This window comes from Paraburkholderia atlantica, assembly GCF_009362785.1.
Lineage (GTDB): Bacteria > Pseudomonadota > Gammaproteobacteria > Burkholderiales > Burkholderiaceae > Paraburkholderia > Paraburkholderia atlantica.
In genome coordinates this window covers 56729-114399 of the sequence record NZ_WHNQ01000011.1, presented here as the reverse complement: position 1 = coordinate 114399, position 57671 = coordinate 56729, and the positions used below count along the sequence as shown (strand labels likewise).

The window sequence follows — 57671 nt, the reverse complement described above, 5'->3', positions numbered from 1 at the left end:
AACCGACATTGTAGGCGCGTTGACGCCGATCTCCGAGTCTTGTCCGGTTTCGCGCATGGCATGCGGATTGCGTCGCGCCTCGCGTTTCGGCCTGGGCTGGTCGGTCCGAACGGGATGCCTATAATGAGGCTTCCCCCATCATCCAGCACTGCCTGAGAGGACTCGATCGTGACTACGTCACCCACCGGGACTGCTGGCGCCCAGCCGGCGTCGGCCGGCTTCGTCATCTCCGAACGCAGCGCGCTGTTGCGCGCGGAAACCGCGTTGTTCATGCGCGATCATGTGCTGTCGCTGGTGTCGCACGACCTGCGCGGTCCATTGAATGCGATTCATAGCTGGGCGTACGTGCTCGAGCGCAAGCTCGACGCGAACGATCCGAACTCGCAGCGTGCGATCACCGGCATTCGCAGCGGCGTCGATCAGCAGGTGAAGCTGCTCGAGACGATCGTCGATACGACGCGCGCCGAAACGAAATCGCTCGCGCTCACGTATGAACCATTTCCATTGCATCCGCTGCTCGCCGAAACCGTCGAGGAAGTCCGCGCTGGCCTCGCCCGCGCGCGCGGCGTCGAGGTGCGGCTCGACTCGCAGATCGCCACCGAGCAGCTGAACGGCGACCGCGCTCGTCTCGCCGCCGCGCTGTGGCTGATGCTGACGTTCGCCGTCGAAGCGAGCGCGCGGGACGCCGAGGTCGCACTGGCGGCGCGCGCGGACAACGGCACGTGGCATGCGAGCGTCACGTACGAGCCGAACGAAGCCGCGTTGAACGACGCCGCGCTGCCGCATATGCTCGAAGCGTTCGCGCGCAAGCAGGCGGGCGAGCCGCGCGAGGCGAAGCGCATCGCGTGGGTGTTCGCGTTGTGCAAGCGCGTCGCGGAGGCGCACGGCGGCAGCTTCGAGCAAAGCGATTCGACCGAAGCGGGCAGCGTCACCGCGACGCCCGCCACGCTCGTGCTGCGCGTGCCGTTCAGCGCGGCGGTGCCGAAATGAGCGTCGCGCGCGAATGCGTTTGCGCACAATAAGATTTCATCGACCTTTCAACCCCTATACTGACAACTTTTGTTGCCGGAGCCCGTCGCTTTGATACAGGTTGTCGCCCTCATCGGTGCAATGTTTCTGGTTGCACTCAACGGCTTTTTCGTCGCCGCCGAATTCGGTCTGGTCAAACTGCGGCAGACTCGCGTGCAAAGCCTCGCGACCCAGCATGGCATGCGCGGCCGTCTGCTCGCGAAGGTTCACGGACAGCTCGACGCGTATCTGTCGGCGTGTCAACTCGGCATCACGCTCGCGTCGCTCGGGCTCGGCTGGATCGGCGAGCCGGCTTTCGCGCAACTGCTGATGCCGCTTTTCTCCTTGATCGGCGTCGAGTCCGAGAAGCTGATCCACGGCATCTCGCTGTTCTTCGCGTTTTCTTGCATTTCGTTCCTGCATATCGTGGTCGGCGAGCTCGCGCCGAAGTCTCTGGCGATCCGCGAGGCGGAGAAAATTTCGCTGTGGGCCGCGACACCGCTGTACGGTTTCTACTGGGCAATGTACCCGGCCATCTGGTTGCTCAACACGAGCGCGAACGCGGTGCTGAAGGCCGCGGGCCTCGATACCGACCACGGCCACGACTCGCATTACTCGACCGAGGAACTCAAGCTGATCCTGCGCGGCCGCCGCGCGAACGTCGCGAGCGAAATCGGTTCGTCGATCGGCGCGTACAGCCAGGACGAATGGAATACGATCGCGCACTCGCTCGACTTCTCGCGAATGACCGTATCGGACCTGATGCGGCCGTCGCATGAAATGGTCTGTCTGCGGCGCGATCTGCCGCTGCGCGACAACATGCAGGTGGTCGCGCGGCACCGCTTCAGCCGCTATCCGCTGTTCGAGGATGCCTCGGGCGAACGCGTGGCCGGCATGATCCATCTGAAGGACCTGCTGCTCGCACGTCAGGCGGGCAGCACGCTCGAAGACCTGTCGCGCTACGTGCGCCCCGTGCAGTACGTGAAGCCGGACATGCCGGCGCTCGAACTGTTCCGGCGCTTTCGCAAAGGCGCGCCGCACTTCGCGCTGGTCGGCCACAAGAACGAGAAACCCATCGGCTTCCTGACGCTCGACAACCTGCTCGGCGCGCTGGTCGGGCAGATCCACGACGAGTTCCGCCAGGGCGACGCCGACTGGACTCGCATGGACGACGGCACGCTGATGGGCAAGGGCAGCTTGCCGGTGGTGTCGCTCGAAAGGGCGCTGGGTATCGACATCGATGAAGGCAAGGCCGAATCGGTAGGCGGGCTCGTGATCCAGGCGCTCAACGATCTGCCCGGCGAAGGGCAGCGCGTCGAGTTCGAAGACTTCGACGTGGTGGTCAAGAAGATGAAGGGACCGCGCATCGTGCTGGTGCGCGTGTATCCGAAGGTGTTCGACGACGAGGGCGGTTGAGGCCCGAGCCGACCCGCAGCCTCAACCCGGTTCATCCACCTCAGCTTCGAGGCACCCCATCCTCCACCAGCACCGCGACCGGCATCGCGGCAAGCGCGTCGCGCAGATACAGCAGCCCATGATCGTCGACTTTCGGCGCGGCGGGGCTCAGCCAGTCGAACAGCGCGCGCGCCGACAGATCGGGCGGCATTTCGATAGCCGTGTCCGCCCATTGCGCGGGCTCGACGAGCGGCAAGTCGCCTTCGTCGCCGAGCAAGCCCGCGGCCAACCGGCTGGCGATCACTACGGCCCACGCATTGCCATGGCGCCGCGCGAACGCGATCACATTCGACGCATGCGCGCCGCGCACCGTGAGCGGCAGATAGGTACCCTGACTCAGCAGCTCCGGCAGATGCGCGCGCAGCGCCAGCACGCGCTGGATCACCGCGAGCTTCACGCGTCCGTCGCGCCAGTCCGCCAGAAATTCCGACGGCGGTGTTTGCGGCTGCGGCAGCCACGCCTCGCGTTTCGCGAAATCGACTGGCCGCCGATTGTCCGGATCGACGAGGCTGAAGTCCCACAGCTCGGTGCCTTGGTAAAGATCGGGGATTCCGGGTGACGCGAGACGCAGCACCGTCTGCTGCAGACTGTTGAGCGCGCCCGCGCGACCAATCCGCCCGACGAACGCCGACAGTTCCTTCAGAAAGGCGTCGCGCCGCTGCGGCGCGAGGATGCCGAACAGAAACTCGCGGCAGCCGGCTTCGTAGGCTTCGTCGGGGGCGAGCCAGCTGGTTTGCAGCTTCGCCTCGCGCAACTCCTTCAACTGCCATTGCGCGACCCGTTCGGCCAGCTCCTTGACGCCGGCTTCGTCGTCGGCGCTTAGATCCGGCGGCCAGCAGCCCACCAGCGTCTGGTACAGCATATCCTCGGCGGCGGGGCCGGGAGCCCATGCGTCGCTCTTGTCCTGACTCACGCTGCTGATCGGCGTGCCGTCGAGCGCGCGACGCTGCGGCGCGTTCAACGTCGACCATGCACGCAGCGTCGCGCCCCATTCGTCAGCGATCTCGCTCAACACCGCGAGCCGCGCGCGCACGTCTTCACCGCGCTTGTGATCGTGCGTGGCGGTCGCCAGCATCGCATGCGGAAAACGTTGCGCGCGCTCGAGATTGCCCGCGTGAAACTGCTCGACCGATAGCGCGAACTCGCCTGGGTCCGAGCCCACTTCGTTGCGCGACAGTAGACGCCCGTAGCGGTAGCACGCGGTGTCTTCGATCGCCTTGGCGGCGAGCGGCGCGGTCAGCTGCGAAAACAGCGTTTGCGCGCTGCGCCGGGACGATCCCGCATGCGGCTGCGCTCCGCCGCCTTGCGCCTGCTGCTGCGACTGCGCGCCGGGCCGCGCGGGCGGCGCCTCTTCGGCGCTGCCGCCGAGCCACGCATTGACGCGCTCGAGCGTCGCGTCGTCCGAGCGCGGCAGCGAAGCGCGCGCGCCCGCCAGCGCCCGCTCGAAATAGACGTTGTCGGCGGCGCTGCGCAGGCCGCCCAGCGGGTACATGCGGTACACGGGGAAATGCACGACCAGCTCGGTCAGCACGCGGCGCAGCGCCGGGTACGTGAAGTCGCGCGTGCTCAGCGAGTCGCGTGCGATCCGATGCAGCGCGCGCGCCGCGCGGTCAAGTTCCGCCGAGAAGTTTTCCGCGAGAATCTTGCGCCGCGCCGCATGCGCTTCATCGGCGAAGCGCGCGCTGCGGCCGGTCAACTCGGACCACGAGTTGGCGAGCGGCTCGGCGCCGGCCGGATCGTGCAGCAGCGCGCCGACGTCGCTCATGAAATCGTAGCCGGTCGTACCGTCGACGGGCCAGTCGTCGCGCAACGGTTCGCCGCGACCGAGAATCTTCTCGACCACCACGTACGGCGCGGTGTCGCGCAACTCGCTGAGCCGCTGGCGCAAACGCTGGCAGTATTCGCGCGGCTCGGCGAGCCCGTCGATATGATCGATCCGCAAGCCGTCAATGAGCCCTTCGCGGTAGAGGCGAAAGATCAGCGCATGCACCGCCTCGAATACCTCGGGCCGCTCGACGCGCACGGCGGCGAGCGATGAGATGTCGAAGAAGCGCCGCCAGTTCACTTCGTCGGAGGCGGTGCGCCACCACGCGAGCCGGAAATGCTGTCGCTCGATCAGCCGATGCAGCCGGTCGCGCGTGACCGGATCTTCGGGCGCGTAAGTCTCCAGCACGAACTCGATCGCCGATGCGCCTTCGCGCGCGACGAACTCGCGCAGCGCGTCGCGCGCCTCGGCGGCGCGCGGCTGATCGGCGGGCTGCGTCGTGAGTCCGTGAAAGCGATTGGCGAGCGCGCTCAGATCGGCGCGGTCGGCGCCTTGCAGGATCGCCGCGTAATCGACCGGGCAGACCGGGAACACGTGCGGACCGTAGCCGATGTAAAAGCGTCCGCTGTCGGCCGCGAAATGCAGCCCGATGCGGCCCGCCGTCAGTTCATCGCCGTACGACGCGCCGAGCGTCGGCAGCAGCACCTTGCCGCGCAGCGCGGGATCGGGCGAATGCCAGTCGACGTCGAAATGTCGCGCATACGCGCTGTGGCGTCCCCATTCGAGGATGTCGAGCCACCACGCGTTGCTCGAACCCCCGACGCCCATGTGATTCGGCACGATGTCGGCGATGAGCCCCATGTCGTGCGCGCGCAGCTTGTCGACGAGGCGCCTCAAGCCCACCTCGCCGCCGTATTCGGCGCTGACCTGGGTGTAGTCGACGGTGTCGTAGCCGTGCATCGAGCCGGGCTCGGCCGTCGTGATCGGCGACGCGTACAGATGGCTGATGCCGAGCGCGGCGAAGTATTCGACGTGGCGCGCGGCGTCGTCGAACGTGAAGCCCCGATGGAACTGGAGGCGCAGTGTGGAGCGTGGGACGGTCATGGCGTGTCGGGCTCCGCGGAAGTGTTCGGTGAGGGCGCGGCGGCGCGGCGAGCGCCGTCGACGGCCAGCAGTCGATCGGTGAATACGGGGTCGTCGAACATCGCGTCGACGGGCAGCGTCATGCGGCGGCGCCAGTTCGGATGTTCGTCGATCGAGCCCGGCAGGTTCGGCTGCTCGGCGAGCGCGAGCAGGTCTTCGAGCGGAAACGTGACGAGCGGCCCGGGCGTCGCGGCGACGAATGCGAGCGCTTCGTCGACCGGCGGGTTGTCGGCGTCGGGTGGCGCGACATCGGGCGCGGCCACGCCCGCTCGCTGGAACGCGCGCCACAAGTCGGCGCGCTGCTGCGCGCGCTCTTCGAGCGCCGCTTCTTCGGGGTCGCGGCCGTCGGCGCGCGCCATCGTCTGGCCGATGCGGTTGCGCCACATGATGTCGCTGCCGCGCCACCAGCCGGCGACGGTCGGCAGATCATGCGTGGTCGTCGTGCCGACCGCGTAGCGGTCCCAATCGGCCGGTGCCTTGAAGCCGTGGCCGTCGGGCGCGCCTTCGAACCACAGCACGCGAATCCCCTCGATCCCGTGCTCGTCGAGCCGCTCGCGAAAACCGGACGGCACGGTGCCGAGATCCTCGCCGATCACGATCGCGCGATGCCGCCACGATTCCAGCGCGATCAGCCGCAGCAGGTCTTCGAGCGGATAGCGCAGATACGCGCCGTTGCGCGCGCTCTCGCCTTCGGGCACGAGCCACAGACGCCGCAAGCCGAGAATGTGATCGATGCGGATGCCGCCGGCATGCGAGAACGCAGCGCGCAGCATGTCGATGAACGCGGCGAAGCCTTGCGTGCGCATCGCGCGCGGCGAAAAGGTGGTGAGTCCCCACGACTGGCCGGCCTGGTTGAACAGATCGGGCGGCGCGCCGACCGACACGCCCTGCAGCATGTCGTCGGGGTAGGACCATGCATGGCTGCCGGCGCTGTCGCAACCGACCGCGAGATCGGCGATCAGGCCGACCGCCATGCCGGCTTCGCGCGCGGTGTGCTGCGCGTGCAACAGGCCGCGCGAGGCCAGCCACTGCAGGAACAGATGAAAGTCGACCTCGTTGCGATGCGCGGCGGCGAACGCCTCGACTTCGGGGCTGCGCGGGTCGCGCAACGCATCGGGCCAGTTGCGCCAATGGCCGTCGCCGCCTTGCGCGAGTTGCGCGGCCTGCAGCGCTTCGAAGCGCGCGTGATCTTCGAGCGCGCGCCCCGCGCGTTCGCAGAAGCCGTGAAACTCGAGTGCGCGCGGCGAGTGCTGCGAGCGCTCGTTAGCGTTGAACTGCTCGTACAGCGCGCGCAATACCGTGAGTTTCACCGCTGTCGCGTGCGGCCAATCGATCAGCGGCAGCTCTTCGTATTTCGACGCTGCGTTGCCGGCCTGCGCCGATGCCGATGCGCACGCGTCCGCGCCGAACACCGCGGCCGGATCGATATGCGTGACGTTGAGCCACAAACGCGACGACGGCGCATACGGGCTGAAGCGCTCGGGCTGCGCGCTGAACATCGCGTGGGTCGGACTGACGGCAAGCGCGTGCGCGCCGCGCTGCGCGCCATGCCGAGCAAGCTGCGCGAGCGCCGTGTAATCGCCGATGCCGCCATCGCCGACGCGACGCAATCCATACAGCTGCGCGGCGATGCCCCACAGTGGCGGCATGGGCGGCGCGGCTTCGCCTTCACCGCCGTGCAGCGTGTGCCACGCGTCGGCGACGGTGAAGCAGCGCGGCGGCGCGACCGCGAGCGTCATGCGCTGATCGTTGATCACGAGCGTGTGATAGCCGGCTTCGTCGATCGGCGCGAGCAGCGCTTCCTCGCCTTTCGGCGCGGTGAAGCGGCCGTCGATGATCGCGCCGCTCTCCAGCTCGATCCGGTAATGGCTGCCCGACTTGACCGCGGCCGCAGGCAGCGCGATGCCACGCCCGATCACCGCGGTCATCAGCGGCGGTAGCCGGCGGCCCGAGAGTTCGGCTTCCAGAGCAGCGGCGCTGTGGCGAATTTCCGTGGCATTGCCGCACGGCAGACCCATGCGTTCGAGCAGCGTGCCGAGTGTCTTTTCGGGCACGTGCTGGGTGTTGTGGTGCGCGTCCTGCCACTCCACCTCGAAACCTGCGCGGGTGGCGAGCGCGGCGAGCCGGTCGTTGGGGCGTCGGGTCGTCACGCGCGCTGCTCCTCGTGCGATGCGATGCGCGCATCGTGGCGGCTCGCGAATTCGTTGATGTCGCCGGTCAGCCACGCGATGCACGCATCAGCGGGCAATACCCGCGCGTCGGCCTGCTCGCGCGCGCGTGGCGGCGTTTCGAAAATGATCTTGCCGGCCGGGGTGTCGTCGAGTGCGACGCTGCGCTGCGACAGATTCAGCGCGATCGATAGCGTCTCGCCATCGCCGAGTTTCCAGCGCGCGACCAGCGCGTTTGCGTCGCTGCCACTGGCATCGCGCAGTACGGTCGCGCCGCACGCCTTCGTATGTTTCAGGCGCGGCGTGATCAGCTTCGCGCGCACCGCGAGCGCGGACTTGTAGTAATGCATCCAGTCGAGCCGATCCGGTGTCGGCTTGGCATCCGGCGCGGGCGGCGACGACGCGGCGAAGGTCTGGGCATCGTTCGGATCGGGAATCTGCGCGCGGCTTTTCTCGTCGCTGAACGCGGCGAAACGCGCGAATTCACGGCGTCGCCCTTCGCGCACCGCGTCGGCGAGATCGCCGGTGTAATCGGTGAAAAACAGGAACGGTTGCGTCGAGCCGTATTCTTCGTCCATGAACAGCAGCGGAATTTGCGGCGACAGCAACAGCAGCGCGGTCGCGGCGCGCAGCGCGTCGTCCGAGGTCAGCTTGCGCAGACGTTCGCCGAACGCACGGTTGCCGATCTGATCGTGGTTCTGCAAAAACATCACAAACGACGTGGGCGGCAGATGCGCGCTCGCTTCGCCACGCGGCGCACCATCGTGCAGCGGCGACGGCTCGCCCTGATATGCGAAGCCTTCGGACAGCACGCGCGCGAGGCGGCGAATCGGTTCGTTCGCATACGCGTGGTAATAGCCTTCGGTTTCGCCGGTCAGCAGCACGTGCAGCGTGTTGTGCGCGTCGTCGTTCCATTGCGCGTCGAAATGCGCGTCGAGCAGGCTCGCGCTGTTGTGCTCGTTTTCGAGCACCAGATGCACGTGGCGGCCATGCTGCACGCGCGCGCGGATATGGTCGGACAGCTCGCGCAGCCACGCGGGGTTGTCGATCGCATGCACCGCATCGAAGCGCAGTCCGTCGAAGCGGTACTCGTTGATCCAGTAGACCGCGTTGTCGGTGAAGAAGTCGCTGACTTCGCTGCGCTCGAAGTCGATCGCGGGGCCCCAGGGCGTGTTCACGCCCGCTCGGAAAAACGGCTCCGCGTAAGTATGCAGATAGTTGCCGTCTGGTCCGAAGTGGTTGTAGACGACGTCGAGAAACACCATCAGGCCGACACCATGCGCGGCGTCGATCAGTGCCTTGAGTTCTTCGGGACGGCCGTAGGCGGAGTCGGGCGCGTACGGCAGCACGCCGTCGTAACCCCAGTTGTGACGACCGGGAAAGTCGTTCAACGGCATCAGTTCGATTGCGGTGACGCCGAGCGCGGCGAACTCGGGCAGGCGCTTTTGCACGCCCGCATAGCCGCCCATTGCACCGACGTGCAATTCGTACAGCACCGTTTCTTCCCACGGCCGGCCGTGCCATCCGGTGTGTTCCCAATAGTAGGCGCGCGGATCGATGACCTCGCTCGGGCCATGCACGTCCCGCGGCTGGAATCGCGAGGCCGGATCGGGCACCGTCTGCTTGCCGTCGAGCTGGAACCGATACAGCGTGCCCGCGCCGCTCTCCACGGTGGTCTCGAACCAGCCGTTGCCGGTCGGGGCCATGTCGTGCGTGCCTTGCGCGTGGCCGTCTTCGATGACCACCTGCACGCTATTGCACGACGGTGCCCAAAAACGGAACCGCGTGCGCGGTCGCGTGCCGGTCGCGCCGATCAACTGCGCGCTGAACGGCAGGCAGTGCGCGTGATGATGCGCGTGAGGATCAATCGGACTATCGGACATGTCTTCACCATTCGAATCTGCAAACGCGCCTGGATAACAATGTGACGCGACGCAAGCATTGCGTCGCAACATTCTTGCCACCCCGGCTGCGTTGCGATTTGTCCAAGCTCAACCTATGTCGCCGCAGTGCATCGTTCATTCCGAGCCGTCGTCGTTTGATGTCTGCGCGCCCGGGTCGGGCGGCAGCGCAGTCAACAATCGCGGACCGTGCTGCGCGCCAGCCACCCAGCCGGCTTGCCAATCCGCTTCGCCGGTCGGCTGCGCGGCGAGTATCACGAGGCCGTGCGCGCCGACCTCGAGTTCGGCCGTCGCGAGCCGCTGCGGCGCGCGGTCCGGATCGGCGGTGTCCAACAGCACATGCCATTCCAGGTGCGGCGCGGGAGGCGAGAACTGCAGCGGTTCGTCGTGAGCATTGAGCATCAATAACAATACTTCGGTTTCGCCATTCAGGCCCGGTCCTGCGCGACGCAACGTGAACGCGCGCCCTTCCGGGTCCTGCCACGCTTCGATCGTCAGCGGATCGCCGTGTTCGTCGAACCAGCCGACGTCGAACAGGCCGGGCAGCACCTCGCGGTCGCCGAACAGAAAGCGCGTTTCACGCAACAGCGGGTGACGCTTGCGCAACCCCACCACGCGCGCGACGAACTCGGTCATGCGCCGGCCTTCCGGCGAATCCGCAAGGTCCCAGTCGATCCACGATAGGTCGTTATCCTGACAGTAAGCATTGTTATTGCCGCGCTGGGTGCGCAGCGCTTCGTCGCCGGCCAGCAGCATCGGCGTGCCGAGCGCGATCATCAGTGTCGCGATCAGCGAGCGCGACACGCGGCGGCGCGTGGCAAGAATCGCGGGGTCGTCGGTCGCGCCTTCGACACCCCAATTGCGGCTGCAATTCTCGTTGTGGCCGTCGTTGTTGTCTTCCTGGTTGGCTTCGTTGTGCTTCTGCTCATACGCGGTGACATCGGCCAACGTGAAGCCGTCGTGTGACGTGACGAAGTTGAGCGACGCCCACGGCTTGCGATGCCGCCGGTTGAACAGATCGGCCGAACCGGTCAGGCGCGCGGCGAGGTCGGGCCGCAGGCCGGCGTCGCCGCGCCAGAACCGTCGCACCGTGTCACGGAAACGGTCGTTCCATTCGCTGAAGCCCGGCGGATGATTGCCTAGCTGATAGCCGCCAGGGCCGAGATCCCATGGCTCGGAAATCAGCTTGCGTTGCGACAGCACCGGGTCTTGGCGCAACGCGTCGAACAGGCCCGAACCCGGGTCGAAGCCGTGGCTTTCGCGCCCGAGCGTCACCCCCAGATCGAAACGGAAGCCGTCGATGTTGAACGCGGTCGACCAGTAGCGCAGCGAATCCATCACCATCTGCATCACGCGCGGATGCGGCAGATTGACCGTGTTGCCGCAGCCCGTGTCGTTGATATGGTGACGCTCGTCGCCGGGAATCAGCCGGTAGTAGCTGGCGTTGTCGAGGCCGCGCCATGAGATGGTCGGGCCCATCTCGTTGCTTTCGCAGGTGTGGTTGTAGACCACGTCGAGAATCACCTCGATGCCGGCCGCGTGCAGTTGCCGCACGGCGATGCGCATTTCGTCGAGCCGGTGCGTGCTCAGATAGGTCGGCTCCGGCGCGAAGAACGCGGCCGTGTTGTAGCCCCAGTAGTTGCGCAGGCCGCGCTCCACGAGGAAGCGGTCGTTCAGAAACGCGTGCACGGGCAGCAACTCGACGGCGGTCACGCCGAGCTTCAGCAGATGCTCGATGAACTCCGGCGCCGCGAGCGCCGCGAACGTGCCGCGTTCGTGCTGGCGCAGATCGGAGCGCAGCATCGACGCGCCGCGCAAGTGCGTTTCGTAGATCACGGTTTCGCCCCAAGGCACGTCGGGACGCCTGTCGTGCGACGAGTCGAACGCCTCGTCGACGACGACGCACTTGGGCATCGCGGGCGCGGAATCGCGCCGGTCGATCGAAAGGTCCGCGCGATTCGAATGCACGCGATAGCCGAACAGCGCGTCGGACCAGCGAAACTGCCCGACGAGCTTGCGCGCATACGGGTCGAGCAGCAGCTTGTGCGGATTGAAGCGATGCCCGAAATGCGGCTGATACGGTCCATGCGCGCGAAAGCCGTATGCGGTGCCCGGATGCGCGTTCGGCAGATAGCCGTGCCAGATCTCGTCGGTGCACTCGGGCATGGCGAAGCGGCGGATCTCCTTGCGTCCGGTGGAATCGAACAGGCATAGCTCGATTTTTTGCGCATTGGCCGAAAACACCGCGAAGTTGACACCCAGCCCGTCCCAGCTCGCGCCGAGCGGATACGGTGAGCCGGGCAGCAACCGGTCGGGCAACGCATGCGACATGTTTTCCCTTTCCTGTTCTGATTGTCGAACTAGAGCCCGGGTCTGTCTGGGTCTTCATGCAACGGGGCGCGGCGCTTGCCTTCGCGCCGCGCGCCTGTGTTGCGGCGCGTTTCCTTAGTCCGCGCGCAATACGATCGTTGCGAGTGGCGGCAAAGTCAGCGCGGCGGAATGCGGCCTGCCGTGGCTCGATACCGGGTCGGAATGGATCAGCCCTCCGTTGCCCATGTTCGAGCCGCCGTACACGGCGGCATCGGTATTGAGCACTTCCACCCAGCGCCCGCCGCGCGGCATGCCGAGCCGATAGCCAAGCCGCGGCACCGGCGTCATGTTGCACACCACGACGAACTCCTGGCCCGCGCCGTCGGTGCGCCGATAGGCGAACACGCTGTTGCCGCTGTCGTCGCCGATCAACCATTCGAAGCCGCCCGGTTCGCTGTCGAGCAGATGCAGCGCCGGCTCGTTGCGATACAGATGGTTCAGGTCGCGCACCAGCAACTGCACGCCGTGGTGGCCCGGATCGTCGAGAAGATTCCAATGCGGCGAACCGTCATGGTCGAACTCCGCCATCTGGCCGAATTCGCCGCCCATGAACAGCAGCTTCTTGCCCGGGTGCGTCCACATGAAACCGAAGTACGCGCGCAGATTCGCGAAACGCTGCCAGCGGTCGCCGGGCATCTTGCCGAGCAGCGAGCCCTTGCCGTGCACCACCTCGTCGTGCGAAAGCGGCAGCACGAAGCGCTCGGAATACGCGTAGACCATGCCGAACGTCATGTTGTGATGGTGATACTGGCGGTACACCGGATCTTCGTGCATGTAGTGCAGCGTGTCGTGCATCCAGCCCATGTTCCACTTGAAGTCGAAGCCAAGGCCGCCGTCCGCGACCCGCGCGGTCACGCCCGGCCATGCGGTCGACTCCTCGGCGACCGTGATCGCGCCGGGTGCGCCCGGCACATAGCGGACTTCATGATTCAAGCGCTTCAGGAACGCGATCGATTCGAGATTCTCGCGGCCGCCATAGATGTTCGGCACCCACTCGCCGGCCGCGCGCGAGTAGTCGCGATACAGCATCGACGCGACCGCATCCACGCGCAAGCCGTCGACGTGATAGCGCTGCAACCACGCGAGCCCCGACGCGATCAGGAACGCGCTGACCTCGTTGCGGCCGAGGTTGTAGATCATCGTGTTCCAGTCCTGGTGATAGCCTTCGCGCGGGTCGGCATGCTCATAGAGCGGCGTGCCGTCGAAATCGATCAGCCCATGAGCGTCGTTCGGGAAATGCGCGGGCACCCAGTCGAGAATCACGCCGAGCCCCGCTTCGTGCGCGCGGTCGACGAAACGCGCGAACTGCTCGGGCTTGCCGAACCGAGCGGACGGCGCGAACTGCCCGAGCGGCTGATAGCCCCACGAACCGCCGAACGGATGCTCGGCGATCGGCAGAAATTCGATGTGCGTGAAGCCCATGCTCTTCGCGTAGGGAATCAGCCGCTCGGCGAGCTCTTCCCAGACGAGACCGCGCTGGCCTTCCTCGGCGATGCGCAGCCACGATTCCGCGTGCACTTCGTAGATCGTGATCGGCGTGCGCGCGGTCTGCTTGTCGGCGCGCGACTGGATCCACTCGTGATCGGTCCACGGAAACTGCTCGATCTCATCGACGTGCGCGACGATCGATGCTGTGCCCGGCGGCTTTTCCGTCTGCATCGCGCACGGATCGGCCTTCAAAGGCAGCGGATGGCCGTCGCGCGACAGCAACTCGTACTTGTAGCGCGTGCCGGCGCCGACGCGCGGCACGAACAGCTCCCACACGCCGGCCTGGTGCCGCAGCCGCATCGGATGACGGCGGCCGTCCCACGCGTTGAAGTCGCCGACCACCGACACGCGCCGCGCATTCGGCGCCCACACCGCGAAGCGCACGCCCGGCACGCCGTCGATGTCGACCGGCCGCGCGCCCAGACATTCGAGCACCGCGTACGGATCGCCGTGCGCGAGACGTTGCAGCGGCTCGTCGCCGAGCACCGGACCGAACGAATAGGTATCCTCCACTTCCTGCTCGACGCCATGCCAGTCGATGCGCAGGCGATACGGCATCGCCGACGTGATGCGGCCCGCGAACAGGCCAGGCCGTAGTTGCTCGAGTTCGCCGAGCGTCGCGCCATCGGCGCGCGAAATCACGGTGACGTGCGCAGCATTCGGCAGCAGCGCGCGCACGATCGGCCCAGCGGCGGTCTGATGCAGCCCTAGCTGCGAAAATGGATCGGGGTGACGCGCTTCGACGAGCGCGTCGATGTCAACGGGTTGAAGGCCTGCGGCCGGATCATGCTCACTCATAGTCGCCCTCGGCCGGGTTGGGCGGCGTAGCGGAGCCGGACACCCGGGTTGATGGATCGTAATGCGGCGGTGCGCCGGTGTCGCCCAGCAGTCGGCTCGTGAGCGCCGCGAGGCCGCGTACCGGTAAGCCGAGCCATGTCGGCCGATTGGCCGCCTCGTAGCGAATCTCGTAAGCGGCCTTCTCGATCAGGAACAGATCAAGGAGCGCCTCTTCGGATTCGGGCGCGACGAGCGGTTCCGACGACTGAGCGGCGGCCGCGCGGTATTCAGCGAGGAACGCGGTGGTCGCGTGGGAGCGGAAGCGCTCGAACAGCGCGCGCTTGCGATCGGCGGTCTGTTGCGGCGCGCTTTCGGTGGTCGATTGCGCGGCCGCGCTCGCATACGACAGCGAGCGCATCAGACCGGCCACGTCACGCAACGGGCTCGATTTCTGGCGACGCTCCTCGAGCGAACGCGCGGGCTCGCCCTCGAAGTCGATCAGATACGCGTCGCCGTGCGCGACCAATACCTGACCGAGGTGGAAGTCGCCGTGGATGCGGATGCGCAACGCGCCCGCGTCGCCCGGCACGAGCTTGTCGACCGCCTTGACCAGCGCAGCGCGCCGATCGATCAGACTTTGCGCGAGCCCCTTCGTGTCCGGGTCGCTCATGTCCGCGATGCGCGGCGCGAGCAGATCGAGCGCGCTCGCGAGCATCGTCTGCGTCGCGTCGACCCATGCCTTCACCTGTTCGGCGTTGGCATGTTCCGGCGCGAACGCGGGGTCGTCGCTCGGCGTGGCGAGCGCGACGTGCAGCTCGCCGAGCCGTCGGCCGATGATGCCCGCGAGTTCGCCGTAGCCGTCCAGCAGAATCGACTCGTTCGTGCGGTCGGGGGCGGTCTGCGTTTCGGTGTCGACCGCGATCGCGAGTTCGTCGACCGAGCGGCGCAGATAATCGAGCGACCAGTTCCACGCATCGCCCTGATTGTCGATAAAGCCCTGCAGGATCGCGAGCGTATGCGGCACGCCCTCGGGATCGACGCGCACCACTTCGCCATACAGCGGCGCGGTGTTCGCATAACCGAGCTGCGTCAGATAGCGGCTGATTTCCGCTTCCGGATGAATGCCGCTGACGAGCCGCCGCACCAGCTTCAGCACCGCGGCATCGGCGATGATCAGCGAGCTGTTGCTTTGCTCGGCGGCAAGCCAGCGTATTTCGGGCCGTTCGCCGAGATTGTCGAGTTCGGTGAAGCGTTCGGTCGGCAGGAACTTGATCTCGCTCTTCTGCACGGTCGGCACGACCGCGTGCTCGCGCATCTTGCGCAGCACGTTGTGCGCGAAGATCGGCAGCGAGAACGCGTCGGTCAGATGGCCGACGGTGCGGCCGCGCCGCACGCGCGCCAACGCCAATTGCAGGAACAGCGGCGTGGTGGTTTCGCCACCCCATGTAAGCGCGATCGGCACCACGTAGCGCTCGGTGTGATCGCCGACGTCCACTTCGATTTCAGTGAACGCGAAGCCGCCGTTCGGAATCGTGGTCAGCGCGGCGAGCCGCACCGCATGCATCTTCTGATCCTTCGACGCAAACCAGCGGCGCCGGCTCAGCCACGACGGCAGCACTTCGGACTCGAGCAGCCGCACGTTTTCGGGTGTCGGTCCGGTCTGCCCCTCGCGGATCACGATCGTGACGAACTCGGGTAGCGGCTCGGAATGCGCCTGCGCCCACGTCGGCCGTCCGCCGCCTTCGCACAGCATGAACCACAGAAAACCGTACGGCGGGAACGTCAGCAGATAGGTCAGCTGACCGATCGCGGGGAATACCGAGTCGGCGGTCATCTCGATCGGCACGAAGCCGTTGAACTCGGACAGGTCCAGCTCGACCGCCTGCGGCGCGCGCGACAGATTCGCGACGCACAGGATCGGCGCCTCGCCTGGCATCTCGCGCAGGTACGCGAGGATCTTGCGGTTTTCCGGCTTCAGAAAGCGGATCGTGCCGCGTCCGAAGGTCTGCTTCGCGCGCCGCGTCGCCAGCATGCGGCGCGTCCAATTCAACAGCGAATGCGGGTCGCGGCTCTGCGCTTCGACGTTGACCGCGTCGAAGCCATACAGCGTACCCATCACCGGCGGCAGCACCAGTTGCTCGGGGTCGGCGCGCGAGAAACCGCCGTTGCGATCCGATGACCACTGCATCGGCGTGCGCACGCCGTCGCGGTCGCCGAGGTGGATGTTGTCGCCCATGCCGAGTTCGTCGCCGTAGTAGATGACCGGCGTACCGGGCATCGACAGCAGCAGCGAGTTGATCAGCTCGATGCGGCGGCGGTCCCGCTCCATCAGCGGCGCGAGCCGGCGGCGAATGCCGAGATTCAGGCGTGCGCGACGATCGCTCGCATAGGTGTTCCACAGATAGTCGCGCTCGGAATCGGTGACCATTTCGAGCGTCAGCTCGTCGTGATTGCGCAGGAAGATCGCCCACTGGTTCGAATTGGGGAGGTCCGGCGTCTGCTTCATGATGTCGGTGATCGGGAAGCGGTCCTCGCTCGCGATCGACATGTAGATCCGCGGCATCAGCGGGAAGTGGAACGCCATATGGCATTCGTCTTCGTTGCCGAAGTATTCCTTGACGTCCTCGGGCCACTGGTTCGCCTCGGCGAGCAGCATCCGGTTCGGATACTCGGCGTCGATGGTCGCGCGAATCCGCTTCAGGATTTCGTGCGTCTCCGGCAGGTTCTCGTTGTTGGTGCCTTCACGCTCGACCAGGTATGGCACCGCATCGAGCCGTAGCCCGTCGATGCCCATGTCGAGCCAGAAGCGCATCACCTGCAGCACCTCTCTCATTACCGCCGGATTGTCGAAGTTCAGATCGGGCTGGTGCGAGTAGAAGCGGTGCCAGTAGTACGCGCCCGCAACCGGATCGTGCGTCCAGTTCGACGGTTCCGAGTCGATGAAGATGATGCGCGTCTCCGCGTACTTCTGATCGGTATCGGACCACACGTAGTAGTTGCGATAGTTCGAGCCGGCCTTCGCGCGCCGTGCGCGCTGGAACCACGGATGCTGATCCGACGTGTGGTTGATGACGAGCTCGGTGATCACGCGGATGCCGCGCGCGTGCGCTTCCTGAATGAAGCGCCGCACGTCCGCGAGCTGACCGTAGTCGGGATGCACGTTGCGGTAGTCGGCGATGTCGTAGCCGTCGTCACGGCGTGGCGACGGATAGAACGGCAGCAGCCAGATCGCGTTGACGCCGAGCTCGGCGATGTAGTCGAGCTTGGCGATCAGGCCGGGGAAGTCGCCGACGCCATCGTTGTTCGCGTCGAAAAACGACTTGATGTGCACCTGGTAGATGATCGCGTCCTTGTACCACAGCGGATCGTCGCTGAGCGCCGCGGGTTTGCCGCGCCGGCGCGTGCGTACCTTCGCCGCGGTGCCGACGGCCGCGGCCGTTTGCGCCTCGTGCGTGGATTGGGCTGGATCGTCGCGCTTCATGTTCCACCTTCCATCCAGGTTGGGGTGACAGCGTCTGCCTGAAGAGTGCTGTCGTGTTCGTGGTCGCTGTCCTCCGGGCGATCGGCGGGCAGGCCGCCTAGCGGCGCGATGCGCCAGATCGAGAACGGTTGGCCCGAGCCGAGCCGCACGTGTTGCCAGCGTCCGTGCCATTCGAAACGTGCGCCGGTCATCTGGTCGATCACTTCGAGCGCGGCGTGGTCGTGCAGATGCCAGCGCTGGAACGTGTCCCACGACAACTCGATGTCCGCGCCCTGTTCGTTGAACGGATCGAGATTGATCGCGACGACGATCACGTTGTCGCGCGACTCGGTCGCTTTCTCGAAGAACAGGATGTGATCGTTGTGCGCGGTGAGGAACGTGAGACCGAGATGCGTGTGCAGCGCGGGATTCGCGCGCCGGATGCGGTTCAGTGCGGTGATCTCGCCGACGATATTGCCCGGCCGGTGCCAGTCCCACGCGCGCAACTGATACTTCTCGGAGTCCAGGTACTCTTCGCTGTTCGGCAGTGCGGTGGCCTCGCACAGTTCGAAGCCGCTATACACGCCCCACAGCCCGGCCAGTGTCGCGGCCAGCGCCGCGCGGATCAGAAAGCCCGTGCGTCCCTGCGATTGCAGATGGCGCGGGTTGATGTCCGGCGTATTGACGAAGAAATTCGGCCGGTAAAAATCGCGCGCGCCGGTCTGCGTGAGCTCAACCATGTACTCGGTGAAATCGCGCTTGGACTCGCGCCAGGTGAAGTACGTGTACGACTGCGAGAAGCCGATCTTGCCGAGCCGGTTCATCATGCGCGGCCGCGTGAAGGCTTCGGCAAGGAAAATGACATCGGGATGGCGCGCACGCACGTCGGCGATCATCCATTCCCAGAACGGCAGCGGCTTGGTGTGCGGATTGTCGACGCGGAAGATTCGCACTCCCGCGTCGACCCAGAACAGGATCACGTCGCGCAACGCGAGCCACAGGTCGGGCTTCGCATCGCGCGCGTAGAAGTCGGGGTTGACGATGTCCTGGTACTTCTTCGGCGGATTCTCGGCGTAGCGCAGCGTGCCGTCGGGGCGCCACGCGAACCACGTCGGATGCTCCTTCAGCCACGGGTGATCGGGCGAGCACTGGATCGCGAAGTCGAGCGCGATTTCGAGGCCGTGCGCGTGCGCGGCAGCCAGCATCGCCTTGAAATCGTCGAGCGTGCCGAGCTGCGGATGCACGGCGGTGTGGCCGCCTTCGGCCGCGCCGATCGCATACGGACTGCCCACATCGCCCGGCTGCGCGGTCAGCGTGTTGTTGCGGCCCTTGCGGTTCGCGAGGCCGATCGGATGAATCGGCGGGAAGTACAGCACGTCGAAGCCCATGTCGCGGATGCGCGGCAGTTTCGCGGTCACGTCCGCGAACGTGCCGTGGCGCGATTCGTCGTCGCTCATCGAACGCGGGAAGATCTCGTACCAGCTCGCGAAATAGGCGGCGGTGCGTTCCGCGTCGATCTTGTAGGTCACCTGATCGCGGCTCAGAAACGGCCGGTGGCGCGCGGCGGTCATCGCTGTCGCGGTGGCGGGCGCAAGAATCAGCGCGAGCTTCTGTTCGGCGTCGGCCTTCTGGAAGTCGCGCACGATATGTTCGAGCTGTTCCTTGTCCGCCCCTTCGCTGGTCTCGACTTCGGCGAGCACGAGCGCGAACAGATGCGCGGCTTCGTCGAGTTCGATCTCCACGGTCTGGTTCGCCCTCAGCTTCTTCTGGATGTGCTCGACGAGCGATGCAAAGTCGTCGCGCCACGCGATCACGGTGAATTCGTAGCGGCCGATCCGCTCGAGCGGAATGCGCGCGCTCCACAAATCGAGGCCGGCCGGCGGCGCGGGCGACATCAGTTCTTCGTGCCACGCGGTTTCGTCGGCCGCGCGCCACAGCACGGCAGCGGCAATCTTGTCGTGTCCTTCGGCGAAGATCGCCGCGCGAATCTCCGCGCGCTCGCCGACGCTGCGCTTGGCCGCGAAGCGGCCGTTTTCCACCGACGGCGTCACGCTCTCGATCGCGACGCGCGGCGCCTCGATCGCGTCGAGCACGGTCTTGTGGCCGCTGCGCTTGCTGTTCGACTTGTCGATCGGCGGCGCGAGGTAGATCGGCTGTTCCGCGAACGCGCGCAGCAGCCGCACCGCGCCGGGCGCGAGCGCGAACGGCGCGAGTGCCGCCGGTTCGCTTCGGCCGCGTGCATCGAGCGGCACGAAGCGCGTAAAGCTGCCCGGCACGCCCGCGAGGAAGCGCGCGGGATCGACCCGCACTGGCGCGCCGAGTTCGGGATTCACCACGATCAGAACTGCTTCGCTGGCGTCGCGCAGATCGGCCGCGTCGGCGCGCAGCAGAACCGCGGCCGATGCGCCCGGTCCGCTCAATGGGCGCAATTCACCGTTCGCGTGCAGTGTCGGCGTATTGCGCGCGAAGTCGTTGGCCTGGGTGACGGCGGCGCTCAAATCGAAGCGCCGTGACTGCACGGCGCGCGCGAACTGCGCGGCGTCGCCGCGCGTTTGCGACATCGGTTCGGCGATGCCGTATTCGAAGCCCATCGGCATCATCCAGCCGCTGCCCAGTGCAACCGACGTGAACAGCGCGCGTCGATACGCCCGCTCGACGATCGCCGCATCGTGCACGTCGCTCAACTCGGCGGCGAGGCGCGTGCCGTACGGCGCTTCGGGAAAGGCGATCGGCGCGCCGACGCGCGCGAGCGCCGCATGCTCCTCGGCCATCCAGCTCGAACGGAAGTCCCACCAGCGCACCGACGAAAACGAGCTGTCGAAGCCGGCTGCTTCGAGACCGGGCAGATCGCCGCGCGACAGGCCCGGCGTTGCCGCGAGAAAGCGCACGTGCGGATGCTTCGCGCGCACTTCATCGCCGAGATGCCGCCATACGGCAGCCGGCACGCGATGCGGCGAATCGAAACGGAAGCCGCCGACCCCCGCCTCGGCGAGCGCGAGCAGTTGCTGGGTCCACCAGACGCACAGCGAGGCACTCGTTGCGGGGTCGTCGAAATTCGCGTAGGCGACGTTGTCTTCGCGATGCACGTGGCGCGGATCGAGCCGCGCGAGCTCGGACTCGCGCGCGTGAAACCAGTCCGAATGTTCGCTATACAGCACGCCGTCGGCGGCCATGCGGTCGATCACCAGATCGACCAGCAGCGTCAGATTATTGCGGCGCGCGGCATCGGCGAGCATCCGCACGGCGTCGTGCACCGAATGCTGTGCCTCGAACACCGGATGCAGCCGCGCGTGATTGCCGACCACCTGAGCGTGGCCCGCCTGGCCCGGCTCGAACAACCCGGCGATCAACGCGTGATCGAAGCCGAGCCCGGCCGCGTGAGCGAACTGCGCGGGCCAGGCATCGAGGGGCCCGACGAGAAGAGAGTGAAAAAAGTAAATCCGCGGCGCGTACCCGTTTGGAGGTTCCATCGGTCGTTTCCAGAGTTGTCCTGCTGCGGTGTGGATGCAGTCGGCATGCGATCACAGCGCTCATTGGGCTTCCCGAGCCGGATACCGCGCGATGCGTCAGCGGGGGCACGTACTGGTCAATGTAGTGCAAAGATCGTCACGCCGCTGGCCAGTCGCGGGTGCTTTCGCGCCAGACGCCGGTCCGGCGGGACTGCTCGTCACTCGTCGCGGAAAGGGAGCAAACCGTGTGCCAACGCGGCGGCCCGCTAGCGGGAAAAGGGGGAGGTTACGTTGAGATGGCGGGTGCCGAAGGTGCGCGTCCGCACGGAGCGCGTGCGATTAAGCGGGCATTGTTACGCACGCCGCGGGTGGCGCGGCATGTAAAACGGGACGACGCGAGTCGGATTTACACGGACGGACGCGCGAAGCCAGGGTGAGGTTCGCGTGGCAGCCATGTGGCACGCGCGTGGCATTCGCATGAAATCGATTCGAGCGCCGCGCAATGGCCCAGTCACGAACCCAGCAGCCCCGCCGCGATGTTCACGCACAAGCCGAGCACCGCGACGTTGAAGTAGAACGACAGGACCGATTGCGCGAGTGTCGCGCGACGAATTTCGCGCGAGCGCAGCACCACGTCGGAGGTCTGCGATGCGACCGCGATCGTGAACGAGTAGTACAGGAAGTCCCAGTAGTTCGGCAGTAGATGGTGATCAGGAAACTGCAACGCGGTCTCTTTCGCATCGGTGTCGTAGTAGAGGCGTGCGTAGTGCAGCGTGAAGATCGTCGGAATCAGAAACCATGCGCCGATCAGCGTCAGACCGGTCAGCAGGTAGTGCCAGACGGTCGTTGCGCCGCCCGTGCCTTTGGCCGACGCGAGTTCGAGCACGATCGCAGCGATGCTTGCGACCGTCGCGACGCAGATCACGACCAGCACGACGCCGGCATTTTCGTCGTCGCGTATCGCGTATTCGCGCACGCGGTGCTCGTCGGCGAGAGCCATGTGCACCCAGATCATCAGCAGGTAGCTCCAGATGGCCGCGTCCCAGCCGATCAGTGTGCGCGCCATCGGACTCGTATGACCGGGCACGAGGAACGCTACGACGATCCCGATCACGAGGCCGATCACCGTGCGGGGCCGATTGCGAAGAACCTGCGGATAGTAGTTGATGGACATGAGTCGAGATCTACGACGAAGTGTACGGCAGTCGGTGTCGCGGATTCTACGCGTGCAACGAGGACCGATTGTCGAATGGTGGGTCACAGGCTATAGTCTTTCGCAGCGGCCTTGCGCGCCGCTTTCAGTTGAAAGGCGATTGGCAGAAAGCGGCAGCAATCGTCGCGCTCATGCATGCAACATCACACATGCGGCGCGCGTGAATCGCGCGCACGGATTCGAGACCGCTGAAGCGGCGTCAGACCAGGTTTGGGGAAGAGCAAACGAAGCGGCACGCGAACGGCATCACGCCTTCCCCGTGCCGCTCGTCGAGAACGACTCATCATCTGGAGCCCCCATGACAGATGTTCCTGAGGATAACGATGCGCATCCCCACATGACGCATCGGCAAGGAGCGAAGTCCTATCGCAGTGCCACACGTTTCACCGGTTTGTCCCCGTCGTTTTCCGTTTCGCGCAGGGCCTGGGTGCTCGGTTCGTGCGCGGCAGCCGCGGCGCTCGCGTTCGCCGGCGGGAGCCGCTCGCTGTCGTGGATCGCGCCCGGCTTCGCCGCTACGCCACCAGCTGGCGGTGGACTCGATGCCTTCCTCGCGCTGTCGCAACATCTCACCGGTCGTAGCAGTTTCGACACCGTGCTCGGCCAGCGTGTCTACGATGCGCTGTCGCGTGCCGATAACCAGTTCGCGCAGAACGTCGCCGCGCTGAACACGTGGCTGCAAAGCCACGGCGGCGTGCCGTCCGATACCGTCACTCAGGCGCTGCAGACCGACCAGCCCGCGCTCGCGAAAGCGGTCGGCGCGATCATGCGCGCGTGGTATCTCGGACTCGTCGGTGACATGCCGCACGTCCAGGTGATCGCGTATGAAAAGGCGCTGATGTTCGAGCCCGTGCAAGACGTGCTCACGATTCCCTCCTATTGCCGCGACGTGCCGTTCTACTGGACGCGCAAGCCGCTGCACGCGTGAGCCGCGGGCTCGCCGGCGGACCACGCCAGCAGCGCACGAACAAGACCCGCAACAGGCAGGGCACCGAAGAGAGAAACGATGGCAAACACACAATCCGCCGATATCGTCGTGGTCGGTTCGGGCGTCGCCGGAAGTCTGGTTGCGCATCAACTGGCGCTGGCGGGCGCGTCGGTAATCCTGCTCGAAGCGGGGCCGCGCATTCCACGCTGGCAGATCGTCGAGAACTTTCGCAACTCGCCGGCCAAGTCCGACTTCGCGACGCCGTATCCGTCGACGCCTTATGCGCCGCATCCCGAGTACGCGCCCGCGAACAACTACCTGATCCAGAAGGGCGACTATCCGTACAACTCACAATACGTGCGGCTGGTCGGCGGCACGACGTGGCACTGGGCGGCGGCCGCGTGGCGATTGCTGCCGTCGGACTTCCAGTTGCGCAAGCTGTATGGCGTCGGGCGCGACTGGCCGTATCCGTACGAAACGCTCGAGCCGTGGTACGTGGCCGCCGAGGTGCAGCTCGGCGTGTCCGGTCCGGATAGTTCGATCGATCTCGGGTCGCCGCGCTCGAAGCCCTATCCGATGCAGCAGTTGCCGCTGTCGTACATGGATCAGCGTTTCAGCGACGTGCTCAACGCGCAGGGCTTCAAGGTCGTGCCCGAACCGGTCGCGCGCAACAGCCGGCCGTACGATGCGCGGCCCACCTGCTGCGGCAACAACAACTGCATGCCGATCTGCCCGATCGCCGCGATGTACAACGGCGTGATCCACGCGGAGAAGGCCGAGCAGGCCGGCGCGAAACTGATTCCCGAAGCGGTCGTCTATCGCATCGAAGCGGACGACAAAGGGCTCATCACCGCGGTCCACTACAAAGACCCGAATGGCAATAGCACACGCGTCAGCGGCAAGTTGTTCGTGCTCGCGGCGAACGGCATCGAAACGCCGAAGCTGATGCTGATGTCGACCTCCGCCAAATTCCCGCACGGCGTCGGCAACAGCTCCGATCAGGTGGGCCGCAACCTGATGGACCATCCGGGCACCGGCGTCACGTTTCTCGCCAACGAACCGTTGTGGCCCGGCCGCGGCCCGATGGAGATGACGTCGATCGTCAACTTCCGCGACGGCGCGTTCCGCTCCGACTACGCGTCGAAGAAGCTGCATCTGTCGAACGGCGTGCCGACGATGGGCGTTACCGCCGACTTGCTGGAAAAAGGCCTGACCGGCGCCGAGCTCGACCGGCAGATTCGCGACCGCGCGGCGCGCACGCTGAGCATCAACAGCTTTCACGAGCATCTGCCGGAGCCGCAGAACCGCATCGTGCCGTCGGCCGATCACAAGGATGCGCTCGGCATTCCGCAGCCCGAGATCTACTACTCGATCAACGACTACGTGAAGAAGAGCGCCGCCGATACGCACGAACAGTATGCGAAGATCGCGGCGCTATTCGGCGGCACCGAAGTCTCGTTCGACGACAGCTTCGCGCCCAACAATCACATCATGGGCACGACGATCATGGGCAGCGATGCGGCGAGTTCGGTCGTCGACCCGGACTGCCGGACGCACGATCATGCGAACCTGTTCATCGCAAGCAGCGGCGTGATGCCTACCGCCGCATCGGTGAACTGCACGCTGACGATCGCGGCCTTGTCGCTGAAGCTGGCCGACAAGCTGAAGCGCGAAATCTGAGCGCTGACCGGAGAGCCACAATGCTGAAGAACACCTCTCGCGTGCAGCCGGATTCTGCGCCGATGCACGTGACCCAGCGCCGCCGCTTCGGCGGCGCGGCGCTCGCGGCTGCGTTTTCGCTGTTCGCGCTGTCGATTGCGTGGCACGAGTCGCACGGCCCGGACGCAGTTTCGACCGACGAAATGCCGATTACCCAGGCGCGCGCCGACGACGCGGCGCAGGCGTCGGACGGCGGCCCGGCCATGCTCGACGGCAGCGCCGCGAATGGCGAACTCGTGAAGCGCGGCCAATACCTGACCCGTGCCGCCGATTGCGCGGCCTGTCATACGGCCGACAAATCACGCCCATTCGCGGGCGGCCTGCCGATCAGCACACCGTTCGGCACGATCGTCACGCCGAACATCACGCCCGATCCCGACACCGGCATCGGCCGATGGAGCGACGCCGATTTCATGCGCGCGATGCACGAAGGCATCGGCAAAGGCGGCGAGCGGCTCTATCCGGCGTTCCCGTACACGGCCTACACGCGCGTGACCGATCAGGACGTGCTCGCGATTCGCGCTTATCTGAACACGCTCACGCCGATTCACTACACGCCGCCCGCGAACAGCCTCAAGTTCCCGTTCAATCAGCGCTGGCTGATGGTGTTCTGGAACATGTTCAACTTCACCGAGGGGCGCTTCGTGCCGGACCCGAAACAGAGCCCCGAATGGAACCGAGGCGCATATCTGGTCGAAGGCCTCGCGCATTGCGAGGAATGCCATACGCCGCGCAATTTCATGCAGGGGCTGCAATCGAGCGCGCGTTTCGCGGGTGCGGTGCAGGCCGGCTGGCATGCGTTCAATATCACGCCGGACAAGCTGAGCGGCGTCGGCGACTGGCGCGACGACGAACTCACGTCGTATCTGTCGACCGGCGCGGCGCCGGGCCGCGCGAACGCGGCCGGACCGATGGGCGAAGTGGTCGCGAACAGCACGCAGTATCTGACGCCGGTAGATTTGCGCTCGATCGTCGCGTTCTTGCGCTCGGTGCCGGGCGTGAGCGGCGGCGACGCGCGTCCTCGTCATCAATGGGGCAATCCCGGCAACGATGTCACCGCGATGCGCGGCACCGCGATCACCGGCGTGAACGGCGCGCAGCTGTTCGTCGCCAATTGCGCGACCTGTCACAGCTGGACCGGGCAAGGAGTGGGCGCGAGCGCGCCGGGCGCGTATCCGTCGCTGATCCACAACTCGACGGTCGGCGCGAACGACGCGAACAATCTCGCGTTGGTGATTCTGCACGGCGTGAATCGCACGACTGCGCACGCGGACGTGCTGATGCCCGCGTTCAGCGGCCATCTCGACGACGAGCAGATCGCGGCGATCACCAACTACGTGACGAAACAGTTCGGCAACCCGCAGGCGACGATCACGACCGGCCAGGTGGCGAAGCTGCGCACGCTGCAATAGCACGCGAGGCGGCTCGGACGCGCGGCACGCGTGACTCGCGCAAAACGTGTATTTCCGGTAACGCATCCCGCAAATGTGCCGGTTCAGTGTTGGATATGCGTCGTTCGGTATCTTTCTTGCTCGATGAAACGTGCGGATACGATAGGCAGCCCGCATACGCGGGCGCGTCGGCCGCATTATCATGATGAGATGAATAGCACCCCCGCCAACTTCGTTCAGCATCACGACGCCAACGAGGCCGGCCGCGATTTCGTGGTCGGCGATCTGCACGGCTGCGTCGATGCGTTGCGCTACCTGCTGCGTCAGATCGCGTTCGATCCGACGTGCGACCGGCTGTTTTCGGTCGGCGATCTGGTCGATCGGGGCGAGCACTCGGAGCAGGCGCTCGCGCTGCTCTCGAAGCCGTGGTTCTATGCGGTGCTCGGCAATCACGAGGACGCGCTGTGCGCGGTCGCCGACGGCCGCTTGCGGCGGCAGTGGTGGTACGGCATCGGCGGCGCGTGGGCGGCCGATGTGCCCGACGAACGTCTGCGCTACTACGCCGAGCATCTGCGCACGCTGCCGCTCGTGCGCGTGGTCGGCAGCGGCAAGGCACGCTTCAACGTTCTGCACGCCGAATTCTTCGGCTCGGACGCCGATCTCGACGCGGGCAATTATTCGGCCGAAACGCGGCAGCAATTGCTGTGGGGCCGCGAGCTCGCGCTCGGCAACGGCGATCCGCTGCGGCAACGCGGGCTGTCGCTGACCTATTGCGGCCATACGCCGGTGCGTGACATCACGCAGATCGGCTCGCAGGTGTTTATCGATACCGGCGCGTTCGGGCCCGACGGCTCGCTGACGATCGTGCAGCCGCAGGCGCTGCGTCGCTGGTCGATCTCGGTCGAGGCCGCGCGCGCGGAAGGCGCGGCGGAACTGGCCTTGCCTTGAGCGGCTGAAGTCCGCACGCGGCCTCGCCGCTCTTCGGTCACCCGACCTGGTTCAACTCGAACACCATATCCACGCTCGTGCCGTTCCAGTTGTATTCGAGGTATGCCGCGTGATGGCAGTCGCGCAGCAGCGTCGTGCGGAACGCGGCGAGGCATTCGCCGGCGCTGTCGCGCACCGACGGATAGACGATGCCTGGCGCACCCGCCTCCCGCACCGCGCGCCCGAGCGCCTGCCCGGCAACGTAGTCGTCGGGCGATAGCACCGTGGCGTCGAGTTCGGGGTCGCGACGCAAGTCGACCACGCTGCCTTGCGCGACTACCGTGTAAAGACGCATCTGCTGACGCATCGGCGGCTCGGCGGTCGCTTTGAGAAACTGACCGGTGTGATAGCGCGTTTCGGCGATCGCTGTTGCTCGTGACCGCGCGCAATAGAACACGCCGTAGGTGCCGTCGGAAAAGCGGCTGCCAAGCGGATTCAGATGCGTGAGCGCGGCCATGATCGGCCCGTAGCCCGGCCCGAAGCGGCGCTCCTCGCGCGGCACCAGATCGAGTTCGCCGATTTCGGTGCGCAGACGGTCGTTGGTCATCGCTTCGAGCGCGTACAGCGCGTCGAAATCTTCCGGCGACGCGACGCGGTCGAACAGATTGATGGCCGGGAAGCGCGTCGGAATCACGCGATACGCGGGCGACCAGTCGAGCGCGGCGCTGGTCCAGCGGTCCTGCCATTGCGGTTGTGTCACGCCCAGCCGCCTCGCATTGCGTCGAGATACTGGCGCACGGCCACGAGATCGCTGATGTTGCCCGCCAGCATGCGGTCCAGCGCGCGTTTGCCGCCGAACGGCGGCGCGCTGTTGGGACGTTTGACCCAGGTGTCGGCGGCGCTCGGCTGCGGCAGCAGAATCTGCAGCGCCTTGTAGATGCCAAGCAGCAGCGACAATCGCTCCAGCGTGTCATGGCTGAGCCGCGCGGTCTCGGGCGTCGCCCTCCACTTGAAGAACGTCGAGCGGCCCGGCTTGCCGAGCAGCACGATCTGCTCGTCGGCGCTCAGGTCCCAGTCGCGCGCGATGTTGAAGAACGCACGCAGTCCCGCCGCGGACATCTGCGTTAGCGTGGGTTCCGAAAGCGATCGTCGCGGCGATGCCTCGGGCGAGGAAATTCGGGCAGCGTGAGCCATTTCGGGTAAGTCCCTATGTGTACTTTTTAATGATATTAGTCCATAAATGGATTTTTGCAAGAGAATATAATCCCGGCTCGTTTTGGCGGTCGTCGATCAGGAGAGCAGCAGATGCGGGTTCGAGTAGTGGCAGCGGCGCTGGCCGTGTGGTGTGTGTCGGAGGCGGCGTTGGCTGCCGGTTATGCGGAAGTGTGGAATCCGCCGGAGGCGAGCGGACACGTTACCAAACAGGCGCATGCGCGGAAAAAGTCCGCGGCGGTGAAGGCGAAGGCGGGCCCGCGGAGCGGAGTCAAGTCCAAGGCCGGTGCGCATCCGCAGCAGGCTGCTAGTGTCCGGCACGCGGTGCCTCACGTCGCATCGGCCGGCGCGGCCCACGGCGGCAAGCTCGCGGCGCATGGCGGCGCCGTGAAAGCCGCCGCCTCGAGCCAGAACCGGTCGCACGCTACCGTCACCGCGCGGGCCGCGCAGCACGCGCAGCCGCATGTGCAAGTTGCGCACGCGAAGCCGGCTCAGGGCAAGGTCGTGCGTGCCGATTTCGCGGCAGCTCACACCGCGCGTCCGCACGTGGACAAGGTCGCGGCCAAGCCGGCGGTTTCCCGTGCGAATCCGATCAGGCCCGCCGCGCAGGCTTCTCCGGATACGTCCGCAAACGTTAGCGACATCGCGCCGATGGGCTCCGTGCCCAATCCGGCGACCGCCAGCAGTGGTTCGCTGCCGCCGATCATCCACTGAGACTCCTTCGAGCAGCGCGGCGTGGTGCGGCAACAATCGTCGTGTCATGCCGCGGCAAGGCCGTTTGCGAGCAGCCGCAGCGTTTCAGCCGAGCGGGCCTCGCGCACGCGCGAATGCAGCGTCACCCGCGATTCCGGTAGCGCCGGCAGGCCAAGCCGCGCGCCCACGTCGATCAGACCGCGCGGCGCAACCCGGCGCGCGAGCGGGGACACGGCGAGCCCGGCGGCCACGGCCGCGCCCACCGCCGCGACACCACCACCCACAAACACCTCCTGCCATGCGACCCCCGCCGCTGTGAGCGTGCGCAACGCGACGTCGCGCACGTTACATGGCGGGCTCAATAGCGCGAGCGCCAGTGGCTCATCGAGTCGCGGCAGCCATGTCGGCGTTGCGAGCCAACCGAGCGGTTCGCTGAACAGCGTCTGCGCGTCGTCGCGCGTCGGTTCGTCGGCGCCATAGCGGACGATCGCCGCATCGAGCCGGCGTTCGTCGAACTGCGCGAGCAGCGCCGCCGACGTGCCCATATGCAACTCGACCACCAGACCCGGATCGTGCGCGTTGAGTCGGCCGAGCAGATGCGGCAGATCGGGACCCGCGACGTGCTCGCTGAGCCCGAGCACGAGCCGCCGCCGCTCCACCGAAAGCGTGCCGAGCGCGCGCTCGTGCGCGTTCAGCAACTCGCGCGCGGCGCCGAGAAACGCGTGGCCATCGGCGGACAGACGCACGACGCGCGGCGTGCGCTCCAGCAACTGCTTGCCAAGGTGCGCCTCCAGTCGCTTCAGCTTCAGGCTGACGGCCGATTGCGTCGTGTCGAGCGCGTCCGCGCCGCGCGTGAAACTGCGCAGATCGGCGACCAGCACGAAGGCCCGCACCGCATCGAGATCGAGGACTTTCATTTCAAATGGAAATGGATGAAATAGACACGGATATCTGTTTATTATGATCGAGCGCGCCTACGCTGTGTTCAACCCAACACCGCAACAAGGAGCCCATCATGCCGCTCACCCGAATCTCACTGCGCGCCGGCAAGCCGGCCGACTACCGCCACGCGCTGGCCGCCGGTATTCAGCGCTCGCTGGTGGACACGTTCAACGTGCCGAAGGACGACATGTTCATGCTGATCACCGAGCACACGGCCGACAACATGATTTACGACCGGCAGTACCTGAACATCGAGCGCGGCGACGATCTCGTCGTGATCCAGCTGACCGTCAGCAACACGCGCTCGGTCGAGCAGAAGAAGGCGCTGTACCGGCGCATCGTCGATGAACTCGGGAAGTCGCCGGGCGTGCGGCCCGAGGATGTGTTCATCAACCTCGTCGAGGTCGAGAAGGAGAACTGGTCGTTCGGGAATGGCCTCTGCCAGTACTGCTCTCAGTTGTAGCCTGGCATTGCGCGGGCGCGGATCGCTCACATGAGACGCCCGCCGTCGTGCATCCCGATCGATATTTCCACAAATGTTGAAATGTCGAAGCGGTTGACGTATCCTCCGCGCATGAACTCGAACCTTGCCGTCCGTGCGCTCGGCGCTCTTGCCCACGATTCGCGACTCGCGATCTTCCGACTTCTGGTTGTCGCGGGGCGAGAAGGCATGCCTGCTGGCGAAATCGCCCAACAGTTGGGCATGGCGCCGTCGAGCCTGTCGTTCCACCTGAAGGACCTGTCTCAAGCAGAGCTGGTGAAGCCTCGTCAGGACGGACGCTTCGTCATCTACACGGCAAATTTCGACGCAATGACGGACCTGATCGGTTTTCTCACGGAAAACTGCTGCGCCGGCGCATCGTGCTCGGCGGGTGATGTTCCCAACGTCTGCAGCAGCAAAGAATGACCGGAACCCCGTCATGACCACGAACGTTCTCATTCTCTGCACCCACAACTCGGCGCGCAGCGTGCTGGGCGAGGGCATGCTCAATCATTGGGCCCAAAAGCTTGGCAAGGATGTCCGCGCCTACAGCGCAGGCAGCGCACCGAGCGGCCGCGTTAACCCGTTCGCTCTGGAAGCGCTCACGAACGCGGGTATCGATACAGCGGGTTATCGAAGTAAAAGCTGGCACGAGTTCGTGGCGCCAGGCGCTCCGCAAATGCGAGTGGTGATCACCGTGTGCGACAGCGCTGCAGCGGAGGAATGTCCGTTCTGGCCCGGCAGTCCCGTCAACGTGCATTGGGGATACGCCGACCCGTCCAACGCTCCGGGAGGCGACGAAGGCAAACGGCAGGCGTTCGAGCTGACGCGCGAGGCAATTGGCTATCGCATGCTGCAACTGCTGGCATTGCCCCTGAATACCCTCGGCAATACCGACCTTCAGCAAGCCCTGAACCGCATCCAGCAAAGCTGATTTCCGTCCAACAGCCGAATGAATACCCCAAACATCGCGGCGCCGTCACAAGCGTCGAGGCCCGCCATCAGTTTCTTCGAGCGATATCTGACCATCTGGGTCGCGCTGTGCATCGTCGTAGGCATCGTGCTAGGCCAGCTCTTTCCCGGCGTCTTTCAGCGCATCGGGCAGATGGAATACGCACACGTCAACCTCCCGGTCGGACTGCTGATCTGGGTGATGATCATCCCGATGCTCATCAAGGTCGATTTCGGTTCGCTGCATGAGGTCCGTCAGCACGTTAAGGGGATCGGCGTCACGCTTTTCGTGAACTGGCTCGTCAAGCCGTTCTCGATGGCATTTCTGGGTTGGCTATTCATCAAGAACCTCTTTGCGCCCATGTTGCCCGCCGATCAGCTGAATAGCTATGTCGCCGGGCTGATCTTGCTGGCCGCCGCGCCGTGCACGGCGATGGTGTTCGTCTGGAGCCGGCTGACTGGTGGCGATCCGTTGTTTACGCTGTCGCAGGTCGCCTTGAACGACAGCATCATGATCATCGCCTTCGCGCCACTGGTCGGGCTGCTGCTTGGCATGTCGGCCATTACCGTGCCGTGGGCGACGCTGCTCACATCCGTCGTGCTCTACATCGTCATTCCGGTCATCCTCGCGCAGATCTTGCGCAAGGCGCTGCTCGCAAAGGGGCCGCAGACGTTCGATGCGTTCATGGCAAAGCTGGGCCCCTGGTCCATTACGGCACTGCTGGTGACGCTTGTGCTGCTGTTCGCGTTCCAGGGCGAGGCGATCATCCGGCAGCCGCTGGTCATCGTGCTGCTGGCTGTTCCGATCCTGATCCAGGTGTTTTTCAACTCGGCCCTGGCGTACTGGCTCAATCGTGCGGTCGGTGAAAAGCACAACATTGCCTGCCCGTCGGCGCTGATCGGAGCATCCAACTTCTTCGAACTGGCTGTCGCCACCGCGATTGGTCTGTTCGGTTTCGAATCGGGTGCTGCGCTCGCAACTGTGGTCGGCGTGCTCGTCGAAGTGCCGGTAATGCTGCTCGTCGTGCGCGTCGGGAACCGTTCCAGGAACTGGTACGAATGTGCCTGAGCGGCAGCGGAGAAAGCACATGAACCACTTTGTCATCTACCACGAACCGGATTGCTGCACGTCGAGCAATACGCTAGCGATGATCCGCAATGCAGGCACAGGCGAGCGGCGGCTCGCAGTCGTTCAACGCGGTGAACCCGACTGTCGAAGCGCGTGAATCAGACTGGCCACTGACTCAGCAATACGCAATCGCTTTGCTCTCGACTACATAGAAACTACTACTCAGGAGTTAGCCGTGTCTTCATGCTGCCGCCCGAAAAGCGCCCCCGCGCCCCAGGTGTCCGAACAACAGTTCGACTCGTCTCTGCCCGTCGCAATCATCGGTGGAGGTCCGGTTGGTCTCGCTGCGGCCGCTCATCTGATTCAGCAAGGGTTGAGTCCGGTCATCTTCGAAGCAGAAGCGACGGTAGGCGCTGCGCCGCTGGCCTGGGGCCACGTCCAGATGTTTTCGTCGTGGCGGTACAACATCGACCGCGCTTCGCGTGCGTTGCTCGAACGGCAAGGATGGTCGGCACCCGACGCTGACACCTATCCGACGGGACGGGAACTGGCCGAGCAGTATCTGCTGCCGCTCGCGCGCACGCCTGAGATTGCGGGTTGCCTGCGCCTTGGCACGCGCGTCACTGGTATCGCCCGAATCCGCACGGGTAAAGTCAAGAACGCGCAGCGCGAGCAACAGCCGTTCGATATCCGCTTCGAGGAAAGCAATGGCGCAGAAGGGCGTCTCGTTGCCGCTGCCGTCATCGTTGCGACGGGCACGTGGGGAAATCCGGCTCCAGCTGGCGCGTCCGGATTGGCGGCTATCGGTGAAAAGGCGGCTCACGAACGTATTCGCTACGGCATGCCCGACGTTCTGGGCGCAGACCGTAGCCGTTATGCGGGCAAAAAGGTGCTGGTCATCGGCTCCGGACACTCGGCTATCGGCACGCTGATCGACCTCGCCAAGCTGGCAGCGCAGGAGCCTGGCGCGGCCATCGTCTGGGCGATGCGACGCTCGCAGCCAGGTCAGGTCTACGGTGGCGGCGACGCTGACCAGTTGCCGGAGCGCGGCGCACTGGGTCAGCGGCTCAGGCAACTGGTCAACGCGGGTCGCATCGAACTGCTGACGCCGTTTGCCGTCGACGAAATCACAGTGAACGGTAGTGCCCTCGAGGTTCGGGACGCTGACGGGCGTGCCGTCGCGGTCGACGAATTGATCGTAGCGACGGGGCTTCGGCCGGAGCTGAAGATCCTGCGCGAAGTGCGTCTCGATCTCGACGCAGCGCTGGAATGCCCTCGCGCCCTGGCCCCGCTGATCGATCCGAATCTCCATTCATGCGGTACGGTGCGGCCGCATGGCGCCGAGATACTGGCGCAGCCCGATACGGGACTCTACATCGCCGGAATGGCCAGCTATGGCCGCGCTCCGACCTTCCTGATGGCGACGGGCTACGAACAGGTGCGTTCCATTGCCGCATGGCTCGCGGGCGACTTCGAGGCCGCGCGTCGCGTCGAACTCGAACTGCCGGAAACGGGTGTATGCAGTACCGACCGTGACGTCAGCGGGCATGACGGCGGCAAGAGTTCGTGCTGTGCGCCTGCAAGGGCGCCGGTCGCGGAGAAGGCATGTTGCGCGGCGCCTTGACAGGCAGCATTGATTCAGGGCAAACCGCGCGCACAACGGGGACATCAGAAGTGACAGCGTTCGCGCAGCAGCAGGATCGAGGTTCGATCGCGACGTGGGCACTAGCCACCGCGCAACTCGTTTCGTGGGGAGCGATCTACTACGCGTTCTCGCTTTTCGTCGTACCGATGGAACATGCGCTGGGTTGGAGCCGGACATCGACCAACGCGGCGCTGTCTGTCGGGCTGCTCGTGTCCGGGCTGGCTGCGTATCCGGTCGGCACGTGGATCGACCACGGCCATGGCCGGGCCGTCATGGTGGTGGGATCGCTGCTCGCATCCGCCATGCTCGTGATGTGGTCACAGGCAAACAGCCTGGCGATGCTGTTTGTCGCCTGGGTGGGCCTTGGCATCTCGATGGCGGCCACGCTGTACGACCCGGTTTTCGCAGTGATCACGCGAAACTATCCGGGCAGCTTCCGCACGAAGATCACGCTGATAACCCTTGTCGCTGGATTCGCGAGCACCGCATTCATTCCGCTTACGCAGTTGCTCATCAATCTGCTCGGGTGGCGTCATGCGCTGCTCGCGCTAGCGGCGATCAATCTCTGCGTCTGCGTGCCCAGTCACGCACTGGCGATCCGGGGAGACAGCGCACGCCATGCTGCTGCCGTCGACAAGGCCGCGATCAAGGCGGTGAACGCTGCTTCCACCCGGCGCGCGTTGCGTTCACCGGTGTTCTGGGCACTCGCGGTGTGCTTCACCGCTTACTACGTCACGTTCGCGGCATTGACGTTTCACCTCGTTCCGCTGATGGCCGAGCGTCATGTCCAACAGTCCACCATCCTGTTGACGATGGCGCTCATCGGCCCCGCTCAAGTTTTGGCGCGTGTTCTGTGGTTCGCATTTGGACGGAACGTCTCTCCGAAGATCGTCGGCCTGGTCATCACGACCGCATTTCCGCTTTCGGTAGTGATCCTGCTGATTGCCGGCGCATCGCCCGTGCTGCTGATCGTTTTCGCGCTGATCTACGGCGGAGCGAACGGCATGATGACCATCCTGCGTGGAACGATCGTGCAGGACGTCATGTGGGTTGAAGGATTTGGCGCGATCAACGGGCTGCTGTCTACGCCGTCCAATGTTGCAAAGGGCGTCGCGCCGATTTCAGCCGCGATGATCTGGACAATCGGGCAGAGCTATTTCCCTGTGGAGTGGGCCGTGCTTCTCGTGTCACTGGTTTCTCTGGCGGCGTTTGGCGTGGCAATGGCTTGGGCGCGTCGAACCGATATTTCCGTGAATCCGGTGACTGAGCGAGCCGGTTAGTCCTTACCCCACCGCCAGCGCGGCGGTTCGCCCTTCAGCCAGCAGACGACCGCGAGGGCCACGGTCAATAGCGCGACCAGCAACGCGAACGGGAGCGGATGACCCACGGGTTGAAACCGGAAAGCGACCACCCCGATCAACACGAGATATGCGAGCAGCGTCACCCATCCTTGCCAGCGCACGGGAAGGCCCCAACCCCAGCCGTAGCGTTTCGCCGGAAACCAGTATCGATCGGAAGGTGGCATCGCGCGGTCTCCTGATTCGGGCACTTGCTCATTGTCGACGATTCACGATCGGCAAGTGCAAGCATTGCATCTTCCGCCCGGTGTCACGCGCGACTCTATTTCGTTGACCGGATTGAACCCGAGTGCAACGACAGGAAACGCTCCATTCGACTACCTCGGCAGAGTCGTGCCGCGGTGAACCGCAAGCGTAGCGGTCAGCGGCGCAAGAGCGCGTCGCTATAATGATTTGCCGCCCTGGCACACACTCTCGACCGCTGTCCGCCATGACCACCGACCGCCCCGATCCTCCCCGCGACGCCCTCGAACTCGGCGGCTCCGTCTGGTTTCAAGCCGGCACGCAGACGCTCGGCGGCGCGGCCCGTATCGCGCTGCTCGCGGCGATCGGCGAGACCGGCTCGATCACGAGCGCGGCGAAGGCGGTCGGCATCAGCTACAAAGGCGCGTGGGACGCCATCGACACGATGAACAACCTCGCCGGCGAGCCGCTCGTCGTGCGTCTGACCGGCGGCAAGGGCGGCGGCGGCACGACGCTGACGCCGCGCGCGGTGAAGCTGATCGACACGTTTCGCGCGGTCGAGCGCGAGCATCGGCGCTTTCTCGAACGCGCGGGCGCGGCGATCGGCGAGGGCTTCGCGACGGACTGGGACCTGATCGGCCGCATCGGCGTGAAGACGAGCGCGCGCAATCAGTTCTACGGCACGGTGTCGGCGATCGAGCGCGGCACCGTCAACGACGAAGTGTCGCTCGCGTTGCCCGGCGGCCACACGATCGTCGCCGTGCTTACGCACGAGAGCACCGAAGCGCTCGGGCTCGCGGTCGGCGTGGCGGCGTTTGCGCTGATCAAGGCGTCGTGGGTCGTGCTGCTCGTTGCGGGTGACGGCGATGTCGATGCGCCGTTGAAACTGTCGGCGCGCAATCAGTTGCGCGGCACCGTGCAGAGCGTGAAGCGCGGAGCGGTCAACGCGGAAGTGTCGCTCGGGCTCGAAGGCGGCGCGGTTGTCACCGCGGTCGTCACCAATGGCAGCGTCGACACGCTCGGTTTGCAGGAAGGCGCGAGCGCGGTCGCGGTGTTCAAGGCGTCGAGCGTGATACTCGGCGTGAAGGATTGAGGGTCGCCGCGGCCTACTTGGGCCGCACATGGAGCCGCAAAGCGAGGGCCGCCAAGCCACCCGCTCAACGAGGTGACGCCTCGCTGCGCGCATACCCCGGAAAAGGATAATCCTCGCGCACGCGGCCGTCGCTGACCTGCACGACCTGATCGCCGAATGCGGCGACGTCGTCGGGATCGTGCGTGATCAGCACCATCGGAATATCGAGCCGCGTTTGCAAGTCCGATAGCTCGCGCCGCATGCGCTGGCGCAGTTGGCTGTCCAGCGCGGAAAACGGTTCGTCGAGCAGTAGCAGGCGCGGCTGCGAAACCAGCGCGCGCGCGAGTGCGACCCGCTGCTTCTGCCCGCCCGACAGTTGCGCCGGATGATTGCCCGCCACGCCCCTCAATTCGAGCGCGTCGAGCCAGTAATCGACCTCCGCGTGCGCGCCGCGCGCATGCGGATTGAGCCAGCCCTGACGCAACCCGAAGCCGATGTTCTGCCGCACGTTCAGATGCGGAAACAGCGCGTAGTCCTGAAACAGATACGCGATCTTGCGCGCCTGCGGCTTCTGATCGATGCCGACCGCGCTATCGAACAAGGTGGTGCCGTGCAGTGTGATGGTCCCTTCATCGGGACGCAGCAGGCCGGCGATCGCCTGCAAGGTCAGGCTCTTGCCCGCGCCCGACGGTCCGAACAGCACGAGCCGCTGCGTGTTCGCGCTGAATGCGACGTCGAGCGTGAAGCGCCGCTCGGCGGTCTCGAAGGTCTTGCGGATGGCGACGTTGAGCGGCATGTCAGCGGGCTCTCAGAAGCGTGTGCTGCGGCACGAGGCGTCCCGCGAGCAACAGGATCGTCACGCACGCGACCGAGGTCACGAGCACGAGGAAGTTGGCGGTGCTGTCGTCGCCGGCCTGCACCGCCGAATAGACCGCGACCGATAGTGTCTGCGTGCGGCCCGGCAGGTTGCCCGCGATCATCAGCGTCGCGCCGAATTCGCCGAGCGCGCGCGCGAACGCGAGCAGGCCACCGGCCAGGATGCCGCGCGCGGCGAGCGGCAGCGTCACGCGGAAAAACACCGCGGCCTCGCTGACGCCGAGCGTGCGCGCGGCGTGCTCCAACTGCGGATCGACGCCTTCGAAGGCGGCGCGCGCCGACTTCAGCACGAGCGGAAACGCGACCACCGTCGACGCGATCACCGCACCCTGCCACGTGAAGACGAGCTGGATGTCGAAGCGGTCGAGCCACGCGCCGATCACGCCGCGTCGGCCGAGCAGCACCAGCAGGTAGTAGCCGAGCACGGTGGGCGGCAGCACGAGCGGCAGCATCAGCAGCGAATCGATCACGTCGCGCGCGCCGGAGCGCCACCGCGACAGACCGAGCGCCACCGCGACGCCGAGCACGAGATTGAGCGCGGTGGCCCAGCCCGCGACCTTCAGCGATAGCAGCAGCGGAACCCAGGCCTGTTCCATGAGCGGGTGCTCTCCCGTGAATCAATGCGCCGGCTTGAAGCCGTACTTCGCGAGCACGGCCTGGCCGGCCGGCGACAGCACGAAGTCGATAAATGCCTGCGCGTCGGCCGCGTGATGGCTGCCTTCGACCTGCGCGAGCGGATAGGTGATCGGCGTTTGCGTCGGCAGGTTCATCGCGACCTTGACCTTGTCGGGCATGATCGCGGCGTCGGTGCCGAACACGAAACCGGCGTCGACTTCGCCGCGCGCGACGTAATCGAGGCTTTGACGCACGTTCGACGCAAGCACCGCCTTCGCGTTGACCGCGTCCCACACGCCCGCGGCCTGCAGCGCGCCCTGCGTGTAGCGGCCGACCGGCACCGAGGCCGGATCGCCGAACGCCACGCGCTTGACGTTCGCGGTTGTCAGCGCGTTGAGGTTGGCTGGCGCGAAGTGACTGTCGGCCGGCACGATCAGTACCAGCGAGTTGGCGGCGAAGTCGCGCCGCGTCGCCGGCACGATCACCTTTTCGGCGGCGGCCTTGTCCATTGCCTTCTGATCCGCGGACGCGAAAACGTCGGCGGGCGCACCTTTGACGATCTGTTGCATCAGCACGTCGGACGCGCCGAAGTTCAGCAGAATCTTGGTGCCGGGATGCTGCTGCTCGAACGCGTCGCCGACCGCCTTGAACGCATTCGTCAGGCTGGCGGCGGCCGAGACCACCAGTTCATCGGCGTGCGCATTCACGCTGACCACGACGGAGACGGCGGCTGCGACGCACAGCGCGTATTGCTTCAGATGCCAAGAGGGAGTCATGTAGGCGCTGGAGTTTGACGTGAACGGGAAGCAGTGGCTTAAAGACTCTATCGTAATATATGCGCGGTTATAGCGGTGGGTGAAACGATCGATTCGGCGTTGCGCTTCACGCATAGCGCGAGCGCAAGCGAAGTGTTACGAAACTGTAAAAGGAAGCTCGGAAAACGCGCCGAAGGGCCGGCGCGGCGTTCAGATGTCCGACCGGCGCATCGGTTCGAGCGTATTGCGCGTTTGCGACAGCGGCGCGGCCGACGGTCGAATGATGCGCGTGGACCGCCATGTCGCGCGAATGAACGGCCGGTCGTGGCCGGACACCTTCAACGCGATATGCGTGACCCAGCGCTGCGTGGGCACGTGCACGCCGTGCATCAACAGTGCGAGCACCATCATGCTGACGGCGACCGGCAAGGCCGACAGCCGGTCTGCTTCCGCGTTCCACGCGATCCGCACGAACGCGAGCGCGGCAAGGGCGCCGACGAGGCACCCAGTCACTGCTTCGGACGGCGAATGCGCGCTCAGCACGACGCGCGACAAGCCCACCGCCAGGCCGGCGGCAAGCCCCGCGAGCACGCCGAGCAGCCGGATAGCGCGGCGCGCGGGCAATAGCATCAAAAATAGCGCGACCGGATAGACGGCAGTGGACAGCATGGAGTGACCGCTGACGCCGGTGAAATCGAGCTCCCGAACGCCCACGCCCCAGCCGAGGAAGGCGAGCTTGGTCACGGTTACGACGCCGATCGCCGTACCAAGCAGTGCGAGCCAGCAGGCCGCGAGCCGCCACGAGTAGCCGACCGCCAACCACAGCGCTATCGCGAACGCGAGCGGCAGCGTCAAGCCGGCGCCGCCGAGGCTGGTGATCGAATACCACAGGTGGATCGGCAAATCGGGCATGGGCAGAGCGCGACGGAGGCCGCGTGAAATCGGGTTGGTGGAAATCGGCGCGCTGCCGGCGCGAAACGCCGATGCGGCCAGGATCGACACGTCGGGAGATCAACCGCCAGTATAGTCGGGTGTCGCGCGAACGGTCTCGCGGCGCACGGCGCTTTTGCGCGCTGAAGTGTGGGCTGCCGAACAGCTATCGACGTAGTTTGACGACTGGCTGCCGGCAGGGTTCGAGGCGACTGAAATGGGCGCGAAGAGCGGCGCCGATGTTCAGCAACGCATGAAAAATGATGTTATTGTGCATTGCACAACTCCATCTGATCCGCAGTATCTGGGGTCCGCTTTTGTCCCTTTTGCGAGGCTATCGCCGATGGCAAAAAGCCTGTCGAAAATCTGGCTGCGCGGTTTCAAGCGCCTGCTCGCGATCCAAACTGAACACGCGCAAAAAACCGCCAAACGAACACAGGCGCGACCTGCTCGCGCTGCCACCACCAAACCGTCGAGCAAAGCTCATTCACTGAAGCCGACTGCCGCGCTGCGCACACCCGCAAAACGCGAAGCACCGCGCGAGTCGCGCGTGCGCCCCCGCGCGGCCGCGTGGGCAAGCGGCGCGTGGACGCGCTCGTTCCATTCCGCGCCGGCCGCGCCGGGCCGGCTGGTCAATCACCTGCAGTACGGGCTCTATATTCCGTCCGGGCACGCGCACGAGGCAATGCCGCTCGTCGTGATGCTGCATGGCTGCACGCAGTCGATCGACGAGTTCGCCGAAGGCACGCGCATGAATCTGCTCGCCGATCGCTACGGCTTCGCGGTCGTGTACCCCGAGCAATCGAAGCACGCGCACTCACACCGCTGCTGGCATTGGTACGACGCCGGCGACAACGCGGGCGGCGCGGAAGCGCGCGCGGTCGTCTCGCTGGTGGATGCGTTGGTCGAGCAGCACGGCTTTGACCGCGAGCGTGTGTACGTGGCGGGGATTTCCGCGGGCGCGGGACTGACGGCACTGTTGGCCGTCAAGTATCCGCAACGTTTCGCCGCTGTGGCGCTGCATTCCGGCCCCGCTTTCGGCGAGGCGCGCTCCGGCATTACCGCGATGGACGTGATGCGGCGGGGCGCACGTCGCGAGCCGGTGGAACTCGTCGACGAAACGACGAACGTCGCGCAGTACCCGGGCATGCCGGCACTGATCATCCACGGCGACGCCGACCATGTGGTCACGCCGGTCAACGCGGACCAGTTGGCGACACAGTTCGTGCGCCTGAACCGCCTCATCGATGCAAACGGCGCGCATAAAGCCGGCGAGACGCGCGAAGACCGCAAAAATGGCGTCGTGGTGCGCGATTATCTGCGCGGCGGGCGGCGCGTGGTGCGGGTGTGTCGCGTGCAGGGGCTGGGCCACGCATGGGCCGGAGGCGACGATGCGCTGCCGTTCCATTCGTCCAAAGGCCCGGACGCGAGCGCGATGCTGTGGGAGTTTTTCCGGCATCAACGTCGCACGGACGCGGGCCGCATCGCGGAAGGATTGGCGGCATCGTCGGCCGGGCGGTGACGCTCGAGCAACACCTCCAAAATGAACAGTAGCGCGAAATCAGGGTTTTCCCTATAATACGGGTTATCCCTTAGGCGTAAACGCCTAGCTATCATTGCCGAGGTGAACCATGTATCTGATCAGCCGCCTGTTCCTGTTTTTGACCAAGTCGCCGGACCAGCTCGCAAAAGAACGCGCTGACGCTTATCTGGCTGAAGCGACCGATCTCTACGACCTCGAATTCCGCATGCGCAAGCTCGATCAGGACGCGAACGTGCGGGCGCCGTCGTGGATGAGCCAGCACTACGGCTAAGCAGCCGGATTCAGCTGCCACAACGCGTAGTTCAAGAGCGCCGCATACGCGACCCAAATGACATACGGCACGAGCAGAACGCCCGCGAGGCGATCGCGCCGCCAGAACACATACGTCAGCATCACGATCAGCAGCAGCAAGATCAGGATGTCGATCAGCGCCATCTCCGGCCGATGCAGGCCGAAAAACAGCCACATCCACGCAGCGTTGAATATAAGCTGCACGACCCACAGTACGATGGCCGCGGTCGGGCCATCGCGCTTCCACACGCGCCACGCGGAAAACGCCATCAGCACGTAGAGCACGATCCACACCGGCGGGAAAACCCAGTTCGGCGGATTGAACACGGGTTTTTGCAGGCCCGCGTACCACGCGTCCGGCAGTGACAGACTCGCAGCCCAGCCGGCCGCCAGCGTCAGAATCAGAAACACGAGCAGCGACGGTAGACGGCGCATCTTCACCCCCTCCAGTCCTTCTTGTTCAATGATGTCAGCAGGCACTCACTTTCCGTATCGGGCCAGTGTGCGCTCGCGAGCCTGTGCGTGATCGACGATCGGTTCGGGATAATTCCCGCCTAGCACCACGCCGAATTCCGCGAGCCGCTCCGCGCCCGCCAGCCATGGCGCGTGAATCCATTTTGCCGGCAACTGGGCGAGCTGCGGTAGATATCGTTTGATAAAGCGTCCGTCGGGGTCGAATTTTTCGGATTGCGTGACCGGATTGAATATGCGGAAGTAAGGCTGCGCGTCGCAGCCGGTCGACGCGGCCCACTGCCAGCCCCCATTGTTCGCCGAGAAATCGAAGTCGTTCAGCAGATCGGCGAAGTAGCGCTCGCCGAGCCGCCAGTCGACGCCGAGATCCTTCGCCAGGAAGCTCGCCGTGACCATGCGCAGACGGTTGTGCATATAGCCGGTCTCGTTCAACTGCAGCATCGCGGCATCGACGAGCGGATAGCCGGTGCGGCCGTCGCACCAGGCGGCGAACGCCGCATCGGCCGAGGGGCCTTTTTCCCAGCGCAAATGCTCGTATTCCGCTTTGAACGGTGCGCCTTTCGCGATGCGCGGGTGGTGCGCCAGGACCATGAAGTAGAAATCCCGCCAGATCAGTTCCGACAACCAGGTTGCCGCGCCGTTGCCGTCCGGTTGCAGCGACATCTCGTACGCGAGCCGTGCGAGCGTGCGGATCGACACCGTGCCGAAGCGCAGATGCACCGACAGATAGCTCGGCCCTTTCGCGGCGGGGAAATCGCGCCGCTCCGCGTAGCTGTCGATGCGTGTCAGGAAATCGTCGAGCAACTGTTGCGCACCGCTCATGCCGGTGCGCAGTGGCAAGTCCGTCAGGTTGCTCGGCGCGAAGCCGAGCTGATCGAGCGTGGGCAACCGACGGTCGAGCTTGCGCGGCAGCGCCGCCAGATGCTTCGCGTAGGTCTCCACCGGGTAAGGCTTCAGGTCGAACGCGCTCAGTTGCTTGAGCCACGCGTTCTTATATGGCGTGAAGACCGCGAATGGCTTGTCCTGGCCGTTCAGCAACTCGTCGCGCTCGAAAATCGTCTGGTCCTTGAACGTTAGCCACTGCCGGCCCGCTTCCGAGAGACGCTCGCCGACTGTTGCGTCGCGTTCGATCGCAACCGGCTCGTAGTCGTGATTCGCGAACACCGCATCGACGCGCAGCTCCGCCGCGAGCTTCGGCACCAGCTCGGCCGGATCGCCGTATAGCACGACGAGACCGCCGCCGTTCGCGCGCAGCGCGTCGTCGAGTTCAGCCAGCGACGCGAGAATGAAGTCGATGCGGCGATCCTTTACCGGCTCCCCCGGGTGACGGGTCTGCCAGGCATCGACGATCGGCTGCAGGATCGTCGTGTCGAACACGAACACGCACCAGACGCGCTCACAATGCTTGAGCGCGTAGTACAGCGCGGCATGATCGGCGTTGCGCAGATCGCGGCGGAACCAGACGAGGCCGGAGTCGAAGCTGTCGTGCAGGCGGCGGGCGCGTGTCATCGGGAGGGGCGGTCGAGATGAAGGTGGTCGAGGTCCGGCACCGCAGTTTGCGTGCCGCGCGCCAAAATGGTCAACGCCCGTCCCTATTGTGCAGGGTGCGGGCGCTGGTCGCGACGGCGCCGGGTAATGCGCCGTCAGCGGTTCTTCGTGGGCATTGCCGATCGGCGCAACCGCCGACCTCAACCTCAAGCGACGTGCAGACGAACCGCGACGTTGTTACGCGTGGCGTTCGAGTACGGGCAGACCTGGTGCGCCGCGTCGACGAGTTCCTTCGCTGCGTCCGCAGCGAGGCCAGGCAGCGAGATACGCAGATCGATGTCGAGTGCGAAGCCGCCCTTGTCGTTCGGACCGATGCCGACGTCGGCGGAAACCTGCGTGTCGGCCGGCAGGACCTGCTTGCGCTGGCCGGCGACGAACTTCATGGCGCTCAGGAAACAGGCCGAGTAGCCGGCCGCAAACAGCTGTTCAGGATTCGTCCCTGCGGCGCCATTTCCGCCGAGCTCACGCGGCGCGGCCAGCTTCACGTCCAATGCATTGTCCGACGATACGGCGCGGCCGTCGCGGCCACCGGTGCTCGTTGCGCTTGCCTTGTAGAGGATGTTCATGGTGCAGCTCCTTGTCTTGGGTGTCAGGGTTGGCATGTTTGCCGCTGGCTGCCGGTTCGCCGGTCTGGCGAAGTGCTAGCGAAGCGGCATGTGAGTAAGATAGTACACAAATCATTTGCGTGCAAATGAATTTTGCGGTGGAACCGGAACTAGTCTGTTTCAGTTACCGCACTACTGGTCCATGAAATCGTTGAGCGTCGTGCGCAGGCGTGTGAGGTCGTCGCGCAGACGCAGCAGGAAGTCCGGCGACTGCTGCGTCGCGCAGAGGATCTCGCCGGGCACGTCGCGCGCCTGACGCTTGAGCGCCTTGCCCGCGCCCGTCAGGCGAATGTAGACGAGGCGCTCATCGTCGGTGCCGCGCGCGCGCTCGACGAGTCCTTGCAATTCGAGGCGCTTGAGCAGTGGCGTGACCGTCGCTGGATCGAGATTCAGACGCGTGGCCATGTCCTTGACGGTGACGTCGTCGGTTTCCCACAGCACGAGCATCGCCAGATACTGTGGATACGTGAGTCCGAGCTTGTCGAGCAGCGGCTTATACGCTTTCGTCATCGCGAGCGAGGTCGAGTAGAGCGCGAAGCACAGTTGCTCGTCGAGCGTGAAGGGGAGAGCGGGGCGCTGGGTCATGATCCACCTCGGCAAAAAAAGAGCGTGCAAATGGATTGCACACAAACCATTGTGCCGCAAATCGATTCAGGATGCCGGGCGTTGGGAGAAGTGTTTCGACGGAGACGTCGGGAAGATGCGCGCGGTACACGCAATGCGCGGGCGCCAGGACGGCACCCGCGCGGGAGCGACGGATCAGGCTGCCGGCGTGGTCGGCAGATCCGGCGTTTGCGGCGTCTGCACGCCGAAGCAGCCGCGATAGGTCGCGTAGAACGAGCAGTACAGCATGGTCGTGACGATCATCGTCGCGGGCATCAGGATCGCGAACGCGAAGTCGGCCGCGCCGAGCGCCTGCATCAGCGCGGACAGGCCGATCGACACGACTGTTGCGACTGCGAACCACAGCGCCGCGAACACGATGAAAGCGCCGCGATTGCGCCAGCAACTGACGACGCTGAAGAACATCGCCTTGACGGGCGGCACGTCGTGCCAGGCGGCGAGGATCGGCGAGAACCAGAACAGCATCGCGACCGGCACATAGAACGCGAGCGCGGTGATCACCGCGAGCGGGATATTGCTGTTGGCGATTGCGTTTTCATCCATCGACGCGTTGCCGAGCATCACCTTCAGCAGCATGCCGCCGTCGGCGAGCGCTGAGCCGGCCAGCACGAGCGCCATCGCGACTACATACAGCGCGCCGAGCGCTAGCAACCGCCGCGCGACCACCGGGCCATACGAATGAAATCCGTCGACGAGGATGGTCGGAAACACCGGTTTGCCCGCGATCGTGTTGCGACACGCGGCCATGAAGCCGACCGCGACGCCCGGAATGAACAACAGCGGCAACACGCCGCCGACCACTGGAATCTGCGATACGAGCGTCATCACCAGCAAATAGGTGAAGAACAGCGTCAGGAAGGCGAGCGGATTCTTGCGGAACAGCCAGATGCCCTGGCGGAACCACACGTAGCCGGTTTTCGCGGGAACTTCGATCAGTTGCATGGGGTATGGATGCCTGGATTTGCGACGCCCAGCAGGCGCTCGCGCAGAATGCGTTCGAAATGACCGGGGTCGTGCGGCTTCAGCAGTTCGGCCGCGCGCGGCAAATGAAAATCATACAGGCGCGAGACCCAGAAACGGTATGCACCAGCGCGCAGCATGTCGCCCCAGTGATGGTTTTCCTCGACGGTGAACGGCCGCACCGTCTGATACGCGCGCAACAGCGCCTCGGTGCGTTCGGTGTCGAGCTTGCCCGTTGCGAGGTCGACGCACCAGTCGTTGACCGTCACCGCGACGTCGAATAGCCACTTGTCGCAGCCGGCGAAATAGAAATCGAAGAAGCCACCGAGCCGCACTTCGTGGCCGGTCTCGGGCGCCGCGTGCGCGAACATCGCGTTGTCGCGGAACAGGTCGGCGTGGCACGGACCAGAGGGCATCGCCGCGTAATCGGCGGAGGCGAAGAACGCTTCCTGATGCGCAAGCTCGGACGCCAGCAGATCGCGCTGCTCGCCTTCCAGATACGGCAGGATCGTCGGCACCGTTTCGCGCCACCACGGCAGGCTGCGCAGGTTCGGCTGATAACGCGGATAGTCGCGGCCCGCCAGGTGCATGCGCGCGAGCATGTGGCCGACCTCGGCGCAGTGCTCGACGCCCGGCGCGAGTTCGGGGGCGCCTTCGAGCTTCGTCACGATGGTCGCGGGTTTGCCGAGCAGCATGCCGAACAGCGCGCCGTCGAGGCGCGGCATCGGGTCCGGTACCGGCACGCGATGCGCGGCAAGATGCCGCATCAGGTCCAGATAGAACGGCAGTTGTTCAGCTGTCAGCTTCTCGAAAATGGTCAGCACGTATTCGCCGCGCGTCGTCGTCAGAAAGAAGTTGCTGTTTTCAATGCCGGACGAAATGCCGCGAAACTCGACGACATCGCCGAGATCGTAGTGACTCATCCATTCTGCGAGTTGGGATTCGTTGACAGCGGTGAAGACGGCCATGCGGAAACGTCGGATCAGGTTGTTCGGGCTGGCGCGGTGCGGCCAGTGCGAGGTGAGACAAACGAATGTGACGGAGCGGCGACGAGTGCGGAACGGCGAAGTGTACGCGTCGCCGCATTCAGTGCAAGTTCATCGCGCAGCGGCCGCGATCGGGTGTAACCGGGCCACGACCACACCGCGGCCGCCGTTGCCGGCGCGCCGCTTTCGTAACGATTAATAGCGGAGATTCACCGACGGCAGGCGGGTGCTGGGCTTGCCGCTGTCGTGAACGGTGGGCGACGTGTCGGGCGACGCGCTCATCTGGTAGCGGGTGCCGAAATTCGATTGCACGTTGATTTCGACCGGCTTGCCCTTGTCGCGGAATTCAGTGATTTCGGTGCCGTTCGGGCTGACTTCGTGAAAGCTCGGCGTGCGCGGCACGTTGTTGATGTCGACCTTCGAGCTGACCTCTGCGGCTGGACGATTGATCTTGGCAAGGTCCGGCAGACCGGCCCGTTCATTGGCGGACTGGGGCACGCCGGCGGGCGGCGGTTCGTCGACGGGCTGGGCAGCCATCGCGGCGTTGCCGAAGGCGAGAGCCAGCGCAACAGCGATGGGAAGGAGCGGCTTCATGGTGATTCTCCAATGGGGTGCCCAGATTCTAGCAAATCCGGTCTGGCGTACGGGCGCCAAGCCTTATTTTGCGCCGCTTTCGCGCAACGCGCGCGCGTTCTCGCCAGCGCTGTTGCAAGCGTCGCCGCCGACATTTGGCAACAGCGGGTTCCGTGGTAATGTCGTCTCATCAAAAAGGGTGAACGATGATGATGAACAACGATATCAATCAGCGCATGGTGCAGACTCCCGCCAACAGCTTCCCGACCGAAGGCTTCGACGACGCGGCCGCAGCCGTCACCCGCCTCGCCGCGATCTACGAGGCGAACACGTCGTTCCTGCGCGATGCGTTCGCGCGCTATCGCCGCAACGAGCAGTTCGACCATCGTGTGCGCGCCTGCTATCCGTTCGTGCGCGTGCGTACCGAGGTCAACACGCACGTCGATTCGCGCCGCTCGTACGGGTTCGTCGCGGGGCCGGGCGTGTTCGAGACGACCGTCACGCGGCCCGACCTGTTCGGTAACTACTATCGCGAGCAACTGCGGCTGCTGGCGAAGAACCATCACGTGCAGATCGAGGTCGGCGTGTCTGACCAGCCGATTCCAATTCATTTCGCATTCGCCGAGGGCATCCACCTCGAAGGCGATCTGGACCGCGAGCGCCTGTTCCTGATGCGCGACATCTTCGATACGCCGGATCTCGCGCTGCTCGACGACCGCATCGTCAACGGCACGTACGAGCCGCTGCCGGGCGAGCCGCATCCGCTCGCATTGTTTACGGCGGCGCGCGTCGATTTTTCGCTGCATCGGCTGAAGCACTACACCGCAACCTCGCCGACGCATGTGCAGAACTACGTGCTGTACACGAACTACCAGTTCTATATCGACGAATTCGTAAAGCTCGGCCGCGCGATGATGGCCCGAACCGACGACGCGGAGTTGCGAGCCTATCGCAGCGAATACACGTCGTTCGTCGAACCCGGCGACGTCATCACCTACAACGAGAATCTCGGCGAGCAGGCGCAGGAGGGCACACCGCCGCCGCGTCTGCCGCAGATGCCCGCGTATCACCTCAAACGCGCGGACGGCAGTGGCATCACGATGGTCAACATCGGGGTCGGGCCGTCGAATGCGAAGACCATCACCGATCACATCGCGGTGCTGCGTCCGCACGCATGGATCATGCTCGGCCATTGCGCGGGGCTGCGCAACACGCAGCGTCTCGGCGACTACGTGCTCGCGCACGGCTATGTGCGCGAAGATCATGTGCTCGATGACGATCTGCCGCTGTGGGTGCCGATTCCGGCGCTCGCCGAAGTGCAGGTCGCGCTCGAGCGTGCGGTCGCGCAGGTCACGCAGCTCGATGGCGTCGAGCTGAAGCGTGTGATGCGCACAGGCACCGTGGCGAGCGTCGACAATCGCAACTGGGAGCTGCGCGATCATCGCGAGCCGGTGCAGCGGTTGTCGCAGAGCCGCGCGATCGCGCTCGATATGGAAAGCGCGACGATCGCCGCGAACGGCTTTCGCTTCCGCGTGCCTTACGGCACATTGCTGTGCGTGTCGGACAAGCCACTGCACGGTGAACTGAAACTACCGGGTATGGCCGATCAGTTCTATCGCGCGCAGGTCGATCAGCATCTGCAGATCGGTGTGAAGGCAATGGAACTGCTGCGGATGAACGGGCTGCATCGCTTGCATAGCCGCAAGCTGCGGAGTTTCGCGGAAGTCGCGTTTCAGTAACTCAGGACGAGGTGCGATAAACAGCCAGGGCGAGGGTAGTCTTCCTGATCGATCGGTTTCACCAGGTGTCGAGGCGATGCTCGCCGGCTCACCCTTGCCAGATCCCGGTCAACCCGATCAGGCTTCTTCCGGCGGCCAGCAGCCACAACGGATGAATCCGCGTCTTCGTCGCCATCACGGCCGTGAACGCGGTAGCCGCCCACGCTATCGCCGCCGGGCAGAAATTGACAGAGGCCGAGCAGGTCGGCGAATTCGTCACTGGTCAGCCAACGGCGTTGCTCGACGAGTGCGCGGCGCGCGAGCGGCAACGCGCCGCCGAATGAAATGAGGCCGAGGCCGAGAAAGCCGCCGAAGATCTCACGCAACGTCGGCGTGGGTGCGAGCGCAGCTTCGGGCGAGGTGAGTTCGCTGTTCATATCGCGAGCTTCGAGTACAAGCTGGGCACGTTAGCGCCGAAGGGCATGCCTGCCAAACGAAAGCGGGCAGCCCGAAGGCTGCCCGCCATGTGCGCGACTTGATGTGTGCGCAATGCATGCATCGTGCTACGCGTAATGCGAGGCGCGCAGCGTCATGCGATCACAGGTAGAACATCCGGTCTTCGTCCGACTTGACCGGATGCGCTTCGCCTTCCTCGCGATCTTCGTAGAACTTGAGCACCGCTTCGAGCACCTGATCCGGATTGTCGATCACCTGCATCAGATCGATGTCGGTCGGATTGATCAAACCCATCGGGATCAGCGAACTCTTGAACCACGCGAGCAGACCCTCCCAGAACTCGGCGCCGACCAGAATGATCGGCACGTGGCGTGACTTCTTGGTCTGGATCAGCGTCAGCACTTCGGCCAGTTCGTCGAGCGTGCCGAAGCCGCCGGGCATCACGATCACCGCGTCCGAATTCTTCACGAACGTGACCTTGCGCGTGAAGAAATGGCGGAAGCGCAATGAGATGTCTTGCCATTGATTGCCCGACTGCTCGTGCGGCAACTCGATGTTCAGACCGACCGACGGCGCCTTGCCCGCATGCGCGCCCTTGTTGGCCGCTTCCATGATGCCGGGGCCGCCGCCAGAGATCACCGCGAAGCCTGCGTCCGACAATTTGCGCGCGATCTGCGTGGCGAGTTTGTAGTACGGCGAGTTCGGTTTCAGGCGCGCCGAACCGTAGATGCTGACCGCCGGGCGAATCTCCGACAGGTACTCGGTCGCCTCGATAAACTCTGCCATAATCGTGAACATCTGCCACGATGCGCGGGCTTTTTTGGCCGTTGCGCGCTCTTGATCTGCGAGCGATCGCAGACTCGGAATCACTTTTCTCTTAGTCATAATGCCTGAAGAACGAAGCCTTGAAGGTAAGACCCTGCTGTTGGTCGACGGTTCGAGTTATCTGTACCGGGCCTACCATGCGATGCCTGATCTACGCGGCCCCGAGGGTGGCCCGACGGGTGCGCTCTATGGGATGATCAACATGCTGCGGCGCATGCGCAAGGAAGTCACAGCAGAGTATAGCGCGTGCGTGTTCGACGCCAAGGGCAAAACGTTTCGCGACGACTGGTATCCGGAGTACAAGGCGAACCGTCCATCGATGCCGGAAGATCTTGCCCGTCAGATCGAGCCGATTCACGTCGCGGTGCGCGCGCTCGGCTGGCCGCTGCTGATGATCGATCGCGTCGAAGCGGACGACGTGATCGGCACGCTGTGCACCGAGGCAGAAAAGCTTGGCATGAACGTGGTCGTATCGACCGGCGACAAGGACCTCGCGCAGCTCGTGTCGAACCGCGTCACTCTCGTCAATACGATGACCAACGAAACTCTCGACCGCGACGGCGTGGTCGCGAAGTTCGGCGTGCCGCCGGAGCGCATCATCGATTATCTGTCGCTGATCGGCGATACCGTCGACAACGTGCCGGGCGTCGAGAAATGCGGTCCGAAAACAGCGGTCAAATGGCTGACGCAATATGAGTCGCTAGATGGCATCGTCGAGCATGCGAGCGAGATCAAGGGCGCGGTCGGCGACAACCTGCGCCGCGCGCTGGACTTCTTGCCGATGGCGCGCAAGCTCGTCACTGTCGAGCGTCATTGCGATCTGACCGGGCACATCGTGTCGATCGAAGAAAGCTTGCCGAGCCTTCCCGAGTCGCGCGAAGAATTGCGAGATTTGTTCACGCGACACGGCTTCAAGACGTGGCTGCGCGAAGTCGAAATTGCCGATGCGGTCGAAGGTCCGGAAACCGACGTGCCTCCCGCGCTGTCCGTCGATCACGAGCGCCACTACGAGACCGTGCAAACATGGGAGCAGCTCGACGCGTGGCTCGACAAGATCAATGCGGCCGAGCTCACCTCGTTCGATTCCGAAACCACGTCGCTCGATCCGATGGTCGCGCAGATCGTCGGCTTGTCGCTGTCGGTCGAAGCGGGCCGTGCCGCGTATTTGCCGCTCGCGCATCGCGGCCCCGACGCGCCGGTGCAGCTGCCGCGCGACGAAGTGCTCGCGAAACTCAAGCCCTGGCTCGAAAGCGCGGACCACAAGAAGGTCGGCCAGCATCTGAAGTACGACGAACAGGTGCTCGCCAATTACGGCATCGAAATGCGCGGCGTCGAGCATGACACGCTGCTCGAATCGTACGTGCTCGAATCGCACCGCACGCACGACATGGACAGCCTCGCGTTGCGTCATCTCGGCGTGAAGACGATCAAGTATGAGGAGGTTGCGGGCAAGGGCGCGCAGCAGATCGGCTTCGACGAAGTCGCGCTCGACAAAGCCGCCGAGTATGCGGCCGAAGACGCAGACATCACGCTGCGTTTGCATCAGGCCTTGTATCCGCAGATCGCCGTGGAGAAGTCGCTCGACCACGTCTATCGCGAGATCGAAGTGCCGACTTCGCGCGTACTGCGCAAGATGGAGCGCACTGGCGTGCTGATCGACGCGGAGAAACTGCGTCAGCAGAGCAGCGAAATCGCCACCCGTCTGATCGAGCTCGAAGGCAACGCGTACGAACTGGCCGGCGGCGAATTCAACCTCGGCTCGCCGAAGCAGATCGGGCAGATTTTCTTCGAGAAGCTCGAACTGCCGGTCATCAAGAAGACGCCGAGCGGCGCGCCGTCCACCGACGAAGAGGTGCTGCAGAAGCTCGCCGAAGACTACCCGCTGCCGAAGATCCTGCTCGAGCATCGCGGCCTGTCGAAACTGAAGTCGACCTATACCGACAAGCTGCCGCGCATGGTCAATTCGCAAACCGGCCGCGTGCATACGAACTACGCGCAGGCCGTCGCGGTGACGGGGCGGCTCGCGTCGAACGATCCGAACCTGCAGAACATTCCGGTGCGTACCGGCGAAGGCCGACGCATCCGCGAGGCGTTCATCGCGCCGCCGGGTCACAAACTCGTGTCCGCCGATTACTCGCAGATCGAATTGCGCATCATGGCGCACATCTCCGGCGACGAATCGCTGATGCGTGCGTTTTCGCAGGGTGAGGACATTCACCGCGCCACTGCATCGGAAATCTTCAACGTGACGCCGCTCGAAGTGTCGAGCGATCAGCGACGCGTCGCGAAGGTCATCAACTTCGGTCTCATCTACGGCATGAGCGCCTTCGGCCTCGCGTCGAATCTCGGCATCACGCGCGATGCCGCGAAGATGTATATCGACCGCTACTTCGCGCGCTATCCCGGTGTCGCTCGCTATATGGACGAGACGCGCTTGAGCGCGAAGGCGAAGGGCTACGTCGAAACGGTGTTCGGCCGCCGTCTGTGGCTGCCCGAGATCAACGGCGGCAACGGTCCGCGCCGCCAGGCCGCGGAGCGGGCCGCGATCAACGCGCCGATGCAGGGCACCGCGGCCGACCTGATCAAGATGTCGATGATCGCCGTGCAGAACTGGATCGAAGACTCGAAGATCGGCACGCGCATGATCATGCAGGTGCACGACGAACTGATTCTCGAAGTGCCCGACGCCGAGTTGTCCGAAGTCCGCAAACGTCTGCCAGAACTGATGTGCGGCGTCGCCGCGCTGAAGGTGCCGCTGGTCGCCGAAGTCGGCGCGGGGCTGAACTGGGAGGAGGCGCATTGACATGCCCGTGACACGCGCACGATAACGTCGTGTGCATGTCACACATGCGTATTGGCGACTTGTGACTTCCCAGCCGGGTCGAGGACAATCGGTTCATGACGGCGCATTCATGCGCAGCGTCGCGACAGATAAATTCATCGGCTACACGGAGAAGTGCAATGCATCGATTTATCGTCGTTGGCGGAGGTGCGGGAGGGCTGGAACTGGCGACGCGTCTTGGCGATCGCTATGGGGCCGGCAAGAAGGGGCGCAGCGCCCAGGCCCAGATCACGCTGGTCGACCGCTTTCCGACGCACATCTGGAAGCCGCTGCTGCATGAGGTGGCGGCGGGCAGCATGGACCCGTTCACGCAGGAGCTCCCTTACGCGGCGCAGGCGCGCTGGCATGGCTTCGCGTTCCAGCAAGGCGATCTGACCGCACTCGACCGCGCGAACCGGCGCATTACGCTCGGCATCGTGCTCGACGACGACGGCGCTGAACTGCTGCCCGAACGTGTGCTCGAGTACGACACACTGGTCATCGCCATCGGCAGTACCACGGCCTTCTTCGGCGTCAAGGGAGCGGCCGAATTCTCGATTGCACTGGATACGGTTAGCGAGGCGGAGCGTTTCCGCAAACGCCTGATCGCGGCGTGCATGCGCGCCGAACATCAGGCGCACGAGCCCGTCGAGTCGCGACCCGGCCCCGGCACGTGGACGTCCAGCGAGCCGCGCATCCAGGTGGCAATCGTCGGCGGCGGCGCGACGGGGGTCGAGTTATCGGCGGAGTTGCGCAATACCGCCCAGGTATTGTCCGCGTATGGCTTGCACAAGCTCGATCCGCGGCATGACGTCGGCATCGTGCTGATCGAGGCGGGGCCGCGCATCCTGCCCGCGTTGCAGGAACGCGTCTCCACGGCCACGTCCGAACTGCTGACCAAACTCGGCGTGAAGCTGATGATCGGCGAGACCGTGGCCGAGGTTGCTCCGGGCTACATCCGCACCGCCAGCGGTCACACGGTGCGGGCCGATCTGACCGTGTGGGCGGCGGGCATCAAGGCGCCGGCGGTGCTCACTCAACTCGACGGCTTGCCGGTCAACCGGCTCGGCCAGTTGATCGTGCGCCGTACGCTGCAAACCGAGATCGACGACAACATTTTCGCGCTCGGCGACTGCGCGGCTTGCGAGTGGCCGGGCAACGAGCGCAACGTGCCGCCGCGCGCGCAGGCCGCGCATCAACAGGCGAGCTTTCTGATGAAGGGACTGGCGGCGCGCCTCGAGAACAGGCCACTACCGGAGTTCACTTATCGCGACTTCGGATCGCTGGTCTCGCTCGGGCACTTCAGCGCGGTCGGCAATCTGATGGGTGGGGTGATCGGCGGCAATATGCTGATCGAAGGGCTGTTCGCGCGCTTCATGTACATGTCGCTGTACCGGCTGCATATCGCGGCGCTGCACGGCTATCCGCGCATGGTGCTGGACACCTTCGCGCATTGGTTGCGCCGTACCACGCTGCCGCGCGTCAAGCTGCACTGACTGCATCGGCGCGGGCGGACAATCGCCTCAGTTGAATCTGCAACGGGATGCGCGCAGGGCGTATCCTGTTGCCTCTAACAATTCTTCGAGGAGCGCCCCATGCTGAAGCCTGAAGTTGATTGTCTGATTCCGCACGTTCCCTTCGATCGGCGCACCTTCATGAAGGCGGCGCTGGGCACTGGTTTCGCGGCAGCGGTGCTGCCAGTGTCGGCGCAGACCATCCATACCGACAGCGACGGCCTCGAAGCAGGGGAAGTGGCGTTCCATTCGGGCGGTACGCTGATACCGGCCTACCGCGCGCAGCCGAAGGGTAAGACGCATCTGCCGGTGATCCTCGTCGTGCATGAAATCTTCGGTGTCCACGAGCATATCGCCGACGTGTGCCGGCGCTTCGCGAAGCAGGGCTATCTGGCGATCGCGCCGAACCTGTACGAGCGCGAGGGCGACCCGACCGCCTACACGAGCATGCAGCAACTCAACGAGCAACTGGTGAGCAAAGTGCCCGACGAGCAGGTGCTCGCCGACCTCGACGCGGCCGCCGCGTGGGCCGGGGAGAACGGCGGCGACCTGAACCGGCTCGGCGTGAACGGCTTCTGCTGGGGCGGGCGCATCTCGTGGCTGTATGCCGAGCACAATCCGCGCGTGAAGGCGGGCGTCGCCTGGTATGGTCGCGTGACCGGCGCGAAGAATGCGATGACGCCGGCCAATCCGCTCGATCTCGTCGCTGACCTGCATGCACCCGTGCTCGGCCTGTACGGGCGCCAGGATCAAAGCATTCCGCAGGACACGCTCGAACAGATGAAGCAGGCGATCGCGCAAGGGCCGCAGGTGGGACGCGGCTCGCAGTTCGTCGTTTATGACGACGCAGGTCACGCGTTTTTCGCCGACTACCGTCCGAGCTACAAGAAGGCCGACGCCGAGGACGGCTGGCGTCGCACGCTCGTGTGGTTCAAGCAACATGGGGTTGCTTGAAACCCTCATGTGTTTGTTTGGCTAACGTTAATTCCGATGAAAAAAGGCCGTTGCCGCTTTGAAGGGGCAACGGCCTTTTGTCTGATTACGACTCGCCGCTGCTAGCGCTCAGGGATTCGCCCCAGTCGCGACCGGCCGTTTCGGATCGGAACTCCACTCGCTCCACGAGCCCGGGTACAACGCTGAGCCATGCAGGCCGGCAACCTCCATCGCGAGCGAATTCACGCAGGCGGTCACGCCCGAGCCGCATTGCAGCACCACGTGTTCCGGCGACGTGTCGCCGAGCAGCGCATGGAATTCCTCGCGCAGAGTGTGCGCCGGCTTGAAGCGGCCGTCGGCGGTCAGGTTGTCCTTGAAGAAGCGGTTCAGCGCGCCCGGAATATGGCCGCCGACGCGGTCGAGCGTCTCGTTTTCGCCGCGATAGCGATCGGGCGCGCGCGCATCGACGACGACTCGCTCCTTCGAATGAAGATTGCGTTCGACCGCCTGGGTATCGATGGTCACCGCGAGCGGCGCGGCCGCCTTGAAGTCGCCGGTGTTTTGCGGGGGGACGTCTTGCGTCAGCGGTTGGCCGGCCGCTTCCCATGCTTGCAGCCCGCCGTCGAGCAGCGCGACCGCGTCGTGGCCGAGCCAGCGCAACAGCCACCAGACGCGCGCCGCGTACATGCCGCCTTGCGCGTCATATGCGACGACCTGTTGGCCTTGCTTCAGTCCCCGCGACTCCAGCGTTTCGACGAGCCGCGCGCGATCGGGCAGTGGATGCCGGCCGTTCGAGCCGTTCTTCGGCCCGGACAGATCGCGATCGAGATGCAGATAGTGCGCGCCAGGCAGATGACCGGCCAGCCAGGCTTTCTCGCCCGCGTCGGTATCGGCGAGGTCGAACCGGCAGTCGATCACGAACACGCTGCCCGGCGCGGCCGTGAGCCGCTCGGCAAGATTGGTCGCGGAGATCAGGGTGGTGTAATGAGTGTGGGGCATGAGCGTCTCCTCGATACGGGCGATGGCGGCTGCGGGCCGCGTCGTTCACGCGGCTGGCGCATGGCCGGTCTATGTCGTTAGTCTAAACAAAAAAAGACGGGTCGAAGCCCGTCTTTCCTTGAGTCGATCGATGCGCCACGCGGCGCGGATCAGATCGTGCCGAGTTCGCGCCGCAGAAACTCGTGGAAGTGTTGCATGCCGTCTTCCATCGGGCTCTGATACGGACCGACCTGCGATTCGCCGCGCTCCATCAGCGCGAGACGGCCGGCGTCCATGCGCTCGGCGATTTCGTCGTCTTCGCGGGCCGTCTCCATATAGGCGGCGCGCTCGGCTTCGACGAAATCGCGCTCGAACAGCGCGATTTCCTCGGGGTAATAGAACTCCACCACGTTGGTGGTCTTCTGCGGACCGCGTGGAATCAGCCACGACACGACCAGCACATGCGGATACCACTCGATCATGATGCCCGGGTAGTACACCATCCAGATCGCGCCGAACTCGGGCGGATTGCCGTCGCGAAAGCGCAGCACCTCGTCGTGCCACTTGCGATACGTCGGGCTTCCCGGTTGCTCGAGCGCCTTGTGCACACCGACTGTCTGCACGCTGTACCAGTCGCCGAACTCCCATGTCAGATCATCGCAATTGACGAAGCTGCCGAGGCCCGGATGGAAAGGCGCGACGTGATAGTCCTCCAGATAGACCTCGATGAAGGTCTTCCAGTTGTAGTTGCACTCGTGGACCTCGACGTGATCGAACATGAAGCCCGAGAAGTCGAAGTGGCGCTTGGTGCCGAGGCGTGCCAGATCTTTCGCGACGTCGCGACCTTGCGCCTCGAACAGCAGACCCTGCCAGTTCTGCAGCGG

At 65.0% G+C, this 57671-nt stretch carries 47 protein-coding genes and 1 pseudogene (1 of these 48 cut by a window edge); 21 read left to right on the top strand and 27 right to left on the bottom strand.

Annotation, left to right across the window (positions count from 1 at the left end; translation table 11 throughout):
- Positions 1-168 precede the first annotated feature (168 nt).
- Both GCT19_RS17880 and GCT19_RS17875 read left to right on the top strand, forming a co-directional pair.
- Positions 169-990, top strand: coding sequence for a sensor histidine kinase (locus GCT19_RS17880; protein WP_013092953.1), 822 nt, complete (start codon positions 169-171; stop codon positions 988-990).
- Between the two features lie 90 nt (positions 991-1080).
- A complete protein-coding gene (locus tag GCT19_RS17875; protein ID WP_152852661.1) occupies positions 1081-2424 on the top strand; it encodes a hemolysin family protein in 1344 nt (447 codons plus the stop codon).
- A 40-nt stretch (positions 2425-2464) separates the two neighbouring features.
- On the opposite strand, the gene treY is transcribed toward GCT19_RS17875, so the two are convergent.
- The 8 genes from treY to GCT19_RS17835 all read right to left on the bottom strand — a co-directional run bounded on the left by treY (position 2465) and on the right by GCT19_RS17835 (position 22158).
- Positions 2465-5332 (bottom strand): malto-oligosyltrehalose synthase, encoded by a 2868-nt coding sequence (treY, locus tag GCT19_RS17870; RefSeq protein ID WP_152852660.1) that lies wholly within the window; start codon positions 5330-5332, stop codon positions 2465-2467.
- Positions 5329-7521 carry a 4-alpha-glucanotransferase gene (malQ, locus tag GCT19_RS17865; RefSeq protein ID WP_321576821.1) on the bottom strand — a complete coding sequence of 731 codons (2193 nt, stop codon included), beginning with the start codon at positions 7519-7521 and terminating at the stop codon, positions 5329-5331. The genes treY and malQ overlap by 4 nt, the downstream gene beginning before the upstream one ends.
- Positions 7518-9422: a malto-oligosyltrehalose trehalohydrolase gene (gene treZ / locus GCT19_RS17860; protein WP_018433934.1), complete on the bottom strand. Its 1905-nt coding sequence runs from the start codon at positions 9420-9422 to the stop codon at positions 7518-7520. Before treZ ends, malQ begins: the two co-directional genes overlap by 4 nt.
- A 135-nt stretch (positions 9423-9557) precedes the next feature.
- Positions 9558-11771: a glycogen debranching protein GlgX gene (gene glgX, locus GCT19_RS17855; RefSeq protein ID WP_152852659.1), complete on the bottom strand. Its 2214-nt coding sequence runs from the start codon at positions 11769-11771 to the stop codon at positions 9558-9560.
- A 114-nt stretch (positions 11772-11885) separates the two neighbouring features.
- Positions 11886-14096, bottom strand: a complete 2211-nt coding sequence (gene glgB, locus GCT19_RS17850; RefSeq protein ID WP_152852658.1) for a 1,4-alpha-glucan branching protein GlgB — start codon at positions 14094-14096, stop codon at positions 11886-11888.
- Positions 14089-17556, bottom strand: a complete 3468-nt coding sequence (gene treS / locus GCT19_RS17845; RefSeq protein ID WP_152852657.1) for a maltose alpha-D-glucosyltransferase — start codon at positions 17554-17556, stop codon at positions 14089-14091. The genes glgB and treS overlap by 8 nt, the downstream gene beginning before the upstream one ends.
- Positions 17553-21005: a maltotransferase domain-containing protein gene (locus tag GCT19_RS17840; RefSeq protein ID WP_152852656.1), complete on the bottom strand. Its 3453-nt coding sequence runs from the start codon at positions 21003-21005 to the stop codon at positions 17553-17555. The genes treS and GCT19_RS17840 overlap by 4 nt, the downstream gene beginning before the upstream one ends.
- Before the next feature lie 490 nt (positions 21006-21495).
- Positions 21496-22158 carry a DUF1345 domain-containing protein gene (locus tag GCT19_RS17835; RefSeq protein WP_018433929.1) on the bottom strand — a complete coding sequence of 221 codons (663 nt, stop codon included), beginning with the start codon at positions 22156-22158 and terminating at the stop codon, positions 21496-21498.
- A gap of 337 nt (positions 22159-22495) precedes the next feature.
- Here GCT19_RS17835 and GCT19_RS17830 point away from each other — a divergent pair, with 337 nt between their 5' ends.
- The 4 genes from GCT19_RS17830 (at position 22496) to GCT19_RS17815 (ending at position 27180) form a co-directional block, all read left to right on the top strand.
- The gene (locus GCT19_RS17830; RefSeq protein ID WP_026228389.1) at positions 22496-23122 is read left to right on the top strand and encodes a sugar dehydrogenase complex small subunit; all 627 of its coding nucleotides are present in this window, start codon (positions 22496-22498) and stop codon (positions 23120-23122) included.
- Positions 23123-23200: 78 nt separating this feature from the next.
- Positions 23201-24802, top strand: a complete 1602-nt coding sequence (locus tag GCT19_RS17825; RefSeq protein WP_152852655.1) for a GMC family oxidoreductase — start codon at positions 23201-23203, stop codon at positions 24800-24802.
- A 20-nt stretch (positions 24803-24822) separates the two neighbouring features.
- Positions 24823-26253 carry a cytochrome c gene (locus tag GCT19_RS17820; protein ID WP_152852654.1) on the top strand — a complete coding sequence of 477 codons (1431 nt, stop codon included), beginning with the start codon at positions 24823-24825 and terminating at the stop codon, positions 26251-26253.
- A 189-nt stretch (positions 26254-26442) separates the two neighbouring features.
- Positions 26443-27180, top strand: a complete 738-nt coding sequence (locus GCT19_RS17815) for a metallophosphoesterase (protein ID WP_018433924.1) — start codon at positions 26443-26445, stop codon at positions 27178-27180.
- Between the two features lie 37 nt (positions 27181-27217).
- Here GCT19_RS17815 and GCT19_RS17810 read toward each other — a convergent pair whose 3' ends face one another.
- Together GCT19_RS17810 and GCT19_RS17805 are read right to left on the bottom strand one after the other, a co-directional pair.
- Complete coding sequence (locus GCT19_RS17810) at positions 27218-27919, bottom strand: RES family NAD+ phosphorylase (protein WP_321576820.1); 702 nt, start codon at positions 27917-27919, stop codon at positions 27218-27220.
- A complete protein-coding gene (locus tag GCT19_RS17805; protein ID WP_018424156.1) occupies positions 27916-28278 on the bottom strand; it encodes an MbcA/ParS/Xre antitoxin family protein in 363 nt (120 codons plus the stop codon). Before GCT19_RS17805 ends, GCT19_RS17810 begins: the two co-directional genes overlap by 4 nt.
- 186 nt (positions 28279-28464) lie before the next feature.
- Between GCT19_RS17805 and GCT19_RS17800 the strand changes: the two genes are divergently transcribed.
- Positions 28465-29085 (top strand): hypothetical protein, encoded by a 621-nt coding sequence (locus GCT19_RS17800; protein WP_152852651.1) that lies wholly within the window; start codon positions 28465-28467, stop codon positions 29083-29085.
- A 44-nt stretch (positions 29086-29129) separates the two neighbouring features.
- On the opposite strand, the gene GCT19_RS17795 is transcribed toward GCT19_RS17800, so the two are convergent.
- Positions 29130-29981 carry a LysR family transcriptional regulator gene (locus tag GCT19_RS17795; RefSeq protein ID WP_152852650.1) on the bottom strand — a complete coding sequence of 284 codons (852 nt, stop codon included), beginning with the start codon at positions 29979-29981 and terminating at the stop codon, positions 29130-29132.
- A 98-nt stretch (positions 29982-30079) separates the two neighbouring features.
- Between GCT19_RS17795 and GCT19_RS17790 the strand changes: the two genes are divergently transcribed.
- From GCT19_RS17790 to GCT19_RS17765, 7 genes are all read left to right on the top strand, one after another.
- Positions 30080-30469: a tautomerase family protein gene (locus tag GCT19_RS17790; protein WP_152852649.1), complete on the top strand. Its 390-nt coding sequence runs from the start codon at positions 30080-30082 to the stop codon at positions 30467-30469.
- A 111-nt stretch (positions 30470-30580) separates the two neighbouring features.
- The gene (locus tag GCT19_RS17785) at positions 30581-30913 is read left to right on the top strand and encodes an ArsR/SmtB family transcription factor (RefSeq protein WP_026228386.1); all 333 of its coding nucleotides are present in this window, start codon (positions 30581-30583) and stop codon (positions 30911-30913) included.
- Between the two features lie 13 nt (positions 30914-30926).
- Positions 30927-31421 (top strand): arsenate reductase ArsC, encoded by a 495-nt coding sequence (locus GCT19_RS17780; protein WP_152852648.1) that lies wholly within the window; start codon positions 30927-30929, stop codon positions 31419-31421.
- Positions 31422-31439: 18 nt separating this feature from the next.
- Positions 31440-32507: an ACR3 family arsenite efflux transporter gene (arsB, locus tag GCT19_RS17775; protein WP_152852647.1), complete on the top strand. Its 1068-nt coding sequence runs from the start codon at positions 31440-31442 to the stop codon at positions 32505-32507.
- A gap of 19 nt (positions 32508-32526) precedes the next feature.
- Entirely contained in the window at positions 32527-32664 is a 138-nt protein-coding gene (locus GCT19_RS42770; protein WP_193727411.1) for a hypothetical protein, read from the top strand.
- A gap of 120 nt (positions 32665-32784) precedes the next feature.
- Positions 32785-34131: an NAD(P)-binding domain-containing protein gene (locus GCT19_RS17770; RefSeq protein ID WP_321576819.1), complete on the top strand. Its 1347-nt coding sequence runs from the start codon at positions 32785-32787 to the stop codon at positions 34129-34131.
- Positions 34132-34181: 50 nt separating this feature from the next.
- Positions 34182-35432, top strand: a complete 1251-nt coding sequence (locus tag GCT19_RS17765; protein WP_321576818.1) for an MFS transporter — start codon at positions 34182-34184, stop codon at positions 35430-35432.
- Here the strand turns inward: GCT19_RS17765 and GCT19_RS17760 are convergent.
- Positions 35429-35677 (bottom strand): hypothetical protein, encoded by a 249-nt coding sequence (locus GCT19_RS17760; RefSeq protein WP_152852646.1) that lies wholly within the window; start codon positions 35675-35677, stop codon positions 35429-35431. The genes GCT19_RS17765 and GCT19_RS17760 overlap by 4 nt on opposite strands.
- Positions 35678-35940: 263 nt before the next feature.
- Between GCT19_RS17760 and GCT19_RS17755 the strand changes: the two genes are divergently transcribed.
- Complete coding sequence (locus tag GCT19_RS17755; RefSeq protein ID WP_152852645.1) at positions 35941-36786, top strand: TOBE domain-containing protein; 846 nt, start codon at positions 35941-35943, stop codon at positions 36784-36786.
- Between the two features lie 64 nt (positions 36787-36850).
- Here GCT19_RS17755 and GCT19_RS17750 read toward each other — a convergent pair whose 3' ends face one another.
- The 4 genes from GCT19_RS17750 to GCT19_RS17735 all read right to left on the bottom strand — a co-directional run bounded on the left by GCT19_RS17750 (position 36851) and on the right by GCT19_RS17735 (position 39923).
- The gene (locus GCT19_RS17750; RefSeq protein ID WP_152852644.1) at positions 36851-37561 is read right to left on the bottom strand and encodes a sulfate/molybdate ABC transporter ATP-binding protein; all 711 of its coding nucleotides are present in this window, start codon (positions 37559-37561) and stop codon (positions 36851-36853) included.
- 1 nt (position 37562) lies between these two features.
- Complete coding sequence (gene modB / locus GCT19_RS17745; protein WP_013092980.1) at positions 37563-38237, bottom strand: molybdate ABC transporter permease subunit; 675 nt, start codon at positions 38235-38237, stop codon at positions 37563-37565.
- Positions 38238-38258: 21 nt separating this feature from the next.
- Entirely contained in the window at positions 38259-39032 is a 774-nt protein-coding gene (gene modA / locus GCT19_RS17740) for a molybdate ABC transporter substrate-binding protein (RefSeq protein WP_152852643.1), read from the bottom strand.
- A gap of 189 nt (positions 39033-39221) precedes the next feature.
- The gene (locus GCT19_RS17735) at positions 39222-39923 is read right to left on the bottom strand and encodes a phosphatase PAP2 family protein (protein WP_013092982.1); all 702 of its coding nucleotides are present in this window, start codon (positions 39921-39923) and stop codon (positions 39222-39224) included.
- A gap of 361 nt (positions 39924-40284) precedes the next feature.
- Between GCT19_RS17735 and GCT19_RS17730 the strand changes: the two genes are divergently transcribed.
- Positions 40285-41463: an extracellular catalytic domain type 1 short-chain-length polyhydroxyalkanoate depolymerase gene (locus GCT19_RS17730; protein ID WP_152852642.1), complete on the top strand. Its 1179-nt coding sequence runs from the start codon at positions 40285-40287 to the stop codon at positions 41461-41463.
- Between the two features lie 109 nt (positions 41464-41572).
- Positions 41573-41755 carry a DUF3563 family protein gene (locus GCT19_RS17725; RefSeq protein ID WP_013092984.1) on the top strand — a complete coding sequence of 61 codons (183 nt, stop codon included), beginning with the start codon at positions 41573-41575 and terminating at the stop codon, positions 41753-41755.
- Here GCT19_RS17725 and GCT19_RS17720 read toward each other — a convergent pair.
- From GCT19_RS17720 to GCT19_RS17690, 7 genes are all read right to left on the bottom strand, one after another.
- Positions 41752-42210 (bottom strand): TspO/MBR family protein, encoded by a 459-nt coding sequence (locus GCT19_RS17720; protein WP_152852641.1) that lies wholly within the window; start codon positions 42208-42210, stop codon positions 41752-41754. The genes GCT19_RS17725 and GCT19_RS17720 overlap by 4 nt on opposite strands.
- A gap of 45 nt (positions 42211-42255) precedes the next feature.
- Positions 42256-43755 (bottom strand): cryptochrome/photolyase family protein, encoded by a 1500-nt coding sequence (locus GCT19_RS17715; RefSeq protein ID WP_152852640.1) that lies wholly within the window; start codon positions 43753-43755, stop codon positions 42256-42258.
- A 185-nt stretch (positions 43756-43940) separates the two neighbouring features.
- Entirely contained in the window at positions 43941-44360 is a 420-nt protein-coding gene (locus GCT19_RS17710; RefSeq protein WP_018433905.1) for an organic hydroperoxide resistance protein, read from the bottom strand.
- A gap of 171 nt (positions 44361-44531) precedes the next feature.
- Positions 44532-44984, bottom strand: a complete 453-nt coding sequence (locus GCT19_RS17705; protein ID WP_013092988.1) for a MarR family winged helix-turn-helix transcriptional regulator — start codon at positions 44982-44984, stop codon at positions 44532-44534.
- 174 nt (positions 44985-45158) lie between these two features.
- Positions 45159-45965 (bottom strand): BPSS1780 family membrane protein, encoded by an 807-nt coding sequence (locus GCT19_RS17700; RefSeq protein WP_018433904.1) that lies wholly within the window; start codon positions 45963-45965, stop codon positions 45159-45161.
- Positions 45956-46951, bottom strand: coding sequence for a homoserine kinase (locus tag GCT19_RS17695; RefSeq protein WP_013092990.1), 996 nt, complete (start codon positions 46949-46951; stop codon positions 45956-45958). Before GCT19_RS17695 ends, GCT19_RS17700 begins: the two co-directional genes overlap by 10 nt.
- Positions 46952-47164: 213 nt before the next feature.
- Positions 47165-47563, bottom strand: a complete 399-nt coding sequence (locus tag GCT19_RS17690; protein WP_013092991.1) for a hypothetical protein — start codon at positions 47561-47563, stop codon at positions 47165-47167.
- A gap of 191 nt (positions 47564-47754) precedes the next feature.
- Here GCT19_RS17690 and GCT19_RS17685 point away from each other — a divergent pair, with 191 nt between their 5' ends.
- Positions 47755-49281 carry an AMP nucleosidase gene (locus GCT19_RS17685; protein ID WP_152852704.1) on the top strand — a complete coding sequence of 509 codons (1527 nt, stop codon included), beginning with the start codon at positions 47755-47757 and terminating at the stop codon, positions 49279-49281.
- 170 nt (positions 49282-49451) lie between these two features.
- On the opposite strand, the pseudogene GCT19_RS17675 reads toward GCT19_RS17685, so the two are convergent.
- Together GCT19_RS17675 and GCT19_RS17670 are read right to left on the bottom strand one after the other, a co-directional pair.
- A pseudogene (locus GCT19_RS17675) lies at positions 49452-49697 on the bottom strand (chromate transporter); the annotation flags it as partial.
- Between the two features lie 160 nt (positions 49698-49857).
- Positions 49858-50601 carry an LOG family protein gene (locus tag GCT19_RS17670; protein ID WP_013092994.1) on the bottom strand — a complete coding sequence of 248 codons (744 nt, stop codon included), beginning with the start codon at positions 50599-50601 and terminating at the stop codon, positions 49858-49860.
- 1 nt (position 50602) lies between these two features.
- On the opposite strand from GCT19_RS17670, the gene polA reads away from it, so the two are divergent.
- From polA to GCT19_RS17655, 3 genes are all read left to right on the top strand, one after another.
- Positions 50603-53344, top strand: coding sequence for a DNA polymerase I (gene polA / locus GCT19_RS17665; protein WP_152852639.1), 2742 nt, complete (start codon positions 50603-50605; stop codon positions 53342-53344).
- 158 nt (positions 53345-53502) lie between these two features.
- Positions 53503-54858 carry an NAD(P)/FAD-dependent oxidoreductase gene (locus GCT19_RS17660; protein WP_152852638.1) on the top strand — a complete coding sequence of 452 codons (1356 nt, stop codon included), beginning with the start codon at positions 53503-53505 and terminating at the stop codon, positions 54856-54858.
- A 99-nt stretch (positions 54859-54957) separates the two neighbouring features.
- Positions 54958-55830, top strand: a complete 873-nt coding sequence (locus tag GCT19_RS17655) for a dienelactone hydrolase family protein (RefSeq protein ID WP_152852637.1) — start codon at positions 54958-54960, stop codon at positions 55828-55830.
- A gap of 108 nt (positions 55831-55938) precedes the next feature.
- Here the strand turns inward: GCT19_RS17655 and GCT19_RS17650 are convergent, their stop codons facing one another.
- Together GCT19_RS17650 and GCT19_RS17645 are read right to left on the bottom strand one after the other, a co-directional pair.
- Entirely contained in the window at positions 55939-56808 is an 870-nt protein-coding gene (locus GCT19_RS17650) for a sulfurtransferase (protein ID WP_018433898.1), read from the bottom strand.
- A 149-nt stretch (positions 56809-56957) separates the two neighbouring features.
- Positions 56958-57671, bottom strand: the 3' portion of a protein-coding gene (locus tag GCT19_RS17645) for an aromatic ring-hydroxylating oxygenase subunit alpha (RefSeq protein ID WP_013092999.1). The gene runs 393 nt beyond the window's last position; 714 of the gene's 1107 nt are visible here — the last part of the coding sequence; the start codon falls outside the window, past its right edge; the stop codon is at positions 56958-56960.

Bases quoted from the DNA above. Each gene is read 5' to 3' on its own strand.
- GCT19_RS17750 (WP_152852644.1), bottom strand. From the start codon at position 37,561: ATGCCGCTCAACGTCGCCATCCGCAAGACCTTCGAGACCGCCGAGCGG.
- GCT19_RS17820 (WP_152852654.1), top strand. From the start codon at position 24,823: ATGCTGAAGAACACCTCTCGCGTGCAGCCGGATTCTGCGCCGATGCAC.
- GCT19_RS17715 (WP_152852640.1), bottom strand. From the start codon at position 43,755: ATGACACGCGCCCGCCGCCTGCACGACAGCTTCGACTCCGGCCTCGTC.
- GCT19_RS17830 (WP_026228389.1), top strand. From the start codon at position 22,496: ATGACAGATGTTCCTGAGGATAACGATGCGCATCCCCACATGACGCAT.
- glgB (WP_152852658.1), bottom strand. From the start codon at position 14,096: ATGAGTGAGCATGATCCGGCCGCAGGCCTTCAACCCGTTGACATCGAC.
- modB (WP_013092980.1), bottom strand. From the start codon at position 38,237: ATGGAACAGGCCTGGGTTCCGCTGCTGCTATCGCTGAAGGTCGCGGGC.
- GCT19_RS17670 (WP_013092994.1), bottom strand. From the start codon at position 50,601: ATGACTAAGAGAAAAGTGATTCCGAGTCTGCGATCGCTCGCAGATCAA.
- GCT19_RS17735 (WP_013092982.1), bottom strand. From the start codon at position 39,923: ATGCCCGATTTGCCGATCCACCTGTGGTATTCGATCACCAGCCTCGGC.
- treS (WP_152852657.1), bottom strand. From the start codon at position 17,556: ATGAAGCGCGACGATCCAGCCCAATCCACGCACGAGGCGCAAACGGCC.
- GCT19_RS17840 (WP_152852656.1), bottom strand. From the start codon at position 21,005: ATGGAACCTCCAAACGGGTACGCGCCGCGGATTTACTTTTTTCACTCT.
- treY (WP_152852660.1), bottom strand. From the start codon at position 5,332: ATGACCGTCCCACGCTCCACACTGCGCCTCCAGTTCCATCGGGGCTTC.
- GCT19_RS17700 (WP_018433904.1), bottom strand. From the start codon at position 45,965: ATGCAACTGATCGAAGTTCCCGCGAAAACCGGCTACGTGTGGTTCCGC.
- GCT19_RS17710 (WP_018433905.1), bottom strand. From the start codon at position 44,360: ATGAACATCCTCTACAAGGCAAGCGCAACGAGCACCGGTGGCCGCGAC.
- GCT19_RS17800 (WP_152852651.1), top strand. From the start codon at position 28,465: ATGCGGGTTCGAGTAGTGGCAGCGGCGCTGGCCGTGTGGTGTGTGTCG.
- glgX (WP_152852659.1), bottom strand. From the start codon at position 11,771: ATGTCGCATGCGTTGCCCGACCGGTTGCTGCCCGGCTCACCGTATCCG.
- GCT19_RS17705 (WP_013092988.1), bottom strand. From the start codon at position 44,984: ATGACCCAGCGCCCCGCTCTCCCCTTCACGCTCGACGAGCAACTGTGC.
- GCT19_RS42770 (WP_193727411.1), top strand. From the start codon at position 32,527: ATGAACCACTTTGTCATCTACCACGAACCGGATTGCTGCACGTCGAGC.
- GCT19_RS17815 (WP_018433924.1), top strand. From the start codon at position 26,443: ATGAATAGCACCCCCGCCAACTTCGTTCAGCATCACGACGCCAACGAG.
- GCT19_RS17695 (WP_013092990.1), bottom strand. From the start codon at position 46,951: ATGGCCGTCTTCACCGCTGTCAACGAATCCCAACTCGCAGAATGGATG.
- GCT19_RS17730 (WP_152852642.1), top strand. From the start codon at position 40,285: ATGGCAAAAAGCCTGTCGAAAATCTGGCTGCGCGGTTTCAAGCGCCTG.
- GCT19_RS17650 (WP_018433898.1), bottom strand. From the start codon at position 56,808: ATGCCCCACACTCATTACACCACCCTGATCTCCGCGACCAATCTTGCC.
- treZ (WP_018433934.1), bottom strand. From the start codon at position 9,422: ATGTCCGATAGTCCGATTGATCCTCACGCGCATCATCACGCGCACTGC.
- GCT19_RS17720 (WP_152852641.1), bottom strand. From the start codon at position 42,210: ATGCGCCGTCTACCGTCGCTGCTCGTGTTTCTGATTCTGACGCTGGCG.
- GCT19_RS17785 (WP_026228386.1), top strand. From the start codon at position 30,581: ATGAACTCGAACCTTGCCGTCCGTGCGCTCGGCGCTCTTGCCCACGAT.
- polA (WP_152852639.1), top strand. From the start codon at position 50,603: ATGCCTGAAGAACGAAGCCTTGAAGGTAAGACCCTGCTGTTGGTCGAC.
- GCT19_RS17685 (WP_152852704.1), top strand. From the start codon at position 47,755: ATGAACAACGATATCAATCAGCGCATGGTGCAGACTCCCGCCAACAGC.
- GCT19_RS17690 (WP_013092991.1), bottom strand. From the start codon at position 47,563: ATGAAGCCGCTCCTTCCCATCGCTGTTGCGCTGGCTCTCGCCTTCGGC.
- arsB (WP_152852647.1), top strand. From the start codon at position 31,440: ATGAATACCCCAAACATCGCGGCGCCGTCACAAGCGTCGAGGCCCGCC.
- GCT19_RS17790 (WP_152852649.1), top strand. From the start codon at position 30,080: ATGCCGCTCACCCGAATCTCACTGCGCGCCGGCAAGCCGGCCGACTAC.
- modA (WP_152852643.1), bottom strand. From the start codon at position 39,032: ATGACTCCCTCTTGGCATCTGAAGCAATACGCGCTGTGCGTCGCAGCC.
- GCT19_RS17835 (WP_018433929.1), bottom strand. From the start codon at position 22,158: ATGTCCATCAACTACTATCCGCAGGTTCTTCGCAATCGGCCCCGCACG.
- GCT19_RS17780 (WP_152852648.1), top strand. From the start codon at position 30,927: ATGACCACGAACGTTCTCATTCTCTGCACCCACAACTCGGCGCGCAGC.
- GCT19_RS17795 (WP_152852650.1), bottom strand. From the start codon at position 29,981: ATGAAAGTCCTCGATCTCGATGCGGTGCGGGCCTTCGTGCTGGTCGCC.
- GCT19_RS17655 (WP_152852637.1), top strand. From the start codon at position 54,958: ATGCTGAAGCCTGAAGTTGATTGTCTGATTCCGCACGTTCCCTTCGAT.
- GCT19_RS17660 (WP_152852638.1), top strand. From the start codon at position 53,503: ATGCATCGATTTATCGTCGTTGGCGGAGGTGCGGGAGGGCTGGAACTG.
- GCT19_RS17755 (WP_152852645.1), top strand. From the start codon at position 35,941: ATGACCACCGACCGCCCCGATCCTCCCCGCGACGCCCTCGAACTCGGC.
- GCT19_RS17760 (WP_152852646.1), bottom strand. From the start codon at position 35,677: ATGCCACCTTCCGATCGATACTGGTTTCCGGCGAAACGCTACGGCTGG.
- GCT19_RS17805 (WP_018424156.1), bottom strand. From the start codon at position 28,278: ATGTCCGCGGCGGGACTGCGTGCGTTCTTCAACATCGCGCGCGACTGG.
- GCT19_RS17825 (WP_152852655.1), top strand. From the start codon at position 23,201: ATGGCAAACACACAATCCGCCGATATCGTCGTGGTCGGTTCGGGCGTC.
- GCT19_RS17725 (WP_013092984.1), top strand. From the start codon at position 41,573: ATGTATCTGATCAGCCGCCTGTTCCTGTTTTTGACCAAGTCGCCGGAC.